This is a genomic window from Clostridium sp. KLE 1755, assembly GCF_000466465.2.
Taxonomy (GTDB): domain Bacteria; phylum Bacillota; class Clostridia; order Lachnospirales; family Lachnospiraceae; genus Eisenbergiella; species Eisenbergiella porci.
The window spans coordinates 2,791-60,461 of sequence record NZ_KE992715.1 but is presented as its reverse complement, the minus strand read 5'-3'; the positions used below and the strand labels follow the sequence as shown (position 1 = coordinate 60,461).

General features: G+C 35.8%; 51 protein-coding genes (1 of these 51 running past the window's edge). 42 read left to right on the top strand and 9 right to left on the bottom strand.

The genetic code is table 11. From position 1 onward, the window contains the following. The 16 genes from HMPREF1548_RS14145 to HMPREF1548_RS30885 form a co-directional block, all read left to right on the top strand. On the top strand, nt 1–112 hold the 3' portion of the coding sequence (locus HMPREF1548_RS14145; RefSeq protein WP_021636919.1) for a glycosyltransferase. Its footprint begins 734 nt before the window's first position; the window shows 112 of its 846 coding nt (coding positions 735–846); the start codon falls outside the window, past its left edge; its stop codon occupies nt 110–112. Nucleotides 113–131: 19 nt separating this feature from the next. Further along, nucleotides 132–914: a glycosyltransferase family 2 protein gene (locus HMPREF1548_RS14140; RefSeq protein ID WP_021636918.1), complete on the top strand. Its 783-nt coding sequence runs from the start codon at nt 132–134 to the stop codon at nt 912–914. Continuing rightward, the gene (locus HMPREF1548_RS14135) at nt 907–1,899 is read left to right on the top strand and encodes a glycosyltransferase family 2 protein (RefSeq protein WP_021636917.1); all 993 of its coding nucleotides are present in this window, start codon (nt 907–909) and stop codon (nt 1,897–1,899) included. The genes HMPREF1548_RS14140 and HMPREF1548_RS14135 overlap by 8 nt, the downstream gene beginning before the upstream one ends. A gap of 22 nt (nt 1,900–1,921) precedes the next feature. Beyond that, complete coding sequence (locus HMPREF1548_RS14130) at nt 1,922–4,066, top strand: DUF2142 domain-containing protein (protein WP_035322193.1); 2,145 nt, start codon at nt 1,922–1,924, stop codon at nt 4,064–4,066. 10 nt (nt 4,067–4,076) lie between these two features. Next, nucleotides 4,077–5,210, top strand: a complete 1,134-nt coding sequence (locus tag HMPREF1548_RS14125) for a glycosyltransferase (RefSeq protein WP_021636915.1) — start codon at nt 4,077–4,079, stop codon at nt 5,208–5,210. 5 nt (nt 5,211–5,215) lie between these two features. Further along, nucleotides 5,216–6,667: a CDP-glycerol glycerophosphotransferase family protein gene (locus HMPREF1548_RS14120; protein ID WP_021636914.1), complete on the top strand. Its 1,452-nt coding sequence runs from the start codon at nt 5,216–5,218 to the stop codon at nt 6,665–6,667. A 330-nt stretch (nt 6,668–6,997) separates the two neighbouring features. Further along, a complete protein-coding gene (locus HMPREF1548_RS14115; RefSeq protein ID WP_021636913.1) occupies nt 6,998–7,978 on the top strand; it encodes an NAD-dependent 4,6-dehydratase LegB in 981 nt (326 codons plus the stop codon). A 15-nt stretch (nt 7,979–7,993) separates the two neighbouring features. Continuing rightward, the gene (locus HMPREF1548_RS14110) at nt 7,994–9,037 is read left to right on the top strand and encodes a nucleotidyltransferase family protein (protein WP_021636912.1); all 1,044 of its coding nucleotides are present in this window, start codon (nt 7,994–7,996) and stop codon (nt 9,035–9,037) included. Between the two features lie 15 nt (nt 9,038–9,052). Then, entirely contained in the window at nt 9,053–10,111 is a 1,059-nt protein-coding gene (locus HMPREF1548_RS14105) for a lipid II:glycine glycyltransferase FemX (protein WP_021636911.1), read from the top strand. A gap of 48 nt (nt 10,112–10,159) precedes the next feature. Beyond that, nucleotides 10,160–11,158: an N-acetylneuraminate synthase gene (gene neuB, locus HMPREF1548_RS14100; RefSeq protein ID WP_021636910.1), complete on the top strand. Its 999-nt coding sequence runs from the start codon at nt 10,160–10,162 to the stop codon at nt 11,156–11,158. After that, nucleotides 11,155–12,354, top strand: a complete 1,200-nt coding sequence (gene neuC / locus HMPREF1548_RS14095) for a UDP-N-acetylglucosamine 2-epimerase (RefSeq protein WP_021636909.1) — start codon at nt 11,155–11,157, stop codon at nt 12,352–12,354. The genes neuB and neuC overlap by 4 nt, the downstream gene beginning before the upstream one ends. Next, nucleotides 12,351–13,793: a lipopolysaccharide biosynthesis protein gene (locus tag HMPREF1548_RS14090; protein WP_021636908.1), complete on the top strand. Its 1,443-nt coding sequence runs from the start codon at nt 12,351–12,353 to the stop codon at nt 13,791–13,793. The genes neuC and HMPREF1548_RS14090 overlap by 4 nt, the downstream gene beginning before the upstream one ends. Continuing rightward, the gene (locus tag HMPREF1548_RS14085) at nt 13,774–15,549 is read left to right on the top strand and encodes a hypothetical protein (RefSeq protein WP_035322187.1); all 1,776 of its coding nucleotides are present in this window, start codon (nt 13,774–13,776) and stop codon (nt 15,547–15,549) included. The genes HMPREF1548_RS14090 and HMPREF1548_RS14085 overlap by 20 nt, the downstream gene beginning before the upstream one ends. Nucleotides 15,550–15,944: 395 nt before the next feature. Next, nucleotides 15,945–16,199, top strand: a complete 255-nt coding sequence (locus tag HMPREF1548_RS30895) for an IS66 family transposase (RefSeq protein ID WP_353612051.1) — start codon at nt 15,945–15,947, stop codon at nt 16,197–16,199. Nucleotides 16,200–16,377: 178 nt separating this feature from the next. Continuing rightward, nucleotides 16,378–16,647 carry a hypothetical protein gene (locus HMPREF1548_RS30890; protein WP_021636904.1) on the top strand — a complete coding sequence of 90 codons (270 nt, stop codon included), beginning with the start codon at nt 16,378–16,380 and terminating at the stop codon, nt 16,645–16,647. Further along, a complete protein-coding gene (locus HMPREF1548_RS30885; RefSeq protein WP_021636903.1) occupies nt 16,622–16,861 on the top strand; it encodes an IS66 family transposase in 240 nt (79 codons plus the stop codon). The genes HMPREF1548_RS30890 and HMPREF1548_RS30885 overlap by 26 nt, the downstream gene beginning before the upstream one ends. A gap of 238 nt (nt 16,862–17,099) precedes the next feature. Here HMPREF1548_RS30885 and HMPREF1548_RS14070 read toward each other — a convergent pair whose 3' ends face one another. From HMPREF1548_RS14070 to HMPREF1548_RS14060, 3 genes are read right to left on the bottom strand one after another with little or no spacing between them, the layout of a single operon-like run. After that, nucleotides 17,100–17,870, bottom strand: a complete 771-nt coding sequence (locus tag HMPREF1548_RS14070; protein WP_021636901.1) for an acylneuraminate cytidylyltransferase family protein — start codon at nt 17,868–17,870, stop codon at nt 17,100–17,102. A gap of 15 nt (nt 17,871–17,885) precedes the next feature. Continuing rightward, on the bottom strand, nt 17,886–18,821 hold the full coding sequence (locus HMPREF1548_RS14065; RefSeq protein WP_021636900.1) for a Gfo/Idh/MocA family protein: 936 nt from the start codon (nt 18,819–18,821) through the stop codon (nt 17,886–17,888). Beyond that, nucleotides 18,822–19,802 carry a Gfo/Idh/MocA family protein gene (locus tag HMPREF1548_RS14060; RefSeq protein WP_021636899.1) on the bottom strand — a complete coding sequence of 327 codons (981 nt, stop codon included), beginning with the start codon at nt 19,800–19,802 and terminating at the stop codon, nt 18,822–18,824. Nucleotides 19,803–19,851: 49 nt separating this feature from the next. Between HMPREF1548_RS14060 and HMPREF1548_RS14055 the strand changes: the two genes are divergently transcribed. From HMPREF1548_RS14055 to HMPREF1548_RS14040, 4 genes are read left to right on the top strand one after another with little or no spacing between them, the layout of a single operon-like run. Then, nucleotides 19,852–21,369: an MBOAT family O-acyltransferase gene (locus HMPREF1548_RS14055; protein WP_021636898.1), complete on the top strand. Its 1,518-nt coding sequence runs from the start codon at nt 19,852–19,854 to the stop codon at nt 21,367–21,369. Next, on the top strand, nt 21,356–22,339 hold the full coding sequence (locus HMPREF1548_RS14050) for a hypothetical protein (RefSeq protein WP_021636897.1): 984 nt from the start codon (nt 21,356–21,358) through the stop codon (nt 22,337–22,339). The genes HMPREF1548_RS14055 and HMPREF1548_RS14050 overlap by 14 nt, the downstream gene beginning before the upstream one ends. A gap of 22 nt (nt 22,340–22,361) precedes the next feature. Beyond that, nucleotides 22,362–23,066: a glycosyltransferase family 2 protein gene (locus tag HMPREF1548_RS14045; RefSeq protein ID WP_021636896.1), complete on the top strand. Its 705-nt coding sequence runs from the start codon at nt 22,362–22,364 to the stop codon at nt 23,064–23,066. A 22-nt stretch (nt 23,067–23,088) separates the two neighbouring features. Beyond that, complete coding sequence (locus HMPREF1548_RS14040; protein WP_051358398.1) at nt 23,089–23,454, top strand: DUF2304 domain-containing protein; 366 nt, start codon at nt 23,089–23,091, stop codon at nt 23,452–23,454. 48 nt (nt 23,455–23,502) lie between these two features. On the opposite strand, the gene HMPREF1548_RS14035 is transcribed toward HMPREF1548_RS14040, so the two are convergent. Further along, nucleotides 23,503–25,098: a glycosyltransferase family protein gene (locus HMPREF1548_RS14035; RefSeq protein WP_035322182.1), complete on the bottom strand. Its 1,596-nt coding sequence runs from the start codon at nt 25,096–25,098 to the stop codon at nt 23,503–23,505. Between the two features lie 184 nt (nt 25,099–25,282). Here HMPREF1548_RS14035 and HMPREF1548_RS14030 point away from each other — a divergent pair, with 184 nt between their 5' ends. Further along, complete coding sequence (locus HMPREF1548_RS14030) at nt 25,283–26,596, top strand: UDP-glucose dehydrogenase family protein (protein ID WP_021636893.1); 1,314 nt, start codon at nt 25,283–25,285, stop codon at nt 26,594–26,596. 4 nt (nt 26,597–26,600) lie between these two features. Continuing rightward, complete coding sequence (locus tag HMPREF1548_RS14025; protein ID WP_021636892.1) at nt 26,601–27,626, top strand: NAD-dependent epimerase; 1,026 nt, start codon at nt 26,601–26,603, stop codon at nt 27,624–27,626. 60 nt (nt 27,627–27,686) lie between these two features. Here the strand turns inward: HMPREF1548_RS14025 and HMPREF1548_RS14020 are convergent, their stop codons facing one another. After that, nucleotides 27,687–29,147 carry an ArnT family glycosyltransferase gene (locus tag HMPREF1548_RS14020; RefSeq protein WP_021636891.1) on the bottom strand — a complete coding sequence of 487 codons (1,461 nt, stop codon included), beginning with the start codon at nt 29,145–29,147 and terminating at the stop codon, nt 27,687–27,689. A gap of 183 nt (nt 29,148–29,330) precedes the next feature. Between HMPREF1548_RS14020 and HMPREF1548_RS14015 the strand changes: the two genes are divergently transcribed. The 8 genes from HMPREF1548_RS14015 (at nt 29,331) to HMPREF1548_RS13980 (ending at nt 38,515) form a co-directional block, all read left to right on the top strand. Beyond that, the gene (locus HMPREF1548_RS14015) at nt 29,331–30,341 is read left to right on the top strand and encodes a glycosyltransferase family 2 protein (protein ID WP_021636890.1); all 1,011 of its coding nucleotides are present in this window, start codon (nt 29,331–29,333) and stop codon (nt 30,339–30,341) included. Next, the gene (locus tag HMPREF1548_RS14010; protein ID WP_021636889.1) at nt 30,338–31,252 is read left to right on the top strand and encodes a ChbG/HpnK family deacetylase; all 915 of its coding nucleotides are present in this window, start codon (nt 30,338–30,340) and stop codon (nt 31,250–31,252) included. The genes HMPREF1548_RS14015 and HMPREF1548_RS14010 overlap by 4 nt, the downstream gene beginning before the upstream one ends. Next, entirely contained in the window at nt 31,252–32,616 is a 1,365-nt protein-coding gene (locus HMPREF1548_RS14005; RefSeq protein WP_021636888.1) for a DUF3329 domain-containing protein, read from the top strand. The genes HMPREF1548_RS14010 and HMPREF1548_RS14005 overlap by 1 nt, the downstream gene beginning before the upstream one ends. Before the next feature lie 88 nt (nt 32,617–32,704). Then, a complete protein-coding gene (locus tag HMPREF1548_RS14000; RefSeq protein WP_021636887.1) occupies nt 32,705–34,501 on the top strand; it encodes an HAD-IIIC family phosphatase in 1,797 nt (598 codons plus the stop codon). A 28-nt stretch (nt 34,502–34,529) separates the two neighbouring features. Beyond that, entirely contained in the window at nt 34,530–34,775 is a 246-nt protein-coding gene (locus HMPREF1548_RS13995; protein ID WP_025488543.1) for an acyl carrier protein, read from the top strand. Between the two features lie 231 nt (nt 34,776–35,006). Next, nucleotides 35,007–36,380 (top strand): MBOAT family O-acyltransferase, encoded by a 1,374-nt coding sequence (locus HMPREF1548_RS13990; protein WP_270495066.1) that lies wholly within the window; start codon nt 35,007–35,009, stop codon nt 36,378–36,380. Nucleotides 36,381–36,416: 36 nt separating this feature from the next. Then, nucleotides 36,417–37,361 carry a glycosyltransferase family 2 protein gene (locus HMPREF1548_RS13985; protein ID WP_035322176.1) on the top strand — a complete coding sequence of 315 codons (945 nt, stop codon included), beginning with the start codon at nt 36,417–36,419 and terminating at the stop codon, nt 37,359–37,361. A 158-nt stretch (nt 37,362–37,519) separates the two neighbouring features. Next, nucleotides 37,520–38,515: a GDSL-type esterase/lipase family protein gene (locus tag HMPREF1548_RS13980; RefSeq protein WP_286138031.1), complete on the top strand. Its 996-nt coding sequence runs from the start codon at nt 37,520–37,522 to the stop codon at nt 38,513–38,515. 63 nt (nt 38,516–38,578) lie between these two features. Here HMPREF1548_RS13980 and HMPREF1548_RS13975 read toward each other — a convergent pair whose 3' ends face one another. The 3 genes from HMPREF1548_RS13975 to HMPREF1548_RS13965 all read right to left on the bottom strand — a co-directional run bounded on the left by HMPREF1548_RS13975 (nt 38,579) and on the right by HMPREF1548_RS13965 (nt 42,758). Next, complete coding sequence (locus tag HMPREF1548_RS13975) at nt 38,579–39,661, bottom strand: D-alanyl-lipoteichoic acid biosynthesis protein DltD (protein ID WP_021636882.1); 1,083 nt, start codon at nt 39,659–39,661, stop codon at nt 38,579–38,581. Between the two features lie 11 nt (nt 39,662–39,672). Then, nucleotides 39,673–40,947: an MBOAT family O-acyltransferase gene (locus HMPREF1548_RS13970; RefSeq protein WP_286138030.1), complete on the bottom strand. Its 1,275-nt coding sequence runs from the start codon at nt 40,945–40,947 to the stop codon at nt 39,673–39,675. A gap of 323 nt (nt 40,948–41,270) precedes the next feature. Then, complete coding sequence (locus HMPREF1548_RS13965) at nt 41,271–42,758, bottom strand: glycosyltransferase family protein (RefSeq protein WP_021636880.1); 1,488 nt, start codon at nt 42,756–42,758, stop codon at nt 41,271–41,273. Between the two features lie 242 nt (nt 42,759–43,000). Here HMPREF1548_RS13965 and HMPREF1548_RS13960 point away from each other — a divergent pair, with 242 nt between their 5' ends. The 12 genes from HMPREF1548_RS13960 (at nt 43,001) to HMPREF1548_RS13905 (ending at nt 56,504) form a co-directional block, all read left to right on the top strand. Then, a complete protein-coding gene (locus HMPREF1548_RS13960) occupies nt 43,001–44,122 on the top strand; it encodes an FAD-dependent oxidoreductase (protein ID WP_021636879.1) in 1,122 nt (373 codons plus the stop codon). After that, nucleotides 44,115–45,053 (top strand): glycosyltransferase, encoded by a 939-nt coding sequence (locus tag HMPREF1548_RS13955; protein ID WP_021636878.1) that lies wholly within the window; start codon nt 44,115–44,117, stop codon nt 45,051–45,053. Before HMPREF1548_RS13960 ends, HMPREF1548_RS13955 begins: the two co-directional genes overlap by 8 nt. Nucleotides 45,054–45,253: 200 nt before the next feature. Further along, nucleotides 45,254–45,994 (top strand): NAD-dependent epimerase/dehydratase family protein, encoded by a 741-nt coding sequence (locus HMPREF1548_RS13950; RefSeq protein WP_320920150.1) that lies wholly within the window; start codon nt 45,254–45,256, stop codon nt 45,992–45,994. A 631-nt stretch (nt 45,995–46,625) separates the two neighbouring features. Then, nucleotides 46,626–47,603 carry a hypothetical protein gene (locus tag HMPREF1548_RS29515; RefSeq protein WP_157065681.1) on the top strand — a complete coding sequence of 326 codons (978 nt, stop codon included), beginning with the start codon at nt 46,626–46,628 and terminating at the stop codon, nt 47,601–47,603. Between the two features lie 4 nt (nt 47,604–47,607). After that, nucleotides 47,608–48,396, top strand: coding sequence for a sugar phosphate isomerase/epimerase family protein (locus HMPREF1548_RS13940; protein WP_021636875.1), 789 nt, complete (start codon nt 47,608–47,610; stop codon nt 48,394–48,396). After that, on the top strand, nt 48,393–49,187 hold the full coding sequence (locus HMPREF1548_RS13935; RefSeq protein ID WP_021636874.1) for a glycosyltransferase family 2 protein: 795 nt from the start codon (nt 48,393–48,395) through the stop codon (nt 49,185–49,187). The genes HMPREF1548_RS13940 and HMPREF1548_RS13935 overlap by 4 nt, the downstream gene beginning before the upstream one ends. 29 nt (nt 49,188–49,216) lie before the next feature. Then, entirely contained in the window at nt 49,217–50,266 is a 1,050-nt protein-coding gene (locus HMPREF1548_RS13930; RefSeq protein ID WP_021636873.1) for an acyltransferase family protein, read from the top strand. Nucleotides 50,267–50,353: 87 nt separating this feature from the next. Beyond that, nucleotides 50,354–51,757: a hypothetical protein gene (locus tag HMPREF1548_RS13925; RefSeq protein ID WP_021636872.1), complete on the top strand. Its 1,404-nt coding sequence runs from the start codon at nt 50,354–50,356 to the stop codon at nt 51,755–51,757. A 150-nt stretch (nt 51,758–51,907) separates the two neighbouring features. Further along, a complete protein-coding gene (locus HMPREF1548_RS13920) occupies nt 51,908–53,416 on the top strand; it encodes an MBOAT family O-acyltransferase (protein WP_021636871.1) in 1,509 nt (502 codons plus the stop codon). A gap of 72 nt (nt 53,417–53,488) precedes the next feature. After that, nucleotides 53,489–54,550, top strand: coding sequence for a hypothetical protein (locus HMPREF1548_RS13915; RefSeq protein WP_035322167.1), 1,062 nt, complete (start codon nt 53,489–53,491; stop codon nt 54,548–54,550). 79 nt (nt 54,551–54,629) lie between these two features. Next, a complete protein-coding gene (locus HMPREF1548_RS13910; RefSeq protein ID WP_021636869.1) occupies nt 54,630–55,715 on the top strand; it encodes a DUF6077 domain-containing protein in 1,086 nt (361 codons plus the stop codon). Nucleotides 55,716–55,730: 15 nt separating this feature from the next. Next, nucleotides 55,731–56,504, top strand: coding sequence for a hypothetical protein (locus HMPREF1548_RS13905; protein ID WP_025488558.1), 774 nt, complete (start codon nt 55,731–55,733; stop codon nt 56,502–56,504). 163 nt (nt 56,505–56,667) lie between these two features. Here the strand turns inward: HMPREF1548_RS13905 and HMPREF1548_RS13900 are convergent. Then, nucleotides 56,668–57,671, bottom strand: a 1,004-nt coding sequence (locus HMPREF1548_RS13900; protein WP_021636867.1) for a hypothetical protein, incomplete at its 5' end; no start/stop codon positions are given.

Sequence of the window (57,671 nt, the reverse complement as noted above, 5' to 3'; positions counted from 1 at the left end):
CAGAAATTTTCGATTAATATTAATGTTTGAAGAAAAAAAGAGAGAAAAGTTAGTTGCAAGAATTAAGGGGATTAGGGATGGATTTACCATGCCGATACAGTATATAAACTAATATTATAAGGGGTGAGAGTGTGAAAAAAAAAATTGTTTCTATTATTTTGTGTACGTATAATTGCGCTGCTACATTGAAAAATACTTTAGACAGCATAAAAAAACAGGATTATAGTTGTATTGAGGTGGTCATTAAAGATGGTGGCTCTAATGATGGTACATTAGAAATTATTAATGATTTTTTTAAGGAGTTCCAGGGAACGGAGAGAATAGTCAGATGGAAATCCGAATTTGATAAAGGAATTTATGATGCAATGAATCAAGGTTTTTTAATGTCTACTGGAGATGTTATCGTATTTTTTAACGATATTTTTTGCCAAAGAAATTCAATTACACTGATGATGGAAAATATCGAAAATAATTGGGATGATTGTATAGGCGGTCATGCTGATTTAGTATATATGAAACATGGTAAAATAGTTCGTTATTGGAAAATGGGCTCAGGGAAAATGATGCAAGGGTGGATGCCAGGGCACCCAACATTATTTCTAAAAAGGGAAATTTATGAAAAATACGGTTTATATAGTACTAATTATAGCTGCTCTGGAGATTATGAATTTATGGTAAGAACCATAATGGGGAATGAAGATAGATTAATCTATGTGCCAATATTATTGGTTAAAATGTATTATGGAGGCACTAGTACCAATGGGTTAAAAGCATATGTGATATCATTATTAGAATCACATAAAGCATTGAAAGATAATGGGGTAAACAAGGCTTGGTTAATTGATATAAGGAGAACCAGAAAATTAGTATCTCAGTTTTGGTTTGCATATAGGGGCAAATATATAAATGAATGAATTAGTTTCTATTATTATACCAGTTTTTAATGGAGAAATGTATGTAGAAAGATTGATTTTATCGGTAGCTTCTCAGACATATAGACCTTTAGAAGTAATTATAATAGACGATGGTTCTGTTGATTCTTCTTTAAATAAGTTGTATTCGAAAGTAAAAGAATTGGAAGTAGATGATTTAAAATTTATTATTTTGAGTCAGGATAATAAAGGAATTGCAAATACACGGAATTTAGGAATTAAGATATCCTCAGGAAAATATATAATGTTTCATGATCAAGATGACTGGATGGATAAAAACTGTGTAGAAATATTAGTAAAAGAAATGATATCCGGTAAATATGACATGGTAATATCTGGATATAGAAGTATTGATGATAGAGGGATTTGTAAGACAGAATGTTCATTGGATCCCCTTTTATCTTGGAGCAAATATAGAATAACAGCTCCTTGGGGAAGGATCTTTTTGAAGGAATTAATTAATAATAATAAAATATTTTTTTATGATACAAAAATTAGTGAAGATTTGTATTTCAATATTTTTTATATATCTTCATCAAAAAAAGTTAAAGTTATATCTTATGTCGGATATAACTGGTATTATAATAAGAACTCAGAATCCCATTTGAATTGGTCTAAATTGGATAAAGAAAGAGATCCATTTATAATGCTAGATGATTTGCATAAAAAAATAAGATTTGGGAATTGGAATGATAAAAATGAAAGGGCGTATTTTTTTACTAAATATTTAATATGGTATTTGTTATATACTGCAAGGGGTTCGCAAAAGGAAGAGTTAAAAAGAAATATTCAGAGAACTTTTTGTTGGCTAGAACAAAACTATCCAACTTATAGATTTAAGGGAGTTAAAGATATAAAATATCCTCTAGGCGAGCCGCTAATAATTAAAGTATGTGTTATGGTAATTATGATATTGTATAAATTAGGATTAGTTGAGATTGTTTTGCGTATTTATCGTAATTTATAATAAGTTATTTGGAGAATTAAAATTGAGAAAAAATATATATAAATTTATTTTGTGGGTTTTATTTATAATAATTGCATTCTTGATTTGGCCAGGGAAAGTGATATTACCAGGCAGTATTGTAGTTGGAGAAAAGCCATATTCGGAGGGACAAGAAGGAAGATGGCAATTAATAGAAACGGGTACGGAATTGGAATATCAATTTGAAGCTGCTTCAGATAGACTTAAAGGTATAACTTTAAATATACAGAAACAAAATAATGCTGCTTCAGTTGAAAAAAAACAGGGAAATATAATAGTAGCTATTAAAGATTCCTATGATAAGGAAATCTCTATAGTATACCAGGCAATATCGCAATTACAGGAAAATTCACTTACTTTTTTTGAATTAGATGCACACTTGAATAAAGGAGATAGGTATAGTTTAAATATATATTTGGATAATGGTTCTGAAGAACAACTTTGTATATTTGAAAAAGTTGAAAAAGATTCTTTCATAGCTGGAATTCAGTTTAAATATTTGAAGTCATTAGAATCCGCATCGATTATATTAATTTGGGTGGGATGTATTCTATTAGGAGTTCTTTTGCTTTATATAGAAAGGATACCTAATTTTGTTAAATTTATAAAAATTTTTATTTTTTTACTGGTTTTGGCTATTATTGGTGCATGGTGGTATTTTTATAAATTTAAAGAAATTTTAGACGAAAGTATAATATTAAATAGACTTTATATGATAATTCTTTGCCTATTAGCTTTGATTTTTATTATTCAACTATTTATATGCTATTGGAAAAAAGAAAAAAAACCTCAAAAATTATTCTTGTATTCATCAGTAATGTGGGGAGTTATTTATTTGTTAATTTTTCCTGCTTTTACTGCACCTGATGAAGATACACATTTTGTGTCAAGTTATGATTTGGCAAATGTAATGATGGGAATGGATGAACTTGGCGAAGATGGAAAGGTTTTGATGAGGAATATTGATAATCAAATGTATGAGCTTTCCCCTGGACGTGAATTAATGGAAAAATTTTATTCATCAATAAATATAAAAACAGAGAAATGGAGTTATGTTGAAAGTATAAGCAGAAATCCTTATAGTACAAGTAGACAAACCAGCATATTTAATTATTTATTTCAGGCAATAGGAGTGGCAATTGCAAGAGTTTTAAATTTGAATTATTTTTGGGTGATAATTTTAGGACGTGCATCTAATTTATTAGCCTATATAATCCTTACCTATTTAGCAATTAAAATTATTCCTATTGGAAAATGGTTAATTTATGTCATTAGCCAATTTCCTATGGTACTTGAACTAAGTGCCTCGTATTCTTATGATGTTATTAATATTGGAATGGTTTTTCTGTTTATTGCTTTAATATTAAATGTTAAATTTAATGATAGGACTATTAAAGTATATGATTTAGTTATTATTAGTATTGTGGGTGTTGTTATGACCATGATCAAGGGCATGTATTTTCCTATATTGTTTGCTATATTTATGATTCCAAAAGAAAAATTTTCAGATGGATATATCCGAAAAAAATCTGTACTGTTAAGGACAATGGTTGTTTTATTTATAGTTGTAATTTCTTTTTTGGTAAACAATCAGATGCTAATGCATATTTCAGGAACTAAAAATACTGTATCAACCATAGCAGGACATTCGAATGCTAGAAGTATATATACTTTATTATTTGATCCATTTGAGATAATAAAATTATTTGGTAATACAATAATAAAATATGGAGACTCAATATTATTTTCAATATTTGGTCAAAAATTAGCATGGCGTATAGATATGTTACCTTTGCATTTGATAGTATGTTTTATAGGAATAGCTATATATGCGTTAGGTGTAAATGACAATATGTATAAATCGATAAATTTGTCAGATCGAATAATAAGTTTGTTAATTATGTTTGCTTGTACAGGCTTAGCCACTATGGCAATGTTATTAGTTAATACACCAGTAGGCAGTGAGACGATAGAAGGTGTTCAGGGAAGATATTTAGTGCCTTTTTTGCCATTGTTAAGTATAACCGCAGCCTACAATAATTCAAAAACATTAGAAACATCATCGAAAGCAACAAGAATAGTAATAGGAACATCAATTTTAAATTATATTTCTGTTTTATATATTTTTACATATATATTATCAAATTAAAGGATTAAATATGAATAAATTATTATATTTAACAACTTGGGATTTTTCGGATGGCGCCTCAATGGGAATAACTAAGAAAATTAAATCACATATAAAGGTGTTTAATGAAGAAGGATTTGATGTTGATTTCACTTGCATTAAGGAAGGCTGTATTTGGCTATATAAAGATAGTATTCCGATTAATCTAGGTAATGTTGGGGTAGGAAGAAAGATATGTGCTAATTATTATTTATCTAGAAAATTAATTAACAGTGAATATCGTTTTGTTTATACCCGATATGGTTTAATGGATACTTTTTATTTTAGTATATTGAAAAAACTTCATAAAAATGGCAGTAAGATTATTATTGAAATACCAACTTATCCGTATGATAAAGAAAAAAATAAGGGATTACTTTGGTCGATGCTTTTTGGTTGGGATAGATTTTATCGGAGACGTATTAAATATGTGGCAGATGCTATTTTTACTTATTCAGAAGATGATGTAATATTTGGTTTACCTACCATTAGAGGAAAGAATGGTACTGATTTTGATGAAATACGTATTCGAAAAGTTAAGAAAAAGAATAATCAAATTGATTTAATTGCTGTGGCAGGTTTGGCAAAATGGCATGGGTACGATCGTTTAATAAAAGGGTTAGGTGAATATTATAAGGGAGGGGGAACACGAATTGTAAAGTTTCATATTGTAGGATCAGGTAAGCCAGTGGAGGAATATCGAGATATTATTAGACAGTATGGAATAAGCAATTATGTATTTCTATATGGATTAAAATATGGTAATGAATTGGACTCTATTTATGATAGTTGTGATATAGGGGTAGAGAATCTTGGTTTTCATAGAACGGGAGTGTATTATGCCAGTACATTGAAGGCAAAAGAATATGCTGCAAAAGGATTACCATTTATTACTTCGTTGAATTTAGATGTTTTTCAAAATGAATATTTTGTGTTAAAAGTTCCAGCAGATGAATCTCCAATAAATGTGGCAGATATTATAGATTTTTATGATAAAATTTATGATATTCCAGACTATGAAGAAATTTGTCATGATATAAGAGAAAAGGCAAAAAAGGTTTGTGATATAAGAGAAACTATGTTGCCTGTTATTAATTACTTTAAAAAAGACAGTAATTGGGAGTAAACTAGATGTTAGTAGAAGATTTTATAGAGGTAGAAAATGCACTTAATTTACTAGATAGAAAATATAAGGACTTTCCATATTGGATATATAGTCGATATGCGGTATTTAGTTATATAACAAAAATAGTAGATGGTATAGAATTAAGTAGCCAAGAGCTTAGCCAAGGATTATTTGGTGGCATAATGTCTATGCTTATTAATAGTTTAATATTTTGGAAAAAATGTAAAAGCGAAAAAGATAAAGACATACTTATTTTGAACCATGAAAGAAAGATGCTTGAAAATAATAAATATGTTTGTCTTTATACTGAAAAGATAGCAGAACAATATCAGAAAAGCGTGGTCTTTGAAAGACCTTATAATTATAGACATCTAAAACCAGCTAAAACAGATAATATTATTTACGGTGATTATATTGAACTTTGTAGTTTATCACTGGGTTTGCTTTCGTGTTTGTGTAAAACAAAGAAATATAGAAATTCAAAAAAATTTTTTTTAGTTGAGTTAAAAGATATAGTAGACAGTTTACAAAATAAGATTAAGGCAAAAATTGAAATAAATGATTTAGCTGAAACAATTACAAGACTTTATCTTTTATATTGTGTGAAAAAAAAGATTTTTAATAAAATGCTTTCGATTTTTAAGCTACATGTTATAATAGAGGTTGTATCATATAATATGAATTGCATGATAATTAATGAATTAGCTGCAGAAAGCAAAATACCGACAATAGAGTTGCAACATGGGGTTATGAGCGGTTCTATAGCCTATAATTATCCTATGAAAATGGAAATTAAGCAATTTCCAGATTATATCTTTGTTTTCTCGGAATTTTGGAAAAAAAGTTGCCAATTTCCTATTGAACAAAAAAATATAAAAGTGGTTGGCTATCCATATTTAGAAGAAAAGGCAAAACAATATTCTGAGAAATTAATTACAAAAAGGTCTCGAAGAAAAGAGACAGTATTATTTTTATCCCAATGGACAATAGGTAAAGAATTGAGTAAAATGGCAGTTGAATTTTCAGAGCTTAGTAAGGAACAATATGAAATTATATTTAAATTACACCCTGGAGAATATGAAACTTGGAGAAAAAATTATCCATGGCTAGAAAAAAATAAAAAGATTAGAATCATTGATTCTTTAGAACATAATATATATGAATGTTTTGCGATGAGTGATTATCAGGTTGGTGTAAGTTCTACTGCAATATACGAGGGATTGGAGTTTGCTCTAAAAACATTTATTTATAAAATAAAAACATCAGAATGTATGAAGAATTTGTGTGATGATAATTATGCAAGTTATGTTTCTTCAGCACAAGATTTATATGAGAAGATATCTGAAAAGAATTATAATGAGAATAATCATGCAAAAAATGGATTTTGGGAGAAAGATTCTTTAAAGAAAATAATTGGAGAGATTAATGATATTTTGGATAAGAATGAGTACAAATAAAAATTTGTTTAATAAGTATAATAAGTATAATAAGTATACTTGATGGTATTATTTTTGAAGCGTGAGTGTGGTTGGGGATAATGTGGCTGTTTCCATGATAGTATATATAACAGAAAGGGCGAAAATATAAGCAGGCAGAAAAGCTGTTAATAATATATCGGCATGTGCTATAGCTGGAGCGCATTCAATTAATGTTTTTTAATATAGACTTAAAAAGATTGCAATAAGTTAAATGAAACATGGAAATCCTTTTACAATTAAAACGTATATATTACAAATAGTAGTCGAACTAAAAAGTATTATAATAGCTGGGAGAAAGGAAATACAATTATGGGAAAAATATTGGTTACTGGAGCAGATGGTTTTATTGGTAGTCATCTTGTAGAGGAATTAGTGAAACAAGGTTTTGAAGTTAAGGCATTTGTATATTATAATTCTTTTAGTACATGGGGGTGGTTGGATTATTTGCCAGAATCAACAATGAAGTATGTAGAAATTTTTCAGGGGGATATTAGAGATCCTCACGGAGTCAAAGAAGCTATGAAAGATGTGCAGGCAGTATTTCATTTAGCGGCATTAATTGCGATTCCGTATAGTTATTATTCTCCGGACACCTATGTGGATACAAATATTAAAGGGACTCTTAATGTTTTGCAAGCTGCAAGAGACTTGAATATAAATAGAGTTTTGGTTACATCTACGTCAGAGGTTTATGGAACAGCAAAATATGTACCGATAGATGAATTGCATCCTTTACAAGGACAATCCCCATATTCTGCTACTAAAATTGGCGCAGATAGGTTGGCGGAGTCTTTTTTTCGTTCTTTCTCATTACCAGTTACTATAGTAAGGCCATTTAATACATATGGTCCAAGACAATCTGCAAGGGCTATTATACCGACAATTATTACTCAATTATTGTCAGGAGAGAACAAAATTAAATTAGGTTCACTTACACCAACAAGAGATTTTAATTATGTAAAAGATACGGTAAATGGATTTATTGAGATATATAAATCAGATTTAACAATTGGAGAAGAAATAAATATTGCTACTCAAATGGAGATTACTATTGGAAAATTAGCAGAGGAACTGATACATCAAATTAATCCTGCTGCATCAATAGTATGCGAAGAACAAAGATTACGTCCTGTTAATAGTGAGGTTAATCGATTATTGGGATGTAATAAAAAAATAAAAGAGTTGACTCACTGGAAGCCCAGATATACCTTTGAACAAGGTCTGACTGAAACTATAAATTTTTTTGAAAAATATTTATATATGTATAAGGTTGATAGGTATAATATCTAATTAGAGAGGTTATTTATGGATATACGGCAATTGATAATATCTGAAGATGCAACTATTTTGGATGCAATGAAACAGTTAGAGCAAGAGGCAAAGAAAATACTTTTTATTTTGCGTAATGGAAAGTTGGCAGCATCTATAACTGATGGGGATATTAGGCGGTGGATTTTATCAGGAGGAGCTCTTGATGAGTCGGTTGATAAAGTGGGAAATTTCAACCCACTTTATTTACATTTAAATGAGATTAATTTGGCTGAAAATCTAATGCATAAATATTCAATTGAAGCTGTGCCAATAATAAATGAAAAGCATGAACTAGTATCGGTTGTATTTTGGAATGATAAAAATATTCATATAGAGAAAGCAAAGATAGATTTACCTGTAGTAATGATGGCAGGCGGACTGGGAACAAGATTGTATCCATATACTAAAATATTGCCTAAACCACTTATTCCGGTAGGTGAGATTCCGATTGCAGAAAGAATTATCAACCAGTTCTGCCAAGCGGGGTGCAATCAATTTTATTTAGTGGTGAATCATAAAAAAAATATGATTAAAGCATATTTTAATGAAATTGAGAAAAAATACGAAATACAATACATAGATGAAAATATTCCACTGGGCACTGGGGGAGGAATCAGTCTACTTAAAGGAAAAATAAATTCAACTTTTATACTGACTAATTGTGATATATTGGTAGAAGCTGATTTCTATAAGATTTATGAATTTCATAAAAAACAAAAAAATATAATTACGATGATTTGTTCATTAAAGAATTTTACAATTCCTTACGGGGTTGTAAATATCGCTCATGACGGTTCTATTGATAGTTTACAGGAAAAGCCTGTGATTTCTTTTTTTACTAACACAGGCTGTTATTTAGTTGAATCAAAGGTTATTGATGAAGTAGAATTAAACCGAAATGTAAATTTCCCGGAATTAATTGAAGAATGTAAAAAAAAGGGTGATAAAGTGGGAGTATATCCAATAGGAGAACGTTCCTGGTTTGATATGGGACAAATTGATACATTTGAAGAAATGAATAAGAAGTTTGAAAAGTAATGATAGGGGTTTATTATGTTGGATATTATTTCTTTTAAGGAAGAAACCAAATGGAATAGTGTTGTAAAATCTTTTAATAATTGGGATGTATACTATCTTTATGAATATTCTGTTTCTTTTATGATTCATGGTGATGGTATTCCGCTATTATTTTATTTCACAGATGATAAAATGAGAATGTGTTATATAATGATGCTTAATGATTTAGCAAACACTAAAGTATATGAAATGACACTTGATAAAAATCAATATTATGATTTGACTACACCATATGGTTATGGAGGTCCAATTGTTGATGGGAAAATAAATAATATATCAGTTACGGTTTTTATGAATGAAATGGCAGAATATTGTAGACAACATAATATAGTGAGTCAGTTTTTTAGATTTTCTCCATGGATGATGAATCATTTAGTTTTAAATAGTTTTTGTGAACAGAAATTTTTGAAACATACTATTTTTATGGATACGATAGATGTGCCAAGAATTTTTGATAATATGGATTCGAAAAATCGCAATATGGTTCGAAAGGCAATTAAATATGGTGTTACGATAACACAGGATTCAGGTGAACGGTTAGAGCAATTTATTTCAATATATAATGAAACAATGGTAAGAGACGCAGCGGAACAATATTTCTTTTTCGAAAAGGAATACTATATGTATATAATTAAAAATATGGTTAATAATGTTCGTTTTTTTTATGCGGAGAAAGAGGGGGAAATTATTAGTGTAGCAATGATTTTATTTGGAAATAAACGTGCACATTATCATCTGTCTGGAATGCGCACAGATGCCAGAGGATTTGGTTCTATGAACTTGCTGTTATATGAAATTGCGTGTTGGGCATCTCATGAAGGAGTAAGGTTATTTCATTTAGGCGGTGGTGTAAATGCTGAAGACAGCTTGTTTAAATTTAAAAAACAGTTTAATAAACAAGGACGATTTGAATTTTGGATTGGAGCTAATGTTTTTTTGCAAACAGAATATGAAGAATTAATAAAATTAAGAAAAGATTTGAATCCGGAATGGAATGATAGAAATAAATTTATGATTAAGTATAGGGGACAATAGAATAAAGATTATTTTTACCTACATGAAAAATTTAGATTGGAGATTTATATGGGTAATACATTTATTATTGCAGAGGCTGGAGACAACCACAATGGAAATTTTGAGAATGCCTTGAAGCTTGTTGATGCTGCAGTAGAAGCAGGAGCTGATTGTGTAAAATTCCAGACGTTTGTCACTGAGGAAATAATAACAAAAAATGCTAAAATGGCAGAGTATCAAATAAATAATACGGGATGTGAAGAAAGCCAGTTTAGTATGGTAAAAAAATTAGAGTTGTCTTTTTATGAATTTAAATTAATAAAAAAATATTGTGATGAAAAGAAAATAATGTTTTTATCTACACCATTTGATATACCTAGTATAGAGTTTTTGGAGGAATTAAATATTCCTATATTTAAAATACCATCTGGTGAAGTGACAAATCTTCCATATTTGGTTAAGATAGCCCAAACTGGTAAAAGTGTTATTCTATCAACTGGTATGTGTGAAGTTAAAGATATTCAGCTTGCAATACAAATATTGGAGGATAATGGATGCGGTACAATTACGTTATTACATTGTAATACAGAATATCCTACACCATATGAGGACGTTAATTTAAATGCTATGACAACAATGAGAAAAAAGTTTAAAAAGGAAGTTGGTTATTCTGATCATACACTTGGAATAGAAGTGCCGGTTGCTGCGGTTGCAATGGGGGCTACTGTTATCGAAAAGCATTTTACATTAGATAAAACAATGCCGGGTCCAGATCATAAAGCAAGTTTAGAACCTGATGAACTAAAGGAGATGATTATTAAAATAAGAAATATTGAGAAGGCTTTAGGGGATGGAGTTAAGAGAGTTAGTAATTCAGAACGAAAGAATATTACTATTGCCAGAAAAAGTATTGTTGCCAGGAAAAGCATTGCTAGAGGAGAGTTATTTACTGAAGATAATCTTGCGGTGAAAAGACCTGGAAATGGTATGAGTCCTTTGTTATGGAATAAGATTATTGGAACAAAAGCCAATAAAGATTATGTTGTAGATGAGTTGATAAAAATATGATAGATAATATAAGAAAGAAAAAAATCGCCGTAGTAACAGCAACACGTGCAGAGTATGGTGTATTAAGAAGAATATTAAAGATTCTGAATGAAGATGATAATATCCAAATGTTACTTTATGTAACAGGCACACATTTGTCTAAAGAATATGGATACACTGTAGAAGAAATACAAAATGATTTAATCCCGATTAGACGGATGGTCGATATTAATGTACGATGTGGTGGAGCAGTTGAAGTGGCCGAAACCATTTCTACTGCACAAGTGAAATTTGTTAAAGCCTTTTTAGAGGATCTACCAGACATTTTGCTTGTTGTAGGGGATAGATATGAGTTATTGCCTATTTGTACAAGTGCATTGCTTTTGAGGATACCTATTGCACATATATCAGGTGGGGAGGTAACCGAGGGAGCAATTGATGATATCATAAGAAATTGTATAACAAAGATGAGCTATTTACATTTTCCAGCATGTGCTGAATATAAAAATAGGATAATTCAAATGGGGGAAGATCCTGAAAGAGTTTTTGATTTTGGTGACATAGGTGTGGATTCCCTTTTAAACACGGAAAGATTGACTAAAACCCAACTTGAAGAAAGCATGTTAATAAAGTTGGATAGACCCTTTTCACTTGTTACTTTTCATCCGGTTACTATGCAACAGGACAGCCTTGAACAGTTAACTGAACTACTATTAGCAATAGAACAAAAGAAAGAATATTTATATATAATAACAAAAGCTAATGCAGATATGGGAGGAGAAGATATAAATAAGCGGCTTGAAGAGTTTTGCAAAACGCATGATCACTGCATATTATTTTCGTCTTTAGGAAACCAACGGTATATTAGTTTACTTGCTTTATGTGATTTTGTTATGGGTAATTCTTCCAGTGGAATATATGAAGCTCCTGCTTTTAGAAAACCGGTAGTAAATATTGGAGATAGGCAGAAAGGTAGAGTTAAGGCGGAATGTGTTGTGGACTGTTTGCCTAAAAGAAAGGATATTATAGCAGCAATTGAAAAAACTGAGGATAACGCTTTTAGAAATTCAATTAAAAATATGCAGATGCCTTTTACCGGTGGAGCAACTGCAGAAAATATAATTGACACAATAAAAGATTTTTTAAATAATAATAGAATAAGTTTGATGAAAGGCTTTTACGATATTAATTTTTTATCTGAGAAGGATATATTATGAGAAAGCTTTTAGGTAATTCTTTAATTTTTACAGTTTCTAATGTTTTACTACAAGCGCTTTCATTTATACTATTGCCTTTATATTCGAATATCATATCTACTAGTGATTATGGAATTATTAGTAATATAAATACGATTGTATTTTTGTGCAATTTAATTATTTCTATGCGTTTGGACGGCGCACTGTCTAGATATTATTTTTGTTGTAAAACAGAGGAAGATAAGAAGAAACTTTTTACTAAGCTTAATATTTTTCTGCTATTTTTATCTACAATTGGTTATTCTTTTATTGTTGTATTTTCATGGTCCTTTTTCGTAAATAAAATAGGCATAAATACTTGGATTGCTTTAGTAATTGCAATATTTACTAAATTTTTTGATAATTTTTATTCAATGGTATCATCATATCTTATAGCCGAACAGAAGGCAAAAACTGTTTCTTGTATTGCCGTTTTTAGTGGAGCTTTAAATTTAGTAAGTACTTATTTATTTGTGACTAGGATGAATAATAAAGTAATCGGTTATGTTTTATCCTTTTTAGTTATTAGTATGTTTAGAATGATTATAGTTTTATATTATCAGATGGTTTTATGGTATCCGGTAAAAGAATTCTGGAAGGTGAAAGAGTACGTTCGATATTCAGCAAATCTTTTACCAGTTGAGTTGGCTTATTGGATTATCAATACTAGTGATAGATTGGTAATAACAGCTCTTATAGGAACTTCTTCAACTGGAATTTATAGTATGGGAAGCAATTTTGCCCATATTGTAAATATATTTATTGATTCTTTTAATAAGGCCTATGTACCATTTGTTTTTTCCCAAATAGGTAGTAATTCAGAAAAAGAGGCAAATAATTTAATATGTCGTGTAAATCAGTATTTTGTTGCCGGAGCATCTGTAATTGCAGGAGGGGTATTTGTATTTGTTCCCAGTATAATTGAAATTTTTAATAAAGATTATGCAGGGAGTGCCACAGTAGCCATGGTTTTAACTATTAGTACTTTTTTTTATGGTATAATGCAATCATATAATGTGATATGCAATTATTATGTAGAGTGTATGCAAACAAAAGCAAAAATAATTTCTTTGTGTGCTGTATTGAACATTATTCTTAATATATTATTTGTAAAGAAATTAGGTTTAATTGGGGCAGCAGTAGCTACAGTAATCTGTTATGCGTTAATTGCACTGGGAATAAAATATTTAGCAGATAAACGTTGGAAATTAATGGTAAATATGAAAAAGAGAGTTATGACCTATTCATTTACGATTGTTTACTTAATATTTGCCTGGACTCCACTAGGATATAAAGGCCTTATTATTAGAATTTTAAGTTCAATAATATATGTATTAATAATGATTGGAATTAACATCTCTTTGAGTGATTATATTAATAAAAAAGAAGGAGGAACTAAAAATGGGGAGAATGCTAATTAGTAATGAAAAAAAATTTTTCAGCATACTTCATGAAATGTTTGTTAGTTCCGGTTTTACAAGATATTATAGGAAAAAAAGTGACAATCTGGATGAGTGTTATTATGAAAAACTATGTATTCATAATGAGAATTTTTTAGAAATTAGTAAAGAAGAGTCCATTGCATCTGTAGGAACATTAATTTACAATGGTTCTATTGGCAAAAAAGCTTTAAAAAGTTTTTATATTGATTATCTAAATGAGGGAATGAAAGTACGAAAAAAGGCGTTAGGATGTTATTGTATTGTTTTACATGTAAAAGAACAATATATTATTTTTACAGATTATGATGGAAGATATGCATTATATTACTATTATGATTTAGATAAGTTTTTAATAACATGCCAGTATACACATATTGCTATGGCTATTGATGCTGAAGTAAATAATATGGCATTAATAGAAAAAGGAATTCAATATTGTAATCTTGGCAAAGACACACCATTTCAAAAGGTTTTTAGATTATGCGGATATGAATATATAGCAATAAATAACGGAAAATTTCAGATTTCAGAATGCGGAAATTTATGGGATAAATTTAGTGTTAATGAGTCAGAAGATAATCTGTATAAAATTTGCTGTTCGATAGAACAAACTGAATTGCAATATAATCAAGTATTTAGAAATAAGACAATTTGCATGACGGGAGGGCTGGATTCAAGAGTAGTTCTTGCAGCAATGATTAAGGGTGATGATAAACCGGATATAGTTTCATGGCAAGGAAAAGGGTTAATATTTAATTCTTTTAAACAAGATAGAGATATATGTGAAAGAATAGTACAAGAGTTACGTTTAAATATTAAGAAGCCAGATTATAATTTGGACTATAAAATAGAAGGAGAAATAAAGAAAGAAGTTTTGATAAAACGATTGGGGGAACTGATATCTATATATGGAGGAAATCAAGATTTTTTTCAGCAATTTGAGGATGGTTATTTTGGTGAATATGTTACATTTGGGTATTTTGGGGAACCTCTCCGAAGTAATGATAAACTAGATCCTGTTTATCATGAAAATTTTTCTTTGGAAAATTATTTAGATGATTTTTATATTAATAGTAAATATTCTAATAAAATTAAGAATTGGAGAGAATATAAAAAATATATATATTCAAAATTAACATATTTGACAAATAAGTTAGGAATTAATAAAGAGTTTTTAACCCAAGAAGAATGCATGCTTCTTCATTATTATTATAGAACTTTAGCAGATAACCAAGTATGCCAGTTGGCTAATATTTATTGTTATTCAACCCAAATTTTGGCAGAATATGAAGTTCGCAAATTTATACTTGTGACTGCGTATAAGCAAAAGAAAAATGCTTCTCTTCAAATAGCTTGTATTAATAAATTATGCCCACAATTAACTAAAATACCACTTTTTTCACATTGTAGAATGAGAAGAATTAATACTGAAGAACTTAGAATCGAAGATAAAGGAATAACTGAAATTGAATATTATATGAAAAAGAATATTGAAAAAATTGGGAAAAAATATGTTCCTGGACTATATGATAAAATGTGGGGATTATATTCTAAAATTATGAATCCTATAAATCTTCCATCGATAAACAGGAAAATAACAGAATATTATCTTGAATATATAGAGAAAAATAAAAATGAAAGAATTAACTTAGATAATATTTTTAACTTGGAAGAATGTGAGTGGGATGATTTGATACCTTGGTTGTATTTTATGACTGTAATTTGTAATTATTAAAGGCATAAAAGCAGGATAATTAAATTGGAATACGTAGTTTTACGCTTTAACAAATGTAAGCGTCTAAATATTGGTGATTATTAATTTAAGTGAGTTTCAAAACTAATTTGGGTATGCAAGAATATATACTATACCTGTAAAAAACATGATAAATGATAATGGATTTTTTTCTAGTACGTATTCATTGTGTGCTAAAATAATCTTAAATTATAAAAAAACTATAAAATCTGGGTATAGCAAACATACCTCTGGAAAATTTGATATTTGAGATTATTTTCTACAGGGTTTACCGCTTTTGTGAAAGTTCTCTGTTGTGGGACGCTTTGTAAGTTTATAGGATTAATGTTTACGATCTTCAGGATGAATTCCTTCATGGGGATTGTCCCAAAGATCTTTTGAGCAACTGCATACTTACGCTGTCTTTAGGGGCTGCTATTATGAATGCCAAATATGTGAGTTCACTGCCTTTGATCCGGATTGAGCAGGAATGTCAGAGGAATGGTGTGAATCTATCCCGCCAGACAATGGCTAACTGGATCATCCGCTGTTCAGAGCGTTATTTATCCTCTATGTATGAGTATCTGCGTACAAAGCTTCTTGGAATACTATGTCAACCAGGTAGATTAGTCCCTTGTCGAAGCCATCCATGAAGGCCGTAGTGCCGAAAGCAAAAGTTATATGTGGATATCCACCTTCCGGGGAGATGTACACAGACAGGTCGATTGTCCTGTATGAATACCAGAAGAGCGGAAACAGTGAGTATCCCATGGAATTCTTAAGGCCTTTCATGGAATACAGGTTACGGATGGTCTTGAGTAGTATCATAAAGTGGGCCGAGAGCTTGACAGAGTCATAAATACGAACTGCTGGGTCCATACACGCAGGGATTATACAGATGCCGTAAAGGCAATGGAGAAAAGGAATCCGGAAGCAGTCAAACCGTCAACCGCCTATCAGGCACTGGCCCGGATTGGGACAAACTTTGAGTTGGGGGCACTCTCAAAGAAATGTCTGGAGCAGAACATTTTAAAGAAAGGGAAGCCTCAATCAAGCCATTGGTTGAGGAATTTTCATGTGGGTAAAGGAACGTCTAGCTGATACTAGCTGTCTGCCAAAGGGAAAAACGGCTAAAGGTCTGAGTTACAGTGTCAATCAGGAAGAATACCTGAAAGCATTCCTGACAGATGGAGAAGCCCCGATGGATAATTCAGCTTCAGAGAGTAGCATCCGCACTTTCTGCGTAGGCAAGAACTTGGGGGCTAAATTCCATCAGAGGGGCACAGGCCAGTACAATTGTTTACAGTATACCTGAGACGGTAAAGTTGAACAACTTGAACCCGTCTTATTATTTCAAGTATCTGCTGGGAAAGATACACAGGTACATGGACGAAAAAGGAAATATGGAGGCATCAAATCTGGAACCGTTGCTGCACTGGGCAGAAAGGCTTCCCGCAAAATGTCATAATAAAACGCGCCGCTGAAAAGCGGCGCATTTATATAGATTGAGTACACGATTTGACGTTTTGTATTATGCGACGATGGCGAGTTGTTTAAATGTTTAGTAAAGAAGGAATATTTTTTTGTATTTTCGAAAATTCTGAATTCTTCGAAAATAGATAGTCGGCGATAATTTGCATAAGTAAAAGATCATTTTCATGATCAAGATCTAATATTCCAGTATCATACATATGTATAATTTCGTTGTATCCTTCCAACGCACCTAGTCCCTTTTTTAGGTGAGAACACTTATAAGCATATAATGATGCATTCATATCGAAAACTTCTGGTGCTTCCTGACGAGCAGTATAATTTGTAGGGATAATTCTTTCGTAAGAATTAGTAATACTGCTTTTGCTGACCATATTAAAAAATGGACTTCTACGAGAAGGAACAACAGAAAATACGACATCAGCCTGTGATGAACGCATTTTGTTAATTAGACTTTGAATATTATCAACAGTACGCAGAGGAGATGTTAAGTCTAAATCTATGACCATTTCGTAAACAGTATTTTTCCTTTTTTCCATTTCTATAAGGCTATCAAGAATGACATCTTTTTTTGCAACTAAGTCTCCTGCCAATTCTTTTTTACGTTCAATAAAATTAACTGTTAGTTTAGTATTGCTGCAAAGAATTTGAGTGAGTTCTAAACTGTCAGTATTAAGAGCAATATCAGCTTGACATTCTGGGTGTTCACGTAGATAACAGTCTATCGCTGATAAAGTATAAAGTGGTAATGGGTAACCACAAAACATTTGAACATTTTTATTTTTTATGCCTTTTGATCCAGCTCTTCCACAAATTGTGAACAAAATTTTCATTTTTCTATTCTCCTTTTAATTAACATATGTACCTTCTGCTAGCTTTAATACAGAATATGCATGAAATATGTCATTGGTATTTGGCTTTATACCATAATAAATATCTAAAAAATATTCTAACTCTTTAGATTGATAGTCATCACGCTCTTCTAAAATTTTTATTTTCTTATCTGATGATAAATAAGTAATAGTATTTTCTAAAAAATTACATAAAATAGTGTCTTCAGAAGTATAAATTTCCATTTGACGTATATTTTTTCTACCGAAATAGTCTAAATGTAATTCGACTGTTTTATTATTATACTTTGCTATATATATAGCAACATCATTACTATTAATTTCTAAATTAGAAACTTTATCTATTATACTATATACGTTTTGAGGCATACCTAGCAGACATGTGATATAATCCCATTCATGAATAAGATCTATTGATACACCTCCACCGAGTTCTTTACGTGCACTATAGGATTGCCGATAATCAATTTGAGGGCGCCAGTCAGGAAGATAACTTGAACAAATACAGCGAATGGAATAAACTTGATTAAAGTTAATATGACTGTTAATAAACTGAAAGAGTGAAGTATATCGCATAGGCGCAGCTACATAATATATTTTGTTTTCATCTAAATTAATATCCTTTGGAGACAAATGAGTGTCGTTAAAAAGTGGCTTTTCGATAAAAAATGCATTTGCATAATTCTGAAATTTTAACAAAGTGTCTAAATGAAGGCTTGTTGGGTTAGTAATAAATATAATATCGTAGTCAGCATCCATTTGTGAAACATTTGTGAAAGTTTTATGGATTAGTTTTTGTGTTTCAGTATCTAGCGAGACACCAAGTCCACTGCGGAATAAATCGATTGTTAAATTTTGCTTTGGAATTAGTTTGGATAGATTGCGGATATGACGACGGCCAATTGAACCAGCACCTATAAAGCAGACTTTCATTTATTTAGTTTCCTCCATTTTATCTATTAATTCTAATATTTTAAGATCATCTTGAAATCCGTAGTATTTATGAGAAGGATTAAAAATCTTGTCTTCAAAAGCTTTAAGTTCTTCTAAATAATCATTTTCAATAATGTTTGCAGAGTAGCGAGAATCCTTAATAAACTCTCCCTCAAAAATATGTTTTTTCATATGACCTATACTAAAATCATATTCATAATATTCTTCTGGAGTACCATCCCATTGTATTAAAATTTTTTCTCCAAATAATCGAAATGTCTGAATTGGGCTGCGGCAAACAATATCTACTATAAAAATACCATGATTATTATTTTCGTGTTCTAGAAAAACAAAATAAGTGTCATTATAGTCTAGATCTAAACAAGTTGATTTTTTGGTAATAATTTTATAATTAATTATATTACCAAATGTTGTTATTAACCAAGGTAATTCGATTGCAAGAATTTCCCTGCAAGCATTAGTTTCTTTTTGGCTCACAAAGAAATTTTTATAGTTTTCCCAAGGATGCCAGTCTGGTAAATATTGTCCAACATGATAACTGTAGTTTAGATTTGCTGGATTAGGTATTAGTGATTGCGTATAAAGAATTTCTTTCCTATATAGTTGAGTAGAAGAAAGAAATAAAACTAAGTTGCGTTGTTGAGCTAAAGAAATTAGTTCTTTATATCCATTTGTTGTCAGGTTAATTTCTGAAAAAACATGAATATTGGATAATAAAAGTTCTTTTATAATTTTATGATGTGTTAGTGGGGATGTGGAAACAATAGCCGCAAAGATATCATTTTCTTGTAGAGCAATTTTAATAGATGTATAGCAAGAAATATTATATTGTTTTGATACCTCACTGCAACGAATTTGGTCCAAGTCAACACCAATAATTTCATAGTTCATATAATTTTTTATTAAACGTATTCTTCTTTTTCCCATTGAACCCAATCCAATGACTATAATATTTTTCATCACAAATTCCTTTCAATTCATATTTAACTTTATTATAGCATTGTTATAAATGAAATTGGAAGAAGAACTTGTATATTTCAAAGGCAAAGGGTATAATAAAACAATAATTTTAGTGGAAATTAGCATGATAGAGGAGGAAATGATGCAAAATAATATATTATTCTTGCTTATTTTTGCTAGTATTATTTTAGTTATTAATTATACGCTATCAATTAAAAAAAGAATTCCTTTTTTATGTATTGCCAGTTTTTTGTTTTATTTTTTTTGCGATAAAAATATGCTTATTCTTTTGACTGGAATAGTTTTTTTCTCATATATATTAGGAATGGCTATTGAAAAAGGTAAAACAAGTTGTATACAGAAAATTTGTTTTACCTTTGGTATTTTTATGTGTGTCTGTACATGGTGTAGTTTTAAATATTATAATTTTTTTATAGAATCATATTTAAAACTGTTTAGACAGATCAATGAGGACAATATAGCAAAGCCTATTTCTATGCTGCTTCCTTTAGGTATTTCATATTATATATTGAAAGTTATAGCTTATCTTTCTGATATTTATAAGGGTAAAATCAAGGCAGAAGAAAACTTGTTCAATTATACCCTTTATATAAGTTTTTTCCCACAAATAATATGTGGACCAATTGAGCGACCACAAATCATGCTGGAACAATTCCGAAAAGGGTTGCATTTTGAAAAAGAAGTTTTTTTGATGGGATGCTCTAAAATAGTAGAAGGGATTTTTAAAAAGACTGTAATTGCGAATAGATTATCTGGATACGTGAATGTCATATTTGATACTCCGGATGCATATCCGGCTTTAGCATTATGGATGGCAGGCTTTTTTTTTACAATTCAATTATATTGTGATTTTTCTGGATATTCAGATATGGCAATAGGAATATGTAATATTTTTGGGGTAGAGTGTAGCCCTAATTTTCTTTATCCATTGTTGTCAAAAAATATAAAGGAATTTTGGAGAAGATGGCATATATCTTTATCGTCTTGGTTGAGAGATTATATTTATATTCCGCTTGGGGGAAATAAAAGTGGTAAATGGAAACAGAAAATTAATATATTGACGACTTTTATTGTAAGTGGTTTATGGCATGGAAATGGGTTGACATATATTGTGTGGGGATTGTACAATGGTATACTTAATTTATTAGTTTGTCAAAAAAAACAAAAGGATAAAAAATTACATTTTATTAAAGAAAAATTTATAGAAATCCCTATCAATTTTTTATTTGTTATGCTTGGTTTTATTTTTTTCAGAAGTTCTAATATTAATATTGCATGGAAGTATATAATAAAAATGTTTAGTTCATTTACGATTAACATGGATGTAATTATAAACTCAATTCTACCTTTTACTATGGATTATAATTGTGTTTCATATTTTTTAATAGTAATCCTAATGATTATTTTATTATACATCAGAGAATACAGGCTGTACTATGGATATACGAAAATGTGTGAAAAAAAATTTTGGGGAGTATTATTTTTTACTTTTACACTTTTTTTAGGATTATTTGGAGAGGACAGTTTTTTATATGCAAATTTTTGAGGGGAAAAAAGTAAAAAATAATTTAAATAAAAATTTAATATTGTTTTTTCTATACGTTTTTATTATTTTAATTATTATTTTAATAAAAAACAATTATTCACAGTATTTATTGAAAAATGCTAATTTTGGAGTACCATCTTTGCTTCAGCAAGGAGAAATGGAATATTTATTTATTGGTTCCTCTGCATTCCGTCAAGATATCGATCCTCATATAATTGAAAACAAATTGGATGATAACTTTTACATTCTCACATATAATGGAAATCAGCCCGCTTTTGAAGTATTGCAGTTAAGATATTTGTTAAATAAAGGTTTAAAAGTTAATAAGCTTTATGTTGATATGTATGCTTACGCACTTGTAAGAACGCCGTGGGTTAGTGATACAAAACAATTTCTTGAAATGGATATATCTTATCAATGGAATGTATGGAATATGATTAGAAAAAATAGCAGTGCATCTTTTAATGAATTTTGGCAGATTTTTGTAAGTGCAAATAATGAACAATTACTAACATGGTTAGTAACATATCCAATGATAAATAATCGTTTTTATAAAGGGGGAAATATTACAGAAAGTATAGGGAAATCAAATGATGTATTGGAACAGGCAGCAATAGAAAATCCTGGGAAAGAGATAAATCCAATACAATTATCGGCAATAGAGGAGATAATTAAGATTGCGAATGATAATGATATAGAAATTTATTTTGTGGAAACTCCAAAATTTTATACTGTTATGCAGGATGAAACGTATCAATATATTATGGATATATATATTGGATTAATTGAAAATACTTCAGCAAAAATGATTCTTACAGAAGAGACTTACAATAATACAAAAAAAGTAAAATGTGATAAATGTATAATTGTCCCGTTTGGTAATGAAGATGATTATTATTTTATTGATACTGTTCACATGTCTTCACTAGGACGAAAGAAGTATACTGAAGAATTAATAAAAAAAATGTAATATAATAACGGGGTTTAAATTTATGAAAGTCTTAATAATAATTCCGGCCTATAATGAAGAAGAGAATATTGAAAAGGTGATTTTAAATATTAAAAAAATATATCCTAATGCAGATTGTCTGGTGATTAATGATTGCTCAACTGATAAGACAGAACAAATTTTGAAAAAAAATGGTGTAAATCATGTATGTTTACCTATTAATTTAGGGATAGGGGGAGCTGTACAGACGGGTTATCAATATGCATTAGAAAATAACTATGATATAGCAGTACAAATGGATGGAGATGGACAACATGATCCATTTTATTTATCTAACTTAATAGAACCAATTTTAAAAGAAGAGGCCAATATTGTCATTGGCTCTAGATTTATTACAATGGAAGGATTTCAATCATCTGTAGCTAGAAGAATCGGAATAAGAATATTAGGACTCCTAGTCTCTTCGTGTTGTTTAAAAAAGATTAAAGATGTAACTAGTGGTTTTAGAGCTGTAGATAAAAGATTTATAAAAATATTTGCAAATGATTATCCACAGGATTATCCTGAACCTGAAGCAATTGTTTCGGCAGTGATGCATGGGGGAATTATAAAGGAAGTTCCAGTAATTATGAAAGAAAGAATAGGAGGGGTTAGTTCTATTAGTTACAAGAAATCTATTTATTATATGATTAAAGTTTCATTGGCTATATTAATATGCCGTATTAGTTTTGGAATACGAAGAAAATAAATTTATACTATGGAGAGTAAAGATGACACCTTATTTACGACAAATATTAATTTTGGGAATTCTTATATATTTTGTATTAATTCTTATTTTTTTAAAAAATAAAGCATTATCTTTAAAATATACATTGCTTTGGATTTTGGCAGGTATTATTATGGCTTGTATGGTTTTTTGGCCAAATGCATTGTTAATGTTATCGAGGCTAACAGGAATAGAAACACAAATGTATGCATTATTTGTGCTTATTATTTTTTTCGTTCTATGTATATTGATGTCCCTAACATCAATAGTATCAAAACAAAGTGCAAAAATAAAAAAAATGATTCAATTTAATGCATTGTTAGAAAAAAGGATTAGAGAATTGGAAAATAGTAAATATCGTCAGGATTAAGTGCAATAGATTTATTGTTGGGAATAAAAGCAAACCTTATGAATGCTATTATTTAATAATATATCCCTCAGCATAAGCAGATTCAAATAATAATTCCCAAGTCCTATATCCGAGTTCCCTTTGGATATAGGACTTGGCTTTTTCTATATCCACGCCATCTTCGATATAGACAAGAATTTTATTGTAATCAGATATTGTTTTATCTGATACAGAATTCCAGAGAAGCCCATCAATATAATAAATTTTCTCATACTCCAGAAAAGAGGGAAATTCACTCCAAATCTTCCAATGATATTCATCTGCACTTATATAAATACAGAAATTATTCTCACTAGTATACTCTTTGATTGCCTGATTTCTATCAGAAAACCAATATCTTGATTGTTCGACATTACCGGTCATATGATGTATGGAAAAAAAGGCTCCAATACATAAAATAAATGCTGCAATAAAATAATTTATAGAAACTGTTCGTACATTAAACAGCGTTATCTTTGTTAGCATTACGACCCCAGCAGCAGTTAATCCAAATATAATTCCATACACAGGGGTAATATAACGATCTATCACATAAGGAGATATTTTTGTTACAGTTAAGAAGTAAAGTATTGCGGGTAATGATAAAATTAACGTATAAGCAATATTTTTTACCGTCAGTTTTTTAAGCAATAGCAAAAGAAGTGCCCAAAAAAGCATTATAACCAGAATCTGGCCAAGATGCCTGTTGGCTAACTGACGACTCATTATAGAAAACATTTCACGTATATCGCCGAAAGTCCCCTGAATGCTTACAAGCTTATGCGCGGCTTCTTCTCCCCGATATCCCGAAAAAATATGTTTAATCATTGTTGGATACATAATAACGCTGCAGATACCTGATATCAATATTGTTAAGATATATTGAAATAAAGCTGTCCACTTCTTCTGGATGAATAGAATAAGGCAAAAAAATGCGGCAAGCCAAAAAAGAAAAATAAGAAAATAATATTGAGAGAGCGTGCCAAGTATAGTAACGAGAGCTAAAAGTATAAGCTGCCCAAATTTAAATTTATCAGTAGTAAGCTTGAGTGCAAGGAACATACGTAAATGAAGATAATATTGTAACGTTACCAAAAGCATAAGAAGAACATACATTCTAATAAAAAGGACATTATTAATAACCCCATATGTCATACCGAATATAAAACATATGGTTAATGGTAAAAAGCTGCCACCTATAAATAATCGAAGCAGTAAAAAGAGAACGAATAATGAAAGAAGGGTCAATATTATATTAAGTGCTATGCCATACCACATGGAAAACTGTCCAGGAAAAAATGAACATATAGTATGCAAAAGGATATAATAAAAAGGCGGGTGCACATCTGTGGCCTGATTTCTTACTGGAATTTCGTAATGGAACCGGTACCCTTCCTTAACAGATAAAGCATCGTGGAAATATTCAGAAGGATACCAGGAATTATCCTGCAATGCAGTAAGCTCCTTATAGTTGACCTCCGAATTAGAGGACATGTACGAAAATACTTCATCTCCATCATAGCCAATTTTGGTATGGCCAAAATGTATATAGACAACACATAATATTAAAGTATAGCAAATTGTGAGCAGACAGAGGAAAAAGGTTTTATAAGATTTTCTGTTCATAGATTTTTCTCCAGTATATTTGTTTGAATAACAATTAATATTATAATCAATAAACTATATCGCGTCCAGTTTTTCGTCGCGCGTTTCTGATATTATAAGACGTTAATAATTGTAAGGTTTCTTATTTTGTTTTGGTATGTTAAAATAGATATAGTTTAGTATAAAAGTTAAGCGGGGTGAAAAGATGAAAATAGTAGTAGCTGGTACAGGATATGTAGGTTTGGTTGCGGGTGTTTGCTTTGCTGAAAAAGGGCATAATGTTACGTGTGTGGATACGGATAAAAGAAAAGTAGAGCTGATGGAGAAAGGAATATCTCCCATTTACGAAAAAGATCTGGAAGAATTAATGCGTAAAAATTATGCCGCGGGTCGGTTGCATTATACAACGGATTTCCAAAAAGCATATAAAGATCCTGATGCAATATTTATCGGCGTTGGTACACCGGAACAGCCAGACGGCTCCGCAAATCTTAGCTACATTGCTACAGTTTCCAGGCAAATAGCGGAGAATGTGGAAAGAGATTGTCTGGTAGTAGTAAAATCCACGGTTCCTGTAGGTACAAATGATAAGGTAGAACAATTTATCCATGACTTTTTAGTTCATAAAGAGGTAAAAATTGAAGTGGCATCCAATCCGGAGTTTTTGGCACAGGGCTCCGCTGTCCATGATACGCTGCATGCGGCGCGCATTGTTATAGGGACGGAGAGCAGACATGCGGAGGAAATGCTGCAGAAAATATATGAACCCTTTCAATTACCTGTAGTTTCTGTGAGCAGACGTTCTGCGGAGATGATTAAATATGCCTGCAATGATTTCTTAGCCCTGAAAATATCCTATATGAATGAGATTGCAAATCTCTGTGAATTGGTGGGAGCCAATATAGAAGATATTGCAAAAGGAATGAGTTATGACGAGCGAATCGGCGCTAATTTTCTTAAGGCCGGAATTGGTTATGGGGGAAGCTGCTTTCCTAAGGATACCAAAGCATTAAAATTCATCGCGAGACAGCATGGGTATTCCTTGAAAACGATTGAAGCGGCCGTGGATGTTAATGCGCAGCAGAAGACCAGATTGTTTTACAAGGCATGTGACAGAATGATAACCTTCCAGAACCTGAAGGTCGCGGTTTTAGGGTTGGCTTTTAAACCTGGAACTGATGATTTGCGGGAAGCGCCGTCGGTGGATAACATTCAACTTCTATTAGAGCAGGGGGCCAATATTTATGCATACGATCCGGTAGCTGAGGGGAATAGTAAGAAAAAATTTCCCGAGGGAACTAATGGGCTTGGACAAATAACTTATGTGTCTTCTCCTGAAGCTGCTCTGGAAGGCGCAAACATTTGCTTTATATTTACGGAATGGAAAGAAATAAAAGAATTGAAAGCGGCTGAATATAAGCAGCGGATGCAGACACCACTGGTATACGATGGAAGGAATATTTACAGCCCGTCGGATATGCGGGAGTCTGGAGTAGAATATTATAGTATAGGAAGGTGAAAAAGTGAGAGCGGATTACAAAACATTTGATAATTCTAAAAAGGTTTTAATAACTGGTGCAGCAGGATTTATAGGTTTCCACCTTTCCAAACGATTGCTGAATGAGGGCTGCTGTGTTATTGGACTGGACAATCTTAATAATTATTACGATGTCCGGCTGAAAGAAAGCAGGCTGGAAATTTTGAAAAAAAATCCTGCTTTTCATTTTGTACTTGGCAGTATAGCAGATAAGGCGGTGGTATCAGGTGTGTTTTCCTCTTACCAGCCGGATATTGTAGTTAACCTTGCGGCTCAGGCCGGAGTACGTTATTCAATTGATAATCCTGACTCTTATATTGAGAGCAATATTATTGGCTTTTATAATATTCTAGAAGCGTGCAGGCATTCCTATGATGAAGGAAAGCATCCTGTGGAGCATTTACTGTTCGCTTCCTCTTCGTCAGTATATGGAAATCAAAAAAAGACTCCATTTTCAACGGAAGATCCGGTAGACCGTCCGGTCAGCTTATATGCGGCAACCAAAAAAAGTGACGAGCTTATGGCATACACTTACAGCCATTTATATAATGTTCCGGCTACCGGCTTGCGTTTTTTTACGGTTTATGGTCCTTTCGGACGACCTGACATGGCCTATTTTGGGTTCTCCGATAAGATTATGGCTGGAAAAGCAATTAAGATATTTAATCAGGGTGATATGTACAGGGACTTCACATATATAGATGATATTGTAGAAGGTGTGATGCGGATGCTCAATAATCCGCCGGTGCCTAATGAGGATGGGGATCGTTATAAAATCTATAATATTGGAAATAATAAACCGGAGAAATTAATGGAATTTATTCAGACATTGGAAAAAGCGCTTGGAAGAGAAGCGAAAAAGGAATTCTATCCAATGCAGCCCGGAGATGTATATCAGACATTTGCGGATGTTTCAGAACTGGTAAAGGACTTTGATTATAAACCTTCCACAAGTATCGAAGAGGGCTTGGGGAATTTTGCAGACTGGTATAGGAAATGGACGCATAGGTAATAAAGAAACGGGTATATTAGCTGCGGCTGCAGCATTAATATACCCGCTTTCTTAAGTGTATTATTTTTTCAGAAGAAGATACTCATTTTGATATACAATTTCCAGGTTGCCTAATTGCTGCTGATTTTCTTCATATATTTCAGGATCTACTATAATTAATGCATCGCCTTCAACTTCTGAAAAAGCATTAACGCCGCCTTCCTTACAGTATAAATCACCGCTCAATTCGGCGGCAAGCAAGCCTGCCTGTTCCCAATAATAACTGTCTTTATACTCATTATCTGTTTTCTCCACATAAATATCCATCTGATGCAGCTGAGGATTTTGTTCCATTGCAGCCTTTATATCGTTTTGAAAACCGGAAATCTCCAGATTATCCAGTTCGTTTAAAGTGCTGCGGCATTCAATGCCTACGATGAGGAAAGGAATAAGCATTATTGCACAGAACAGCCCTTTTTTATTTTTAAGATATTGATATAATTTCTGGATAAGAATACCGGCAAGCATGAGCAACGGAATATAAACGGGAAAAATGTACCAGTAATAATATACATGTGAAAAGTCATATACAAAAAGCGGAATAAAAATCCACAGTAAAAAAGCCAGTATGTTATTGCTGTAACTGATTTTCTTCTTAAATAACATAAATAAAAAAATACATGCCGCAATTACGGTAATAACGACAATAGGACGATATCCCAGCAGATAGCGTGTGAAAAAGGTATAAGAGGGGTTCGCATCTGCAGATCCTGCAATTCGTTGTGTGACATCAACTCCAAACATCTGCCCCAAAAAGTTCATTCCGTCATACTGATATCTTACAAAAGCCCATAAAAGAAGAGGGCCGAATGCACTGAGCAGAAAAAGGATATAATTCTTAATATGCAGCTTCTTCCACAATCCGGAAAAAATAAGAAAAAGTCCTCCAATTGCGAGAAGAACCAACGCATGCCAGCTTTTGGCAAGGAAGGCAAGTGAAAAAAGGAAGCCGCATAGATAGATATAATTCTGATGTTTCTGCACCTGTAGCATAAATAACAGTGCCAGCGTGAATAAAAGGATATATAGGGCATCAGCATCAGCATTTCTTCCGGCATGCCGGTAGAACAAATCGGAACAGCTGATGAAAAACAGCATGCTGGAGACAGCGGCAATCTTACCATAATGTCTGTGCATGTAATATCCTACCACAAGGAATGTTAAAAGCAGAGACAGGGCCGAATAAAAGCGCATAGAGAAAATGGAAACACCGAACAGCTTAAAGCCCAAAATGATTCCCCAGTAACTAAGTGGCGGTTTTAAATTAAAGTAATCATTTTCATAATTATAGGTATTTACAATATAATTATGATTCTTGTACATTTCATAACCGTTAACCCCATGCCGTGCTTCATCCCAGTGCTGAAGAGAAGCCACATCCAGACGGGAAAAGCAACAATAGGCAGTAGTCAGGGCAAGACCGAAATAAATGATATAAACAAAATATTTTTTTGTAAACTGCAGTAAACTTTTTTTTGACATTTATTTCCTCCGAAATGGATTTTATTTTATACTTTTCTAATTATAGGTGATTAGAATTAAAATGTCCATATTGGAGTGCAGTAAAATATACATTGGTTATCGTGTTTGCTTGACTCGAAATACACCAAATGATATGATTAATGAGTTAAAATGCATTGAATAACAGGATGGGAAATAGATAAAATGAGAAGTTCAAGAGTTGGTGATATATTGTATTTGGTTGTTCCTTGTTATAATGAGGAAGAGGTACTCGAACATACTGCGGAAGTTATGAAAAATAAGTTAGAGAGAATGGCGGCGCAGGGAAAGATTTCTATTAAGAGTAAGGTCTTTTTTGTGAATGACGGCAGCAGTGATAAAACCTGGAAAATTATTAGTGATTTATGCCGCTGTGACAGCATTTTTTCCGGCCTTTGTTTTTCAAGGAACTATGGTCATCAAAGTGCAATTTTAGCGGGAATGATGGCCGCCCGGGAGCATGCTGACATGGTGGTTACCATAGATGCCGACTTGCAGCAGGACATAGAAGCGCTGGATAATTTTGTAAAGTGCTATCAGGAAGGCTGTGAGATCGTGTATGGGGTAAGAAATGATCGTGATACGGATGGGTTGTTTAAAAAGCTCAGCGCAAACATGTTTTACAAATTTATGCATTTGCTGGGATGCAATGTGATGAGCAACCATGCGGATTATCGCCTTTTGTCAAAACGTGCATTGGATGCGCTTGCAGAATACCGGGAGGTAAATCTGTTTTTAAGGGGATTGATCCCTACCATGGGCTTCCAGTCAGATGTAGTGTATTTTGATGTAAAAAAAAGAGAGGCAGGCCAGTCCAAATATACATTGAGAAAAATGATGACGCTTGCAACAAATGGGATTACGTCCATGAGCACCAGGCCGATACAGATAATAACTGTTCTGGGGTTTCTGGTCAGCCTGTTCAGTTTTGCCATGATTATTTATTGTATTGTTGACTGGTTCTCAGGAAGAAACGTACCCGGGTACACGACATCTTTGGTGGTATCGCTGCTGATGGGAGGACTGACAATTTTCTCACTGGGTATTGTTGGTGAATATATTGGGAAAATATACCTTGAAACCAAAGCGCGTCCCCGCTATATAATTGAATCCATTATATGGAAAGAAGCGGAAACGAATGAACAGGAAGAAAAAGAAGAGGTAGACACGGAGTGAGTAAAATAGATATTCACGCGGATGATTATGCCCTGTCCCCCAATACATCGGAGGATATACTACAATGCCTGAGGGCTGGTAAATTAAACAGTATCAGTGTTCTGACGAATATGAGCTGTTACGATGCGTATGCGGAAAAATATCAGAAGGGAAAGGCAGAATGGCCCTGCCAACCGCTTTTGGCGGTACATCTTAATTTTATGGAAGGGCATTGTGCGGCTGATCCGGAAGAAGTAAAGCATTTGGTGGACGGACAGGGATATTTTAATATTACATGGTGGGATCTATTTCATTGGAATTATTCCCCTAAAAAGTTCATGACAATCAAAAAGGAGTTAAAAGCAGAGATTAAGGCGCAGACGGAGCGGTTCAGAGAGAAGTTTGGTGAGGATTTGCCTCTCAGGTTTGACGGCCACCAGCATACACAGATGATTCCACTATGCTATTGGGCATTGTTGGAGGTTATAGTAGAACAACACTACAGGACAGCGTATATCAGGATTACCAAAGAACCAATAATGCCTTATCTAAGGCAGGTTTCCTTATGGAAAAGCTACAGACCAATAAACTGGATTAAAAATCTTTTGCTTAATTTTTATGCACTGGGAATGGAAAGAACAATCGAGAAGAACCGGCCTTCCTGGCAGTCAGAAAATTCACCGATGTTTCTTTGGGGAGTTCTGATGAGTGGACATATGGACAGGGACAGAATAGGGATTTTACTGCCATATATGAAGAAAAAAGCGGAGGACAAGGGACGCTGCCTTGAAATATTGTTTCATCCTGGAAGCCTGCTGGAAGAGGAAGCAGGGGAAGAATTTGTAAGTGAAGGTGCAAAACAATTTTATCTGTCAGATGGCAGGCGGATTGAAAAGAATGCGGTTATGTCAATGAGGACTGAGGAGAAGTAATGAAATCGAAAAAAAACCAGCAGAAACTGTTTATCATGACAGTTATTATATCAGCTGTTTTAATCTTTATTTTTAATATGCTTACACCAATGATGTCGGACGATCTGTTTTATGCAAAGGAAGCCCAGTCTGCGGGAAGTTTTGTCGGACTGGTTCAGCAGGAATACCATCAGTATATGACATGGTCGGGCCGTTCAGTAAGCCATCTTATTCTCAGATGTTTTCTTCTTGGCGATAAAATAATATTTAATTTCTTTAATTCATTTGTTTTCGTAGGCCTTACGCTATTAATTTATTTAAATATTGAGCGCAGAAAAAAGAATGATGTTTCAGTTTATCTTCTGATCAATCTGTTGATATGGATGTTTGGGGTGGTTTTCAGGCAGACTGTGTTGTGGGAAACAGGGGCATGCAATTATTTGTGGGGCTCGACAATTATCCTTGCTTTTTTGACATTATACAGGTTTTGTCTTAAACGTGTGGATTTTATAAAACACAAAATAATATGGGTGGTATTGCTATTTGTTTCCGGTATTGCAGCAGGTTGGTGTAATGAGAATACCTCCGGTGGCGGAATTCTTATGGCATTACTGCTTACCGGATTCTATTTTTACGATAATAAAGGAAGCAAAAAGAAAAAATGGTGGATGACTGCCGGAATTGCAGGGCAGGCAATCGGATTTTTGTTTATGATTCTGGCACCGGGAAATGCGGTCCGCGCCCTGGCTCAGGAAGAAGAGCATACCGGACTTTTTGCACTGGTATCCCGGTTCCAGAAAGTAACTTTAGCAGTCAGGGATAATTTTTTGGTATTGCTTATTATTGGCATGCTGCTGGTTATCATTGTTAAATACCAGAAACAAAATATAAAAGTATTGTGGAGTGATTGCCGGGACGGTTTCCTATGGGGAATTACTTTTTTTGCTACCTGTTATGCTTTGATACTGACGCCTGAACCCATGCCAAGGGCATATTTCGGTGCAGGAATTTTTTTAATCATAGTTGTAATTCAGTTTTATGTACACGTGGATGAAAGGGAGACTGTTTTTCACTGTCTGAAAGCAGGGATAATTTCGGTGATGTGCCTGATAATGTTTTTTACTTACATGGAAAGCGGGGCGAATCTTGCCAGAATTTACAGGGAATATCATGAACGGGATGTGTATCTTACCGAACAGGCGGCAAATGGTGTGCAGGAGGTTACGGTACCTATGCTCAGGCCTGATTTTGAGACAAAATACAGTGATGGTTATAATTCGGATATCAAAGAAAGTCCGGAGTATTGGCTGAATAATGCATATGCCACATATTATGGATTTGACAGTGTCTCCGGTGTCCCCAGGGAAGACTGGACGGAATATTAATTGCGGGATTGCATAAAATATGGTAATATAGGACAAGCGTGGAAGCAATGCTTGTCCTAATTCATGTATAAGAAAACGGGAGCGGCCAATGTTAAAAGAACTGGAATATCCATTTGACAGTGAATTCATTTTAAAGAAATCCAAAAGCCTGAAAAGACAGCTGTTATCCGACGGAAGCCGCCGTATTAAGAAAAATATTGCGGTTTTGGGAGGCAGTACCACCCATGACGTCATTCGCATATTGGAATTGTTTCTTCTTAATCAGGGGATAGAGCCTTCTTTTTATGAATCGGAATACGGGCAATACTGGGAAGATGCTGTATTTGGAAATGAAGCCCTTAATGCCTTTCGGCCGGATATAGTTTATGTCCATACAAGTAACAGAAATATTTCCACATGGCCTTCCGTAACGGATACACCGGAAATGATAGAAGAGCTGCTGGAGCACCAATATGAACACTTCCGCAGTATGTGGGAAAAAATCAGGGAAAACTGGAGTTGTCCTATTATCCAAAATAATATGGAGTACCCATTTTACAGGCTGTTGGGAAATCAGGATTGTGTAAATCCTGGAGGCAGGACCTTATTTGTCAACCGTTTGAATGAAAAATTTGCCGCATATGCCAGAGAAAACAGTAATTTTTACATTAATGACATTAATTACCAGTCAGCGGTTTACGGCCTGGATGAATGGGCGGATACTTTTTACTGGCACATGTATAAGTATGCGTTGTGCCTGAAGGCGGTACCCTGGCTTACACACAATATTGCCAATATTATCAAGTCTATTTATGGTAAAAATAAGAAATCACTGGTGCTTGATCTTGATAATACTTTATGGGGAGGTATTGTGGGAGATGACGGGGTGGAAAATCTGGAAATCGGACCGGAAACCTCGATGGGACAGGTATATGCGGAATTTCAGGGATATGTTAAATCTCTGAAAGATATAGGCGTTATGCTGAATGTAAATTCTAAAAATGAGGAAGAAAATGCGCTTGCTGGCCTGAACCATCCTGACGGAGTGGTAAACCCGGATGATTTTATTATCATCAAAGCGAATTGGGAGCCTAAGAGTGAAAATATGCTGGCGATTGCTCACGAGCTTAACATATTGCCGGATAGTCTTGTGTTTGTGGATGATAATCCGGCAGAGCGGGAAATTGTCCGGGAAAATGCACAGGGTGCCGCGGTTCCCGAAATTGGAACTCCGGAACAGTATATCAGGGTTCTTGACCATAATGGATATTTTGAAGTCACACAGCTTTCGGAGGATGACCGGAAGCGGAATGAAATGTATAAGGCTAACGCATTGCGGACAAAGCAGCAGGCGTCCTTCACCGATTATGGTGAATATCTGACTTCTTTGGGAATGCGTGCGGTTATAAGGCCCTTTGAAGCCCTTTATATGGCCCGAATTGCCCAGTTAACGAATAAGAGCAATCAGTTTAACCTGACGACTAGACGGTATTCACAGGCGGAAGTTGAGCTGCTTGCCCAAAAGAAGGAGTATGTTACCCTGTATGGCAAGCTGGAAGATAAATTCGGCGATAATGGCGTGGTCTCAGTTATCATCGGCCATGAGGAAGAAGGGCCGGTAAAAGCGCTTCATATTGATCTTTGGCTGATGAGCTGCAGGGTTCTGAAACGTGATATGGAGTTCGCCATGATGGACTGTTTGGTTGGAGAATGCAAAAAAAGAGGTATAACTACTGTCTATGGTTATTATTATCCTACATCTAAGAATGGGATGGTAAAAGAGTTTTATGACCTTCAGGGATTCGAACAGATAAGTAGTACAGAAGGAAACACGGTCTGGAGGTTTGAAATAGCAAAGGACTACGAGAATAAAAATAAATATATAAAAATTATGGAAAATGAATAGGCCGTTATACGGTGGGATGGAGGAAAAAATGACAAGAGAAGCAGTTTTTGAAACTTTAAATGAAGTATTCAGGGATGTTTTCGATGATGAAAGCATCAGTGTTACAGAAAACACTACATCAAATGATATTGAAGACTGGGATTCCCTGGAGCATATTAATCTTTTAGCAGCAGTGGAGCAGGAATTTGGTGTAAAATTTAATATGGGACAGGTAGTGTCTATGAAAAATGTGGGAGAGATGGCAGATATTATAATAAGCCAGTTAAATGACTGAGCGGAACAGAAGAGAAATAATCCGGAAAGGAACTAAATTTTGGGTATAACATCCTTTTACTTTCTTGTATTTTATGGGATAGTTTTAATTTTGTATTATGTTCTCCCCAAAAGGTGGCAGTGGGGAGTTCTCCTTATAGCCAGCATTTTTTATTATCTTTGTTCCGGAAACGCGATCCTGATACTTTATCCGCTTCTGGCTGTGGCGGTAAGCTTTGCCGGAATTTATTGGATGACGAAAGCACAGGAAGAAGAGGCCCTGCTGAAGGAACGAGGGAAGGATGTGGCGAAGCGGCGTAAAGCGGCGCTTCTTTTTGTGATCTTTGCAAATGTGGCGGTATTATTTCTTCTGAAATATATTAATTTCGGCATTCATACAATTAATGCCGCCGCTTCTTTCTTTGGCGCCGGCAGAGATATACTTTCCGGTTTTAACTGGCTCGTACCTTTAGGCATATCCTATTATTCGCTTTCATTAATAGGATATGTTGTAGATGTTTATTTTGGAATCGCCGTGCCTCAGAAAAATCCAGCCAAGCTGGCTTTGTACGGGATGTTTTTTCCTGTAATGGTGTCAGGGCCTATTTTACGTTACAGAGAGGATGGGGAACAGTTCTTTGAACCGCATCTGTTTGATTATAAACAGGTCACGCAGGGTATGCAGCGGATGCTTTGGGGTTTTTTTAAGGAACTGGTGATATCTGAGCGGATGGCGCTGATAGTTAATACGATTTATGGTAATTATGAGGCATATCCCGGGGGATATATCTGGATAGGAACAGTGGCTTTTGCGTTTCAGCTGTATACGAATTTTTCCGGTGGGATGGATATTGTATTAGGATTGGCCCAGACCTTCGGACTGAAGCTGCCGGAAAATTTCAGAAGACCGTTTTTTTCTAAAAATATATCCGAGTATTGGCGCAGATGGCATATTTCGTTGGGTGTGTGGATGAAAGAGTATGTTTTTTATCCATTGCTGCGTTCTTCTTTTTTTACCAAACTAAGTAAGGATATGAGAAAGAAGTTTGGAAAAAAGAGAGGAAAGCAGATAACAACATTTGCTGGTATGTTTCTTTTGTGGTTTTCAGTAGGTATTTGGCATGGCGGGGACTGGAAATATATTATTGGTTCCGGTCTGCTGCACTGGTTTTATATTGTCAGCGGCGAACTGCTTGAGCCTTGGTATTTAAAATGTATGGAAAAACTGCACATCAATCCTAAAGCTCGTGCAGTGGATATTTTACGGATTGTCAGAACTTTTTTCCTTGTAAATATTGGGTTTGTATTTTTCAGGGCGTCCAGCGTGGGAGACGCATGGAGAATGTTGAAATCAGCTGCGACTGTGTTTAATCCGGAAATTTTAATCGGAGGACAGATTTTTGAGTTGGGATTGGACTGGATAGAGTTTACGATTGCAGTGGTATCTCTGCTGATTCTGTTTGGTGTATCGTTGATGCAGCGTAAGGGCGATGTGAGGGAACGGATTAGGGAAAAAGCGATGCCTGTCCGATGGCTCATCTGGTATGCATTACTATTCTATGTGATTTTACTGGGATATTATGGGCCGGGCTTTAGCACGGCGGAATTTATTTACCAGGGGTTCTAAAGTTGGTTAGGCACAGTAATCTGTGAGGAGATGGATATGGATAAAATTGCAGTTTTAATTCCCTGCTATAACGAGGAAAAAACAATAGAAAAGGTGGTAAAGGATGCACATGAGGCGCTTCCAGAAGCCGTAATTTATGTATATGACAATAATTCCTGTGACAGGACGGTGGAACTGGCCAGTAAGGCAGGCGCTGTTATCCGTTATGAACGAAAACAGGGAAAGGGCAATGTAATCCGGAGGATGTTCCGTGAAATTGATGCGCGCTGCTATATCATGATTGACGGGGATGATACCTATCCATTGGAATATGCAAGGGAAATGGCAGATAAAGTGTTGCTGGAAGGTTCGGATATGGTGGTTGGAGACAGATTGTCCTCTACTTATTATCAGGAGAACAAGCGCCCATTTCATAACATGGGAAATGGCTTGGTAAAAGCGAGCATTAATATGCTTTTTCATTCGGATATAAGGGACATTATGACGGGCTACCGTGCTTTCAGCTATCAGTTCGTTAAGACCTTTCCTGTATTATCCAAGGGATTTGAAATAGAGACGGAAATGACAATTCATGCGGTCTATAATAATATGCAGGTGGATAATGTGGTGGTGAATTATCGGGATCGGCCTGCGGGGAGTGAATCCAAACTGAATACGTATACTGATGGCATAAAGGTTTTGAATACTATATTGAAAATGTTCAGACAATATAAGCCGCTAGCGTTTTTCTGTATTGTAGCTGTGGTTCTGACGGTTCTTTCCGTTGGTTTTTTTGTCCCTGTATTTATTGATTTTTTAAAAACCGGAATGGTGGATAAATTTCCTACGCTTATTGTCTGCGGCTTTGTGGAGCTTGCGGCGCTGCAGTCAGTTTTTGCAGGTTTGATTCTTCACAATATCGGTATAAAAGGAAGAAGGGATTTTGAACTTCAGCTGAATGATATTGAAGACAGATATCAGGATAAAACTAAGAATATGTGAAAATCTGGTTACCTTAAGATTTTATGAATTCCATTGCAGGTAAATTCAAAAAAGAATATACTTATATTGGAGAAAAGACAGATATATTGTCTGTGGAATTACAGACAGGAGGATGAACAATGGATATACGGATAAAAAGAAAGAAGACCTTGCTGGCTATGCTGTTGGTAGTGTCAGTTCTGTTCTCTGCTTGCGGGAAACAAGAAACTGCAAGTACAGATACGGATGACATTAATGAGTTAAAGGCACAGATTGAATCATTGGCGGCGGAGAATGAAGAATTGAAGCAGCAGCTGGAGAAGTTTACTGCGGAAGAAAGTCAGCCTGCAGAAACGGAAATGGTGCAGGCCACGGAAACCGTGCCGCAGGAAGAAACGGTCCAGGAGGAGGTCCCTCAGGAAGACAGACTGAATATTGTGGTGTTTGGTGACAGTATTTGGGATATGGACAGAGGGGATACGGGTATTGCGGCTCAGGTTGCTTTTTACATGAATGCAGATGTGTATAATTGTGCAGTAGGCGGCAGCAGAGCAACATTGAAGGATGGTGAGTCACCGGATAATTTTGAAAAGTGGGATTCTTCATCTCTTATGGGAATGTGTAATATACTTGCCAAGAAGGTTGATCCTGAGTTTATGGAAGGCTATCCTGCAGGAGGAGTTATCCGTAATGTGAATCCCCAGACTGTTGATTATTATATCATTGCTTATGGGTTGAATGATTATTTCTCTGGTGCTCCTATAGCAGTTGAAGGGAGTGACAGTTGGGATGCACACGGTTATGCAGGCGCTTTGCGGAATGCAATTTTGCTATTAAGTCAGATCAGCCCGCAGGCTAAGGTATTATTGATTTCACCCACCTATTGTCAGTTTTATAAAGATGGGGTTATGTACGCTGATAGTAATATGAAGGATTACGGACAGGGAACGTTGACACAGTATGCAAATGCAGCAAGGAATGTTGCGGAAACAAATAATACATTATATATTGATGCATATAGTACTATGGGTATAACTCCATATACTGCAGATCAGTACTTGGAGGATGGTGTTCATCTTACGATAGAAGGACGAGCCTTATATGCAAAAGCAGTTGCAAGCTGTCTAAAGTATGGAAAACCCGGTGAGGTATCCGGAAACTCTGTTTATTATTAATTATCTTAAAAAAGCTTACAGCAAGGATCCCCATGGGCGTGGCTGTAAGCTTTTTTTATGCAATCAATGAGAGGCCAGAAAGGCTCTTAGTTCAGGGACTTCTTCCATTAACAGATTTGTAAAATAAATGGCACCTTCCGGATTTAAATGATCCGCATCTCCGAAATACTGGATATTGGTTTCAAAACGTTCATCATGAGAATAATCATAGTATGATACTCCCTGTGTTACTACGATTTCATTGATTGTAGTATAAAAATCATATAAAAAAAGGTCGGAGACATATTGATTGTAATAAACAGTAAAAGGAGTGGTGATTAATACCGGTGTAACATTTTTTGATTTGCATAGTTGAATGATATTAATTAACTCCTGTTTTTTATCATCCTGAAAATAATCGGTTTTATTTTCAAAATGCCTCTGATATCTGGCATAACCCTTGGCTTCAAATTCCTGTATTTTTTCGGCGCTATATATTTCATCAGGGGAAACCGGGGCTGGATCTGGGGCAGGTGTGTTTTCGGAGGCAAGCTCCATTTCGTTGTCAGATATCATATTGCCGGACATCCCTTCTTCCATGTTTTCTTCTGCAGCATAAACAATATTTTGCCTGTTTTCCGACAAGGATGGGAAAGTAATCGGTGGTTTAAACAGCTCAAAGATTTTATCACCGGCAGAAAGTATAGGAAAGCGAATTGCCACAAGATCCTTGTACAGGCTGTAATCCGGATTATACTGCGGAGATAATATCCGGTAGTAGCGTACGCTGATTGCTTCAATATCCTCCGGGGTTATCGCCTCTGAGTTAAAAGAAAAGTAGGAAACAGGGATAAATACAATGCCTCCTTCAGCCAAGTCGTTTTGATGCATATTAAGAAGTGCATAGTCATATTTATAGGGTTGACTGGCAAGTGCGAAATTAAAGCATTTAAAGTTACGTTCCTTAGTCAGGGAATCCCAGTTAAAGGCTGCATCACCATGAGAACTTCCCATGTTTGCAATCTGTATACCCTCCGGAACAAAATTAAATTTATTGACTTCGGCTATTGGATCGCTGATTTTCTGTTCATACATAATATCAAGATAAAACAGGCAGCAAAGTGTAAGGCAGACAGCAAGGACACTTTTAACAATAAAAGATTTCATAATTTATTAACTTAGAATTGCATATAAATGAATTCTGTGGATACTCCTTTCTCAGAAAAAAGCAGGATAACCAGTAACAGGAATAAATAAACAGGCCATCTGATAAAGAAGCGCTGTCTGGAAATAAATGTGATAACATCAGTTTTTAAGGATGCCAAATCGTACAAAAACAGAAGAACAAGCGGAAGGCAGTTATATGACAAATGACTGAAGGTCAGTCCCATCTGCAACGCACAATCCTTGATATATGTGGGAAATTGTGTGATACCGTCAAACATATTAGAAATTACATAAAATGCATCCTGGATGGTAACAGCACGGAAAAATATCCATGCAAAGCAAACAAGCAGGAAGGTACATGGAACAGTGATAATGCATAGCAGAAAGTGGTAATGCTTATTCCTTTGGAAGGGGCTTTTTTTGGAATTCCATGGGAAAAAACCTTCAATAATCTGGAATACTCCATGAAGCCCGCCCCATAATATATAATTCCAGCTTGCACCATGCCATAATCCGCTTACCAGAAAGGTAATCAGTATATTTAAAGAATGTCTTACTTTTCCAACTCTGTTGCCGCCTAAAGGTATATAAATATAATCCCGCAGCCAAGAGGACAGGGAAATATGCCATCTCCCCCAGAAATCCTTAATAGAAGAGGCAAAGTATGGAGCCTTGAAGTTCTGTGTCAGGTTAATTCCAAGTATTTTGGCAGAACCAAGCGCAATATCGGTATAGCCTGAAAAGTCACAGTAAAGCTGTATGGCAAAGAAAAATGTGGCAAGAATAAGCGAAAGGCCTTTATAGGAAGATAAATCATTATATACCTGATTTACATATACGGAAAGGCTGTCTGCAAGAACCAGTTTCTTGAAATAGCCCCAGGCCATTTGTTTCAGGCCATATGAAGCCTGTCCATACTGAAATGTATGTCTGGAGTGCAGCTGGGGAAGTAGTGTTTTTCCTCTTTCTATAGGTCCCTGCATAACCTTAGGAAAGAAAGAAATATAAACGGCATAAATGCCTAAATGTCTTTCTGCACGAATATCACCGCGGCATACATCTATCAGATAACTAATTATCTGAAAAATATAAAAAGATATCCCAATAGGAAGCGCCAGCTTCAATGTAAACGGCTGTATGGGAATCGAGATTTTCTGAAACAGCAAAGCAATATTTTCTGTAAAAAAATTAAAATACTTGAAAAAGAATAAAATTGCTATACAAATTAATACCGAGACTGCAAGCAGTGTCCTTGAATAAAGTGTACCGTTATGTCTGCCTTCCATTAACAAAGCAGCAGAGTAGGAAACAAGTGTGGTAAGAAGTATCACTGCAACATACTGAGGCCCCCAGCTTATATAAAAATAATAACTGGATAGGAGAAGAATAATCCAGCGGAATTTCTGCGGCATTATCCAGTATAGAATAAAAACTATGGGAAGAAAAAGGGCATAGCTGAAAGAGTTAAATAGCATAAAAGTTACCTTTCTTGTAATTTTATTTCAGTATCATATAATAATATATTACTATATATATTAAAATATACAGCTGACAATGCAATTTATTAAAGCCGACAATACAATCTATGAGCATTGTCGGCCTTTAAAATTTAATCTTTTTTAATACACATTGTCATTGTACCATAATCAATTCTTGTATAATTTGTAAAATCGATACTTGGATCATAACAGTAATGTCTGTCTTTGGGATTATAAAATAAAATAATATCCATCTGAGACACATCTTCCGTACGTCCATAGTCTTCTCCAGAGCGATCTGTACAGGTTTTTTCTTCTTCATTCCAGGTAAATACATTATTTCTGCCTTTTAATTGCATCCAGCAGGATACAGTGATATCTGATTCTTCATATGGTGAATAGGCAGATAAAATGTTTGTTTCGGCATTTGAGTATTTTAATGCCTCATTTAGGACAGTAGTAACACTGTGACCACGGTAAGTGAAATAATCGGCTTCATTTACAAGAACTTTAAAGTGAAATAATAAAAATATAAATATGATTCCACTATATAAAAGTTTTCGAAGCCCTTTAAATTGTGGCAACTTACAAATTGATAAAATAAAAAAATAAGCAAAACCGAACGACCAAGGTAAGATATAACGTTCCTCTAGGCCAGTTTTACAATAAAGAATGATTTGAGGAAACATGATTAAACATGCAATAAAAAATTCTTTTAATAATAATCTCCAGGATTTAATAAATGTGATAATAATTAAACCAGCCGGTATCATAAAATATAAAAAATATTTTAAGTAATTTCTTATGGCATCAAGCCAATATATTTTGTATTGATGTAGAGTAACTGAAGAATCAAAACCAACATAACCTGGACTTGAAACACCGACGACTAAAATTATAATAAGTACTTCTGCAATAAAGGTAAGACTATATATAAGCATAAATAAAAAATGTTGTCGTACAGAAGTTTGAATTGAGTTGAATGAAAATTCTGTTTTATTACAATCACTATAGATTACAAAACACATTAAAAAAGGTATTAATAATAAAAAACTTTCTTTATATAGTGCGACTATTAAAGTAAATATATAACTAGCTATGGCATAAGAATTTTTTGATGTTTGAATCCATTTTAAAAGAAAATAGAAACTGACTGCAAATAACATTATGCCAGTACTTTCTTGTGGCCCTAGTTTCCACCAAACTACAGATTGAGGACCAACCATTACAACCATTGTAAATATAATTGAATAAAAAACTGTACACTTTAAAGTACGGGCACATAAATAAAGAAAAATAAATGAGATAACTATTTCTATAGCTTTAAAAATTGACCATACAACAAGATTTGAACCAAAAAAAGTAGTAAGAATAACTCTGAATATATAGTATAATGGACGAAATCTGGAACCTATATCTTCTTCAAGTGCTTTTTGGATACAGGTAAAAACTGTTCCCCCCGAACGAGACAATTCAATTTGATACTCTAAAAATTCATGATCATCAACCATATGCCATCCGGATGTAATCGTTCCGGTTGACAGGAGAAGACTAAAAACCATTAGTACGAAAAATAGGGAAACTAACAGGTACTCATTTTTTTTCATAAATTTTAACATCTTATTTACTCCCGATTAATTTAGTACATATAGTATAATACACGTTTTAACACTTTACCAGTGAATATTTTAATAATTAAGAAGTTCATAAGAACTGATGTTTTGGAAAAATAAAGTAAGGTTGGTTTTGTAAAGTTAATGATTTATGCTTATGTAGATAAAAGATAGAAAATGTGGTTTGTATTATTAATTGAATATGATATACTTAAGAAAAAATTAAGAATATAGGCTGATGAACGATAATGAAATACGATAAAATTATACTCGGGGCCGGAATATATGGTTTATATGCGGCCTTGTTTTGTGGTAGCAGAGGTGAAAAAATCCTGGTAATTGAATGTGATACAAAAGCCTTTGGGAGGGCTACTTATATTAATCAGGCCAGAGTTCATATGGGATACCATTATCCGCGCTCCCTTTCAACAGCTATGAAATCAGCAGGGTATTTTGAACGATTTAACAAAGATTTTTCTTTTTGTATCAATCGGGAATTTAATCAGGTGTATGCTACATCTGCGCGGCTGTCCTGGAGTGATGCTGTGCAATTTAAAAAATTCTGTGAGGCGGCCAGGATACCCTGTGAGGAAATAGAGCCCGGAAAATATTTTAATAAAGGGATGTGCGATGGTGCGTTTTTAACAAAAGAATATACGTATGATGCTATGATTTTGAAAGATTATTTTCTGGATAAGATCTCAGCGTTAAAAAATGTTGAAATTAAATATGCCTGTCATACGCAGTCTATAGCGAAACGGGATGATGTTTATGAGGTACATACAAATCAGGGGATTTTCACAGCCCCTTTTTTTCTGAATGCAACGTATGCGTCTTCCAATCAGATATTAAAGCTGGCGGGAGAAGAGAAGTTTGGAATAAAATATGAGTTGTGTGAAATAATTTTATGCCGGACGAACCATAAATTGGAGGGAGAAGGAATAACAGTTATGGATGGTCCCTTCTTTTCAATTATGCCATTTGGCAAAACAGGAATGCACTCACTTACATCTGTTACCTTTACCCCTCATAATACGAGCTACAGCGAAACACCGGTTTTTGAATGCCAGAGCAGGAGCCATAACTGTTGTACCAGGGAATATCTGGGAAATTGTAATGAATGTCCTGCAAAACCTGCTTCGGCTTATCCATATATGTCGGGGCTGGCAAGAAAATATATGAAGAGCGAGTATGAATTTCAATATGAGGATTCGTTGTATTCGATGAAGCCAATCCTGAAAAGTTCTGAAATTGATGATTCCAGACCTACGGTAATCAGGGTACACAGTAAGAATCCTTCCTTTATAAGTGTCCTTTCAGGAAAAATCAATACGGTATATGATTTGGAGGATGTATTAACAAATGAATGAGAAGCAAAAATGTTTTCTTTCCGTGGTAGCATATGTTCATAATAATGAAAACTGTGCAGGTGTTTTCCTGAAAAAGATTTATGAGGTATTAAAAAATAATTTTGAGCATTTTGAAATAATCTGTGTTGATGATGCATCAAGTGACAGAAGCCATGAAGCTATTGAGGAGGCTGCTGCGGGTTTGACGGATACGACGGTTAACTTAATGCATATGAGTTATTACCAGGGTATTGAGTTATCTATGAATGCGGGGACAGATCTTGCAATTGGCGATTATGTATTAGAATTTGATACGGTAGAAATGGATTATCCATCTTCGTTAATTATGGATATTTATATGGAATCCTTGAAAGGGTATGATATTGTAAGTGCATCCCCTGCAAGAAGACAGAAATTTACTTCTTCATTTTTCTATAAAATATTCAATATGGGGGCAGCCGGCAATTATAAGATGAGGACAGAAAGCTTTCGTATTTTATCCAGAAGAGTTATAAACCGGGTTTCTAGTATGAATAAAACGATACCATACAGAAAAGCAGTATATGCAGCCAGCGGCCTGCCTATAAAAAATATGCAGTATGAATGTATAGGAGAACGGCTGAAGGGAAGAGATAAGCTGGAGGACAGATACAGAAAGAATCTGGCTGCAGACTCACTGATTTTGTTTACGGATTTGGGTTATCTTTTTTCAATCAGAATGACGCTTATTATGATGGTAATTGCATTACTGATGGGGATATATGCGATGGTGTTTTACATATGTGGTAATCCGATTGAGGGCTGGACAACAACAATACTGTTTATGGCGTTTGCTTTTTTCGGGCTGTTTGGAATTTTGACTATAATTGTAAAATATCTGTCTGTGATAGTTAATCTTGTATTCAAAAGACAGCAGTATATGGTTGACAGAATAGAGAAGATTACGAAATGAGAGGATATTAAAAGATGAATGTTTTGGTTGGACATACAGGTTTTGTCGGAAATAATCTTTATCGATACGGCAGTTTTGAATTGGGTGTAAACTCGGGCAGTGTCCGGGAAGCTTACGGAACAAAACCGGATCTCTGTGTCTATGCCGGACTGCGGGCGGAAAAATACCTGGCGAATCAGCAGCCGGAAAAAGATTGGCAGATGATTGAACAGGCGAAGGAAAATATCAGAATGATCAAGCCGCAAAAACTGGTTTTGATATCAACAATAGATGTATTTAAAAGTCCGCTGGCGGTCTATGAAGATTCTGCCATAGATATGGATGGTTTGCAGCCATATGGATATAACCGAAGAGTATTGGAAAATTGGGTGAGGGAAAATTATCCGGAAGCTTTGATTGTCAGGCTTCCTGGTTTGTTTGGTGAGGGTATAAAGAAAAATTTTATTTATGATATTATTAATGTCATCCCGTTTATGTTGTCAGAAACAAAAATGGGAGAATTAAGCAGCCAGGAGGCAGCGATTGAGGAGTACTACGAGATACAGGATAATGGGTTCTGGAAATGCAGAAATTTGAATGAAGGAGAGAAAAATGCTCTGAGGAATATTTTAAGCCGTGTAAATTTCAGTGCGCTTCAATTTACGGATAGCAGAAGTGAATTTCAGTTTTATCCACTGAAAAGGTTATGGTCTGATATTAAGATTGCTTTGGAAAATAAAATCGAATTGCTGCATACGGCGACAGAACCTATTTCTGCAGGAGAAATTTATAAGTTTCTTTACGGAAGGGAATTTATGAATGAAACTGCCGGTGTGCCGGCTAAGTATGACTATAGGACCAGGTATAGCGGGCTTTATAGACGGGATGGTGGATATATTATGGGTAAGGAAGAAGTACTTTTAGAAATCCAAAATTTTATTAAGAGTACAAAAATCTGTTGATATGGAAAATTTAAATAGTCTTATGAAAAAAAAGCGGATGCGGGAAAGCCTTTATGTATGTGTGCTCCTGTCTATGGTACTATTGCTGACATGGACTTATTTCAGCAATCCGTTCGATAAAAAGAATTATAATTTTAATAACTTTGAGGCTGTTTCGGAGGCCTTGGCTATTGGCCCTTTTGTGGCGGAAAGATCGGGTGTATCGCCGCTGGACGAGGGCTATGGCCTGGGGTATTATCATGAAAATACAGGAGATACCACATCCTATTGGACGGATACACTGAGCTTATACCGCGGTGAAACAGCATATTTAAGTAATGAAGATTTTCTGGATGGATATGGGCTGAGAGGAGATCTCCTAGCATTTTCTGCAAATTTATATACAGATACCTACTATATTCCGGGAAATTATTTCCTGTTTTCGGATGGAAGCAAGGCTGTTATCACCAAAGTTGAAAGAAAAGATAATATATGCTATACAACAGTAAATGCCGGAATGAAACTTGACAGAGAGAAAAACGGAAGCCTTTCAGAAATAAAGCTGTTTGATGCTTCGGGAAAGGAACTGCCCAAGGGGATATTCTCTGAGTATCCTTCTCAGATAGGACTTCAGGGAAGGGCTTTCCGTATTTTGGCACGTGTTTTTCCTTATGAAAGCGCGGTGACCTGGTTCCATTTATTAACGGCTGCCGCGATGGCCGTGGTCGCTGTTGTCATATTATTTCTTTTGAACAGGAAATTTGGTATAGGAATGGCGGTGGTTTGGGGCGCGGTTTTTCTGCTGTCTCCATGGATAGTACAGTTTGCAAGGAATCTTTATTGGGTGGAATTTACCTGGTTTTTGCCAATGTCATTTGGATTGTTATGTTCAGTCTATGCGGATAACAAAAAAATTGTGGGTATCAGCTGTATTGGGGTTTTTTTATCCGTATTTTTGAAAAGTGCATGTGGTTATGAATATATAACTACAGTTATGATGGGAACAATCCTTTTTTTGATGGCAGATGCCGGAACTGCTTTGTTAACAGATAAAAAAGAATTTCCTGAAATTTTCAAGCGGATTCTTTTGGTTGGTATTGCGGCGTTGCTGGGATTTTTAGCTGCTGTTTGTATTCATGCCTATATCAGGGCCGATGGTGATATCTGGAGAGGACTCTGTTCTATTTATGAGAAAAACGTGCTTGAGAGAACCTGGGGGGGGAATCCGGAGGATTTTCCTGAATCGGAGAGAGCTTCTTTAGAAGCCTCTGCCTTGACAGTTTTAAAGCTGTATTTTCATTTTGACACCTCCTTGATTATGGGTATAAGTGGAAAACTTTTTGGCGGATTGTGTATTTTATCGGTGCTGGCATTATTTTGTGGAATTTGGAAGGATAAAATACGGGGGAAAAAAGACAAAAGTACACTTTATATGTTCTTTTTGTTGTTTTCAGCTTTTTTGACCAGTGTCTCTTGGTTTGTTTTAGGAAAAGCACATTCTTATATCCATACACATATGAATTTTGTGATGTGGTATTTTGGTTTTATACAGCTTCTGATTTATATACCATTGCGTATGCTTTGGATAAAACTGAAGGGATATATTCTGAGAAAAAAGAGGAAGAGGTAATTTTATGAAACTGTCAATTTCAAATATAGCCTGGAGACCGCAAGTGGATGATGAGATGTATCGTTTCCTGCAGGAATATGGATACTCGGGGATTGAAATTGCTCCTACCAGATTATTTCCTGATGCTCCTTATGATCATTGTGGTGAGGCGCAGGCCTTTGCTGTTTGGCTGAAAGAGACATATGGTTTGGCTGTTTCTTCTATGCAGTCAATATGGTATGGAAGAAAAGAAAAGTTGTTCGGTACTGTTGAAGACAGGTTGGTTCTTACAGAATATACGAAGAAGGCAATCGATTTTGCGTCACAGATCGGATGTGGCAATCTGGTGTTCGGCTGTCCTAAAAACCGGTGGGCGGAAAAAGAAGAATTAAAGGAAAGTGCAGAGCCTTTTTTTAAGGAGCTGGGAGATTATGCATTAGAAAAAGGGACTGTGCTGGCTATGGAGGCGAACCCTCCGATTTACAATACTAACTATATAAATACCACCGCAGAGGCATTGGCGCTGGTAAAAAAAATAGGCAGCAAAGGTTTTCTTGTAAATCTGGATTTGGGTACTATGATTGAAAATAAGGAAGCTTTGAACGTGATAGCTGAGGATATCAATTTAATCAATCATGTCCATATCAGTGAACCTAATCTGAAAAAAATTTCTGAACATCCTATACATAAAGAAATCGCCGGATTGTTGAGAAATATGGAATATACAGGTTATATATCTATTGAAATGGGGCGCCAGGAAAATATTCAGGTTACGAAAAAAGTAATAGAATATGTGAGGGAAATTTTCGGATGATTGCATATGAGAGACGGGATGGTGTTCCGCGATTTGAGGCATATGAGCTTGATGTAAAAAAAAGCAGGTATTGTGTTCTGATTCCTGTAATTAATGAGGGGGAGCGTATCCTTCAAGAGTTAAAAAGGGCAAGGCACTATAATGTAATGTCATGTGCGGATGTGGTTCTGTGTGACGGCGGTTCGACGGATGGTTCTATGGAACAGAAAAAGCTGCTGAAGCTGGGTGTAAATACTCTTTTAATTAAGCGTGATGAAGGGCGTCAGGGAGCCCAGCTGAGAATGGGAATCTGGTGGGCGCTTCAGCGAGGTTATGACGGGGTAATAACGATTGATGGAAATAATAAGGACAGTATAGAAGATATTCCCCGGTTTATTGAAAAACTGAATGATGGGTATGATTTTATCCAGGGGTCACGATTCCTGAAGGGCGGGCAGGCAATTAATACGCCTTTAATCAGGCTGATATCAGTCAGATTGATTCATGCGCCTCTTATATCATTAACGGCGAGGCAGCGTTTTACGGATACTACAAATGCTTACAGGGCATATTCCAGAAGATATCTGGAAAATCCTGAGGTTTGTCCATTGAGGGATATTTTTATATCATATGAGCTGCTTGCATATCTGTCTGTACGGGCCACTCAGCTTGGGATGAAAGCATGTGAGATTCCTGTAACACGGCGATATCCAAAAGAAGGAAAAACACCTACCAAGATAAGCTTTTTTAAAGGGAATTACGAACTGATGAAAATTTTAGTTACCAATTTATTTGGAGGATATAATCCTTAATTAATTGTTCAGTCTGTTGAGGGGGACAGATGAAAGCTAAAGGTGATGAGTTAAAAAAAGGGAGAGTAAATGAATATGATCTCCTTAGAGTTACAGCAACAATTTTGGTAGTAATCGGGCATAGTTGTTATCTGGTTATGGGAGGCGTACACTATGAAGTTCCTGCAGACAGTTCTTGGGTGTATGATTCGAATTTATTTCGGATAATCAGATTTTTAAGCGGATGGGTGTATGGATTCCATATGCCGCTTTTCTTTCTTCTATCGGGTGCGGTTTATCGTCTAAAGGAAGAAGACGGATTAAAAAGGCTGGCATGTAATAAACTGAAAAGACTGATAATACCGTATTATTTATGCGGCCTGTTATTTATGCTTCCGGTAAAATTGATGACAGGATATTATAATGCGGATAATTATAATGAAGCAGTTGTAAAATTTCTGGTTGGTAAAGGCGATGGGCATCTTTGGTTCTTACCAGCCTTATTTTGGTGTTTTATTATTTTTTGGTGCCTTCACCGATTGGTCGGGAAAAGAAATATCTATCCGGTTCTTGTGCTTGCTGCGCTTATTCAGTATTTCCATGGCCAGCTGCCATTTGATTTTTTCCTTTTTAAGAGAGGAATGGGGTATTTATTTTGGTTTGTATTAGGCTATTGGTTTGATGGGGTGAGAAAGAAGTTGTCAGAATATTCATATTATGAGTATGGAGTGTGTAAGTTTTTATTTTTGCTTGAAATAATGATATTAGATATTAAGATAGATTTTCTGAATGATTTTTTCGTCATAATTATTTGTAGCTATGCAGTTTATTTGCTATGCATAATTTTGGTTAAAAAATATGAAGAATTGTGTGAACGGTGGGGGTTTCGTTTGTTATTGAGGCATAGTATGCATATATATTTATTTCATGATCCGCTGGAATATGCGGTACTGTTAGCTGCATTCTCCTATGGCTGGCTGAGCTCAAGGCTGGGGTGTTTGGCTTACATGGGAATGAGGATTATCGGAGTTATAATTTTGTCTGTGGTTATGGGATATATCGTTGATAAACTAAAAAGTAAGCTGCTTAAGATTTCTTGACATTTCTGTAAATCAGATTATAATACACACTAGTGAGGGGAAAACTAAATAAAATATTTTTCATACACTGCTGGAACAGGAGGCAAAATGAAAAAGGATTATTCCCCTACAAAAATGCTGAGAAAAGACAAGCAAGATGCTTTCTCAGCTGTTTTACTTGGCATATGTCTGTGTTTTTATCTCTTCTTCGCATTTTATGATGGTGCGGTTATTTGTGTGGATTCTCCGGGCTACATCAGTATGCGGCTTTCAAGAGAACCCTTTTATCCGCTGTTTCTTGCTTTTTTTCGAAAGCTTTTTTCTTCATTTCCCAATGATTTTTACCTGACAGCCGTTGCTTTTTTTCAAAGCGGGCTTATGGCTTTTGCTACATGGGCGTTGGTGAGGTATCTTTGGAAGGAGCTTCGGCTTCCGAAGGCTGTGGCGCTTGTTGCGCTGGCTATGCCGCTTGGGGTTTCTTTTTTGTGCCGGTTTGCTGCAAAGAGGGAATCTATGTATTCCAACAGTATTTTGACGGAAGGGATTGTTATTGCACTGTATCTTTTGTTTTTCCGCTATCTCCTGGAATACTGTCTTCATCAGAACAGAAAAAGTCTGATTTTAAGCAGCATACTTGTTTTTGTTATGGTGTCAACAAGAAAACAGATGTTTATGACATTGGCGCTGCTGATTATTTGTGTGGTGGCTGTGAATATATTTCGCAAAAAGACCCTTTGGGGAATTTGGACTGTAATACTGTGCACACTGGGAATCTTGAGCTGTTCTATGCTTCTTGATGTTGGATATAACTATATTTTGCGTGGGAATGCAGTACGTCATACCAATGACAGTCGGTTTGTTACAACAATGGCGTTTTATACGGCTGATAGAAGTGATGCGGAATATATCAAAGATGAAGAGGTCAGAACACTTTTTTTGGAAATTTATGATGTATGTGAGGAAAAGGGATATCTGAAGCACAGTGCCGGAGAAGGATGGTTTAACCGGGTGACGCATTTTGGTGATTTTTATGACTGTATACAGATTGATACCATGGGTCCGATGATAACACAATATGTGCAGGTGAATTATGGCGGAGGAGAGGTGGAAGAAGGGAAAAAGGTGGATCAGATTATGCGGATGATTAATGTGTCGGTTATGCCGCATAATGCGTTGAATATCATAGGTTCCTTTTTAGATAATGTACTTTCAGGTATGATAACGACTGTCGCCAAACGGAATATTTTATTAAACTGGTATAGTTTTTTCATTTATATTATTTATGTTATTCTGCTTATCTGGAATGTGAGGATCAGAGGGCATGAAAAGACAGCAGTGTTGGCAGGGCTTACACTTCTGGCAATTGTGGGGAACGTTACGCTTGTTTCTCTTGTAATCTTCTGCCAGACCAGGTATACGATATATAATATGGGGCTGTTTTATATTTGTATGGTAGTGATGCTTTATAATCTGTTCAGGCATTGGCGTTTGGCTTCTGAGAAAACAAAATAAAGGAGTTGTATATATTTTCCGGTTTTTACGTTTTTTCTTGTAAAAATCCATGGATTGGGCTAAACTGATTTATGCATAGCATATCCTGAGGCGGGATTTGCTGCAGCGGCAATTTGACTGGTTAAATTTAAAATTCCATGGAGTACTCATATGCTTTTTAATTCTTATATATTTCTGTTCCTGTTTTTACCATTTTGCCTGGGCGGGTTTTATCTGTTCGCCCATTGGGGGAAGTCTGTGCCTGCCAAGCTGTGGCTGACAGGCTTTTCTTTGTGGTTTTATGGGTATTTTAATCCCAGCTATCTGCTGATTATGATTTTCAGTATTCTTTTTAATTATGTTTGCTTTCGGCTGATAAATGCAACGGGACCGAACAGGAGCCGTATAATGATGGCGGCGGGTGTTCTGTGCAATCTGGGAATTCTTTTTTATTTCAAGTATTTTGACTTTTTTATTGAAAATGTAAATGCCGTATTTGGTACTTCGTTTTTACTGAAGGGAATCCTGCTTCCGCTGGGAATCAGTTTTTTTACCTTCCAGCAGATTGGTTTTCTTGTGGACACTTACCGGGGGGAAATCAGGGAGTGCACTTTTCTGGATTATGCGCTGTTTGTCTCCTTTTTCCCGCAGCTGATTGCGGGGCCGATTGTGAATCACAATGAAATGATGCCGCAGTTTGATAAAATCGGGAAGCAGAAGCTGGATTGGGATCGGTTTGCCGGGGGCGTATTTTTATTTACGCTGGGAATGGTGAAGAAGGTTTTGGTCGCGGATACGTTTGGGAAAGCGGTGAACTGGGGGTATGCCAATGTTCTGAACTTAAGCGGAGTGGACAGTGTGCTGCTGATTCTTTTTTATGTGCTACAGTTGTATTTTGATTTCAGTGGCTACTGTAATATGGCCAGGGGGCTGGGCTGGCTCTTTGGGATAGAGATTCCTGTGAACTTTAATTCGCCGTATAAGGCTGTGAGCATCGTGGATTTCTGGAAACGGTGGCATATTACACTGAGCCGTTTTTTTACCAAAAATGTATATATTCCATTGGGCGGGAACCGAAAGGGCAGAGGACGGATGTACTTTAATTTGTTCCTGATTTATCTGCTCAGCGGTATCTGGCATGGGGCCGGATGGACTTTTGTATTGTGGAGTGTGACGCAGGGGGTTCTGTACATAGTTACCCGGATGTGGCAGCTGCATCAGAAGGAGAAGAAGGAAAAGAGCTGCAAAGCAAAGACAGCGGGGCCGGTTAGAAGACAGGTGGTTAAAGTTGCCGGGGTTTTGTTTACCTTTGTTTATTTCAGTCTGACCTGTGTCTTTTTCCGCTCAGAGACAGTGGGACAGGCACTGGAAATTTTTAGGCATTTATTTACGGGCGGGATTGCTCTTCCTGCGGAGGCGATGATGCAGTCCTTCAATCTGGATGAATTCTGGTATGTGATAAAGTTGCTGCATTTGGACAGCCTGCCGTACAGTCAGATGTATTTGGGAGGTATCATTACAGCGGTGACTATGGCGGTGGTGTTTTTTGCGCCGAATGCGGATGAAGTGGCGGTGAGGTTCCGGCCCAAGGCCTGGAATGCGCTGGTGACGGCAGGACTCTTTCTGTGGTGTGTGCTGTCGCTTTCAGGGGTCAGCAGTTTCCTGTATTTTAATTTCTGATACGGGCTGTTTTCAGAGAAGCGGGTATGAGGGAGTACGGCTTGTCCGTGACAATGTATGAGAGGTATGTGGATGAAACCTTGTAAAAGATGGTTGCTCTTGTTTGGCAGTATTCTCCTGGCAGGCTTTCTTGCGATAGCTGCCATAGTGATATATGTGGATCCTTTTTTTCAGTATCATAAGCCCCTGGCTTATTTTCCATATAAGGTGGATAATCAGCTGAGCCAGAATCCGGGAATGGCCCGCCGGCTGGATTATGACAGTGTTCTGTTAGGCTCCTCCATGACGGCAAGCTTTGACACGGACTGGTTTACGGAGGTGATGGGGCTGCAGACGGTGAAGCTGAGCTATAACGGTGCGTTTCCTAAAGATGAGGCCAACATAATGGATATTATTTTTGACACGAAAGGGGATTCGGTGAAAAAAATATTCATGGCCGTGGATCAGGGGGCGTTTTCAGCGGATACGAAGGCGACGAAATATCCGATTCCGGAATATTTGTATGATAAAAATCCTTTTAATAATGTGCAGTATCTTTTTAATAAGGATGTGCTGCTGAATTATATTTTCAAGCCGTTGGTGGATCCTACGGAGAGGACGGACTGGACACAGCTGTATAAGCCGTGGTGGACGGATCAGTACTATACGAAGGCCAATGTGCTGATGTATTATGTTCCGGCAGAGGAAGCGGAGGAGGAGATGCCGGAGGATGCGTTTGTGTCCGGTATTCAGGCAAATCTGGAGGCCAATATTATTCCCTTTGTTGAGGCTCATCCGGAAACGGAATTCATTTTCTGGTATCCGCCGTACAGTATTCTTTACTGGAATGATGTGATGCGGCAGAAGGAGCTGGATGCGGTTATCAGAGAACTGGATTATATGACGGAAAAACTGCTTGCGTATGATAATGTAAGAGTATTCTGTTTTCAGAACAACAGGGATATCGTATGTAATCTGAATAATTATGCGGATTATACGCATTATCATGCGGATGTCTGCCGGTATATTGTGGAGTGCTTTGAAAATGGAGAGGGAGAGCTGACTGAGGATAATTATAAAGCGGTTTTTGCGGACCTGCGCGAGTTGGCGGCGGGTTATGATTATGAAGCAATTTATGACAACTGGTATGATTAAGCTGTTGTTTAAGTGACTTGGGAAGTAACTGTGAGGGAACTGAGCAGTTGCCTGCAGGAAGATAAAGAGAGGTTTTTACATGATTGCAAAAGTACTGATTACCTTTGGGGTTCTGTTTGCTGCTCCTTTTTGCATGGGGCTGATTCCGGCCCGGTTCATGCCCGGGGGGCGGAGGAAAAAGAATCCGGTTCTGATTTATCTGGCTGGTTTTTTCTTAACGCTGGCAGTTTTTCAGATAATTGCTGTGCCTGTCATTTTGATGAAGCCCTGGGGATTTCCCATAATAGTTAAGCTTTATTCCGGCGCGCTCATTTTGCTGTCGGCAGCAGGTTTGTTTTTTGGGAGGAATGTGCTGGGGGATTTGACGGAGAACGGCAGGGAGCTTTGGGAGGGCAGGCGCAGGCCGTCTGTGGAAACGGCTCTTTACTGGATTCTTGCGGGCGGACTGGTCCTTTTTCAGATTTATATGGCATATACAAGGGCGTCCTTTGACGGGGATGATGCGTATTATGTGGCGCAGTCTGTAATTGCGGAGCAGTCGGATGTGCTTTACCGGATTTTGCCGTATACAGGCCTTACGACAACGGTGGATGTACGGCATGCGTTGGCTTCGCTGCCTATATGGGAGGCGTATCTGGCAAGGATGACGGGAATACATCCGGCGATTATTGCTCATTCGGTGCTGCCGCTTGTGCTGATACCGGTAACCTATCTTTTGTATTATTTGATTGGAAGAAGGCTGTTTGGCAAAGAGAACCGCAGGCTGGCAGTGTTTATGATTCTTGTAAGTGTGCTGCAGATTTTTGGGAATACTTCCATTTACACAAATGCAACATTTTTCCTGATGCGTACATGGCAGGGAAAGTCCATGTTGTGTAATATGGTGCTGTTGGCGGTGCTGTGGTGTCTGCTGAATCTGTGGGATATGAAGTCTGCTGTCGGAGAGAAAAAGGAGAGCCAGGCCGGCTGGTGGATTCTGTTATGTGCGGTCAATATGGTGGCGGCCATGGCGACTACTATGGGGGCTTTCCTGACGGGGCTGCTGATTGCCGTGACAGGCCTTGTTCTGGCGGTGAGAGACAGACGTCCGGCAGTGCTTCCCAAGCTTGCGGCAAGCTGCATTCCCTGTATTGTGTATCTGGCGGTTTACTTGGTTCTGGTCTGAAAGGATGAAAATATTTTGAGAGAGATACTGACGATTTTTATGGATTATTGCGGTGATGGTATTTATCCGTTTCTTTTTCTGGTGGCGCTTATATATTTATTGCTGACAGAGAAGGACAGGAAAATACGGCTTGTATTAGTGGAGTCCTCTTTGGTAATAACGATTTTGTTTTTCTTTCCCTTATTTAAGCTTGTAATGGATAAAGTTGAAGAAGCGGGAACTTATTATAGAATCCTTTGGATATTGCCGATGACTGTGATGATAGCCTATGCAGGCGTTAAACTAATAGGAAAGCATACTCGGATCGGAATAATAGTAATGATATTGCTTCTTGCACTTGGTGGTGAATATTTATATAAAAATATTAATATTACGAAAGCACAGAACCGATATCATATCCCTCAGTCGGTAGTGTCTATTTGTGATCTCATTGAACCTGCGGAGGACGAGGAACGTGTCTGGGCAGTCTTTCCTTCGGAATTGCTGCATTATGTAAGGCAGTATTCTTCAAATATTCAGATGCCCTACGGCCGTGACATGCTGGTAGCCAGCTGGGATCATGTGGAACATCCCATATATGCGCTGATGGAAGCGGATACGGTAAGAATCGATTTGCTTGCGGAGCTGGCAGATGACTATAAATGCCAGTATATTATTCTGAATAAGGCGAAGAAGACGGAAGGGGATCCGGCGGAATACGGGCTGGAAAAAATCGGGGAAGTGGAAGGGTATGATGTATTCCGGAATGTGGATGTTCCGGTATTGAAAAAAGAACAGACTTTGCCCTAGAATCCCTATTGATTAAAACGAAGAATAGTATCCGATGTAAAAAGGCAGTATATATAGTGGAATAGAACAGGCAGGTACTAAAACTGTGTGATTAATAGAAGAAAGGGCGCCGTTACCCGGCCGCGAATTGCGGCCGAATACCGAAGCCCTTTTACTTTACAACCTATTTTTCTTCCCCAACATGAAAAATTTCCTTTGCAAACCGCCCTGCAACTTTTTCCCGTCCCTTTTTATTCAGCCGGTATCCGTCCGTCAGGCAATTCTTTGCCTCATCTTCATTAATGGTCCCATAATAATTATCAAGAATACTAACTCCGTTTGCCATAGCCACATCAATTTCATGCAGCACATAATCAGGAAGCACGCCGTTGCCGAAATCCTCCGTATCCCCGTTAACCATCTTGCCGCCACCATCCTCAAACTGCCCGTAGGAAGGAGACAGGACCACCAGACGGATGTAAGGATAGGTCTTCTGGATTTCCTGAAGAGAAGCATTCAGCGCGCCGTTCCAGGTAAGCAGGTTGATGTCATTATTTTCATCCATAACAGGCCGTTTATCCATGTAATCATTCAGATCATACATGATGACGATCATATCAACCTTGGAAAAATCCACACTTTTCAGGGTATCCAGCGCTTCCCTGTAAGCCTTGTCAGATTCTGAAAGCAAATCCACAGCATGTTCCATAAGGTCAAAATTCCCGCCGCATATGGAGGCTGTTACCAGATACAGGCTGAGCGCATCCTGAGGATAGCTGTCGGTATACTCCGTATTTTTCATAGAAATATAGGAATCCGGAAATGCACCGTTATAAACCGTGGCATCACACTTCTCGGCAATTAACTCCGCAAGGCCGTCTTTTCCCCGTTCATCAGAAAAAGGATGGTTCCCAAGACAAACGATAGTGTTGACGCCGTCATCCTCCCGCCCTTTAAGCAGCTCTGGATCCAGCGGCTGTATATAATCCAGGGCTTCCACTTCAAATTCCGAAGAATCCGCATTGGGGTCATATCCGGAATCCTTCCCAATATTCCACACAACCAGCTTGACAACAGCAAATATCAGCATTGCCGCAAGAACGGCGGCAATTATATAGTGAACGTAGGTTTCCGTATTTTTCCTTTTTCTGCGTCTGCCGGTATTTTTACCCGACACACCACGGCGGG

Coding starts and splice junctions, on each gene's coding strand:
- HMPREF1548_RS14135 (WP_021636917.1), top strand. CDS start 907: ATGAATGAATTAGTTTCTATTATTATACCAGTTTTTAATGGAGAAATG.
- HMPREF1548_RS14125 (WP_021636915.1), top strand. CDS start 4,077: ATGAATAAATTATTATATTTAACAACTTGGGATTTTTCGGATGGCGCC.
- HMPREF1548_RS14120 (WP_021636914.1), top strand. CDS start 5,216: ATGTTAGTAGAAGATTTTATAGAGGTAGAAAATGCACTTAATTTACTA.
- HMPREF1548_RS14115 (WP_021636913.1), top strand. CDS start 6,998: ATGGGAAAAATATTGGTTACTGGAGCAGATGGTTTTATTGGTAGTCAT.
- HMPREF1548_RS14110 (WP_021636912.1), top strand. CDS start 7,994: ATGGATATACGGCAATTGATAATATCTGAAGATGCAACTATTTTGGAT.
- HMPREF1548_RS14105 (WP_021636911.1), top strand. CDS start 9,053: ATGTTGGATATTATTTCTTTTAAGGAAGAAACCAAATGGAATAGTGTT.
- neuB (WP_021636910.1), top strand. CDS start 10,160: ATGGGTAATACATTTATTATTGCAGAGGCTGGAGACAACCACAATGGA.
- neuC (WP_021636909.1), top strand. CDS start 11,155: ATGATAGATAATATAAGAAAGAAAAAAATCGCCGTAGTAACAGCAACA.
- HMPREF1548_RS14090 (WP_021636908.1), top strand. CDS start 12,351: ATGAGAAAGCTTTTAGGTAATTCTTTAATTTTTACAGTTTCTAATGTT.
- HMPREF1548_RS14085 (WP_035322187.1), top strand. CDS start 13,774: ATGGGGAGAATGCTAATTAGTAATGAAAAAAAATTTTTCAGCATACTT.
- HMPREF1548_RS30885 (WP_021636903.1), top strand. CDS start 16,622: ATGTGGGTAAAGGAACGTCTAGCTGATACTAGCTGTCTGCCAAAGGGA.
- HMPREF1548_RS14070 (WP_021636901.1), bottom strand. CDS start 17,870: ATGAAAATTTTGTTCACAATTTGTGGAAGAGCTGGATCAAAAGGCATA.
- HMPREF1548_RS14065 (WP_021636900.1), bottom strand. CDS start 18,821: ATGAAAGTCTGCTTTATAGGTGCTGGTTCAATTGGCCGTCGTCATATC.
- HMPREF1548_RS14060 (WP_021636899.1), bottom strand. CDS start 19,802: ATGAAAAATATTATAGTCATTGGATTGGGTTCAATGGGAAAAAGAAGA.
- HMPREF1548_RS14055 (WP_021636898.1), top strand. CDS start 19,852: ATGAAATTGGAAGAAGAACTTGTATATTTCAAAGGCAAAGGGTATAAT.
- HMPREF1548_RS14050 (WP_021636897.1), top strand. CDS start 21,356: ATGCAAATTTTTGAGGGGAAAAAAGTAAAAAATAATTTAAATAAAAAT.
- HMPREF1548_RS14045 (WP_021636896.1), top strand. CDS start 22,362: ATGAAAGTCTTAATAATAATTCCGGCCTATAATGAAGAAGAGAATATT.
- HMPREF1548_RS14040 (WP_051358398.1), top strand. CDS start 23,089: ATGACACCTTATTTACGACAAATATTAATTTTGGGAATTCTTATATAT.
- HMPREF1548_RS14035 (WP_035322182.1), bottom strand. CDS start 25,098: ATGAACAGAAAATCTTATAAAACCTTTTTCCTCTGTCTGCTCACAATT.
- HMPREF1548_RS14030 (WP_021636893.1), top strand. CDS start 25,283: ATGAAAATAGTAGTAGCTGGTACAGGATATGTAGGTTTGGTTGCGGGT.
- HMPREF1548_RS14020 (WP_021636891.1), bottom strand. CDS start 29,147: ATGTCAAAAAAAAGTTTACTGCAGTTTACAAAAAAATATTTTGTTTAT.
- HMPREF1548_RS14015 (WP_021636890.1), top strand. CDS start 29,331: ATGAGAAGTTCAAGAGTTGGTGATATATTGTATTTGGTTGTTCCTTGT.
- HMPREF1548_RS14005 (WP_021636888.1), top strand. CDS start 31,252: ATGAAATCGAAAAAAAACCAGCAGAAACTGTTTATCATGACAGTTATT.
- HMPREF1548_RS14000 (WP_021636887.1), top strand. CDS start 32,705: ATGTTAAAAGAACTGGAATATCCATTTGACAGTGAATTCATTTTAAAG.
- HMPREF1548_RS13995 (WP_025488543.1), top strand. CDS start 34,530: ATGACAAGAGAAGCAGTTTTTGAAACTTTAAATGAAGTATTCAGGGAT.
- HMPREF1548_RS13990 (WP_270495066.1), top strand. CDS start 35,007: ATGACGAAAGCACAGGAAGAAGAGGCCCTGCTGAAGGAACGAGGGAAG.
- HMPREF1548_RS13985 (WP_035322176.1), top strand. CDS start 36,417: ATGGATAAAATTGCAGTTTTAATTCCCTGCTATAACGAGGAAAAAACA.
- HMPREF1548_RS13980 (WP_286138031.1), top strand. CDS start 37,520: ATGCTGTTGGTAGTGTCAGTTCTGTTCTCTGCTTGCGGGAAACAAGAA.
- HMPREF1548_RS13975 (WP_021636882.1), bottom strand. CDS start 39,661: ATGAAATCTTTTATTGTTAAAAGTGTCCTTGCTGTCTGCCTTACACTT.
- HMPREF1548_RS13970 (WP_286138030.1), bottom strand. CDS start 40,947: ATGGAAGGCAGACATAACGGTACACTTTATTCAAGGACACTGCTTGCA.
- HMPREF1548_RS13965 (WP_021636880.1), bottom strand. CDS start 42,758: ATGTTAAAATTTATGAAAAAAAATGAGTACCTGTTAGTTTCCCTATTT.
- HMPREF1548_RS13960 (WP_021636879.1), top strand. CDS start 43,001: ATGAAATACGATAAAATTATACTCGGGGCCGGAATATATGGTTTATAT.
- HMPREF1548_RS13955 (WP_021636878.1), top strand. CDS start 44,115: ATGAATGAGAAGCAAAAATGTTTTCTTTCCGTGGTAGCATATGTTCAT.
- HMPREF1548_RS13950 (WP_320920150.1), top strand. CDS start 45,254: ATGATTGAACAGGCGAAGGAAAATATCAGAATGATCAAGCCGCAAAAA.
- HMPREF1548_RS13940 (WP_021636875.1), top strand. CDS start 47,608: ATGAAACTGTCAATTTCAAATATAGCCTGGAGACCGCAAGTGGATGAT.
- HMPREF1548_RS13935 (WP_021636874.1), top strand. CDS start 48,393: ATGATTGCATATGAGAGACGGGATGGTGTTCCGCGATTTGAGGCATAT.
- HMPREF1548_RS13930 (WP_021636873.1), top strand. CDS start 49,217: ATGAAAGCTAAAGGTGATGAGTTAAAAAAAGGGAGAGTAAATGAATAT.
- HMPREF1548_RS13925 (WP_021636872.1), top strand. CDS start 50,354: ATGAAAAAGGATTATTCCCCTACAAAAATGCTGAGAAAAGACAAGCAA.
- HMPREF1548_RS13920 (WP_021636871.1), top strand. CDS start 51,908: ATGCTTTTTAATTCTTATATATTTCTGTTCCTGTTTTTACCATTTTGC.
- HMPREF1548_RS13915 (WP_035322167.1), top strand. CDS start 53,489: ATGAAACCTTGTAAAAGATGGTTGCTCTTGTTTGGCAGTATTCTCCTG.
- HMPREF1548_RS13910 (WP_021636869.1), top strand. CDS start 54,630: ATGATTGCAAAAGTACTGATTACCTTTGGGGTTCTGTTTGCTGCTCCT.